The 57,671-nt window shown below is 46.9% G+C and carries 49 protein-coding genes and 2 tRNA genes (1 of these 51 running past the window's edge); 14 read left to right on the top strand and 37 right to left on the bottom strand.

Going from position 1 to position 57,671, the window contains the following annotated elements:
* The 3 genes from uvrA to lepA form a co-directional block, all read right to left on the bottom strand.
* Window positions 1-1,484 carry the 5' portion of an excinuclease ABC subunit UvrA gene (uvrA, locus tag FYJ60_RS07960; protein ID WP_154458148.1) on the bottom strand. The gene continues 1,363 nt to the left of window position 1, outside the view, so the window shows 1,484 of its 2,847 coding nt (coding positions 1-1,484); it begins with the start codon at window positions 1,482-1,484; its stop codon lies beyond the left edge, outside the window.
* A gap of 61 nt (window positions 1,485-1,545) precedes the next feature.
* Window positions 1,546-2,805: a radical SAM family heme chaperone HemW gene (gene hemW / locus FYJ60_RS07955; RefSeq protein ID WP_154458147.1), complete on the bottom strand. Its 1,260-nt coding sequence runs from the start codon at window positions 2,803-2,805 to the stop codon at window positions 1,546-1,548.
* A gap of 32 nt (window positions 2,806-2,837) precedes the next feature.
* Window positions 2,838-4,652, bottom strand: a complete 1,815-nt coding sequence (lepA, locus tag FYJ60_RS07950; protein ID WP_330579148.1) for a translation elongation factor 4 — start codon at window positions 4,650-4,652, stop codon at window positions 2,838-2,840.
* A gap of 278 nt (window positions 4,653-4,930) precedes the next feature.
* On the opposite strand from lepA, the gene rbr reads away from it, so the two are divergent.
* The 3 genes from rbr (at window position 4,931) to FYJ60_RS07935 (ending at window position 5,828) form a co-directional block, all read left to right on the top strand.
* On the top strand, window positions 4,931-5,470 hold the full coding sequence (gene rbr / locus FYJ60_RS07945; RefSeq protein ID WP_154458146.1) for a rubrerythrin: 540 nt from the start codon (window positions 4,931-4,933) through the stop codon (window positions 5,468-5,470).
* 209 nt (window positions 5,471-5,679) lie between these two features.
* Window positions 5,680-5,750 (top strand) — tRNA-Gly (locus FYJ60_RS07940).
* 6 nt (window positions 5,751-5,756) lie between these two features.
* Window positions 5,757-5,828: transfer RNA gene (locus FYJ60_RS07935), tRNA-Gly, on the top strand.
* Between the two features lie 168 nt (window positions 5,829-5,996).
* Here FYJ60_RS07935 and FYJ60_RS07930 read toward each other — a convergent pair.
* Window positions 5,997-6,389, bottom strand: a complete 393-nt coding sequence (locus FYJ60_RS07930; protein WP_154458145.1) for a hypothetical protein — start codon at window positions 6,387-6,389, stop codon at window positions 5,997-5,999.
* A 108-nt stretch (window positions 6,390-6,497) separates the two neighbouring features.
* A complete protein-coding gene (locus FYJ60_RS07925) occupies window positions 6,498-8,129 on the bottom strand; it encodes a nitrite/sulfite reductase (protein WP_205839031.1) in 1,632 nt (543 codons plus the stop codon).
* Window positions 8,130-8,575: 446 nt separating this feature from the next.
* On the opposite strand from FYJ60_RS07925, the gene FYJ60_RS07920 reads away from it, so the two are divergent.
* The 3 genes from FYJ60_RS07920 to FYJ60_RS07910 are packed head-to-tail and all read left to right on the top strand — an operon-like array spanning window position 8,576 to window position 10,390.
* Complete coding sequence (locus FYJ60_RS07920) at window positions 8,576-8,926, top strand: GntR family transcriptional regulator (RefSeq protein ID WP_154458143.1); 351 nt, start codon at window positions 8,576-8,578, stop codon at window positions 8,924-8,926.
* Window positions 8,927-8,928: 2 nt separating this feature from the next.
* The gene (locus FYJ60_RS07915) at window positions 8,929-9,615 is read left to right on the top strand and encodes an ABC transporter ATP-binding protein (protein WP_154458142.1); all 687 of its coding nucleotides are present in this window, start codon (window positions 8,929-8,931) and stop codon (window positions 9,613-9,615) included.
* Between the two features lie 10 nt (window positions 9,616-9,625).
* A complete protein-coding gene (locus tag FYJ60_RS07910; RefSeq protein WP_154458141.1) occupies window positions 9,626-10,390 on the top strand; it encodes a hypothetical protein in 765 nt (254 codons plus the stop codon).
* A 71-nt stretch (window positions 10,391-10,461) separates the two neighbouring features.
* On the opposite strand, the gene FYJ60_RS07905 is transcribed toward FYJ60_RS07910, so the two are convergent.
* Entirely contained in the window at window positions 10,462-11,946 is a 1,485-nt protein-coding gene (locus tag FYJ60_RS07905; protein ID WP_154458140.1) for a UxaA family hydrolase, read from the bottom strand.
* A 48-nt stretch (window positions 11,947-11,994) separates the two neighbouring features.
* Window positions 11,995-12,762 (bottom strand): IclR family transcriptional regulator, encoded by a 768-nt coding sequence (locus FYJ60_RS07900; RefSeq protein WP_154458139.1) that lies wholly within the window; start codon window positions 12,760-12,762, stop codon window positions 11,995-11,997.
* 342 nt (window positions 12,763-13,104) lie between these two features.
* Here FYJ60_RS07900 and FYJ60_RS07895 point away from each other — a divergent pair, with 342 nt between their 5' ends.
* The 3 genes from FYJ60_RS07895 (at window position 13,105) to FYJ60_RS07885 (ending at window position 16,543) form a co-directional block, all read left to right on the top strand.
* Window positions 13,105-13,743, top strand: a complete 639-nt coding sequence (locus tag FYJ60_RS07895) for a bifunctional 4-hydroxy-2-oxoglutarate aldolase/2-dehydro-3-deoxy-phosphogluconate aldolase (RefSeq protein ID WP_154458138.1) — start codon at window positions 13,105-13,107, stop codon at window positions 13,741-13,743.
* A 77-nt stretch (window positions 13,744-13,820) separates the two neighbouring features.
* The gene (locus tag FYJ60_RS07890; RefSeq protein WP_154458137.1) at window positions 13,821-14,918 is read left to right on the top strand and encodes a sugar kinase; all 1,098 of its coding nucleotides are present in this window, start codon (window positions 13,821-13,823) and stop codon (window positions 14,916-14,918) included.
* 134 nt (window positions 14,919-15,052) lie between these two features.
* The gene (locus FYJ60_RS07885; protein WP_154458136.1) at window positions 15,053-16,543 is read left to right on the top strand and encodes a tagaturonate reductase; all 1,491 of its coding nucleotides are present in this window, start codon (window positions 15,053-15,055) and stop codon (window positions 16,541-16,543) included.
* A 174-nt stretch (window positions 16,544-16,717) separates the two neighbouring features.
* On the opposite strand, the gene FYJ60_RS07880 is transcribed toward FYJ60_RS07885, so the two are convergent.
* Complete coding sequence (locus tag FYJ60_RS07880; protein WP_154458135.1) at window positions 16,718-17,575, bottom strand: ketose-bisphosphate aldolase; 858 nt, start codon at window positions 17,573-17,575, stop codon at window positions 16,718-16,720.
* 83 nt (window positions 17,576-17,658) lie between these two features.
* Complete coding sequence (locus FYJ60_RS07875) at window positions 17,659-19,176, bottom strand: CoA-acylating methylmalonate-semialdehyde dehydrogenase (RefSeq protein ID WP_154458134.1); 1,518 nt, start codon at window positions 19,174-19,176, stop codon at window positions 17,659-17,661.
* A 260-nt stretch (window positions 19,177-19,436) separates the two neighbouring features.
* On the opposite strand from FYJ60_RS07875, the gene FYJ60_RS07870 reads away from it, so the two are divergent.
* The 3 genes from FYJ60_RS07870 to FYJ60_RS07860 are packed head-to-tail and all read left to right on the top strand — an operon-like array spanning window position 19,437 to window position 22,158.
* Window positions 19,437-20,222 (top strand): DeoR/GlpR family DNA-binding transcription regulator, encoded by a 786-nt coding sequence (locus FYJ60_RS07870; RefSeq protein ID WP_154458133.1) that lies wholly within the window; start codon window positions 19,437-19,439, stop codon window positions 20,220-20,222.
* Window positions 20,223-20,282: 60 nt separating this feature from the next.
* Window positions 20,283-21,338: a 5-dehydro-2-deoxygluconokinase gene (gene iolC / locus FYJ60_RS07865; RefSeq protein ID WP_154458132.1), complete on the top strand. Its 1,056-nt coding sequence runs from the start codon at window positions 20,283-20,285 to the stop codon at window positions 21,336-21,338.
* Window positions 21,328-22,158: a sugar phosphate isomerase/epimerase family protein gene (locus tag FYJ60_RS07860; protein ID WP_154458131.1), complete on the top strand. Its 831-nt coding sequence runs from the start codon at window positions 21,328-21,330 to the stop codon at window positions 22,156-22,158. The genes iolC and FYJ60_RS07860 overlap by 11 nt, the downstream gene beginning before the upstream one ends.
* 87 nt (window positions 22,159-22,245) lie before the next feature.
* Here FYJ60_RS07860 and FYJ60_RS07855 read toward each other — a convergent pair whose 3' ends face one another.
* The 9 genes from FYJ60_RS07855 to iolN (FYJ60_RS07815) form a co-directional block, all read right to left on the bottom strand.
* The gene (locus FYJ60_RS07855; protein ID WP_205839030.1) at window positions 22,246-23,070 is read right to left on the bottom strand and encodes a sugar phosphate isomerase/epimerase family protein; all 825 of its coding nucleotides are present in this window, start codon (window positions 23,068-23,070) and stop codon (window positions 22,246-22,248) included.
* 198 nt (window positions 23,071-23,268) lie between these two features.
* Window positions 23,269-24,402: a 3-dehydro-scyllo-inosose hydrolase gene (iolN, locus tag FYJ60_RS07850; protein WP_154458129.1), complete on the bottom strand. Its 1,134-nt coding sequence runs from the start codon at window positions 24,400-24,402 to the stop codon at window positions 23,269-23,271.
* Between the two features lie 48 nt (window positions 24,403-24,450).
* A complete protein-coding gene (locus tag FYJ60_RS07845) occupies window positions 24,451-25,599 on the bottom strand; it encodes a sugar ABC transporter substrate-binding protein (protein WP_154458128.1) in 1,149 nt (382 codons plus the stop codon).
* Window positions 25,600-25,632: 33 nt separating this feature from the next.
* The gene (locus tag FYJ60_RS07840) at window positions 25,633-26,616 is read right to left on the bottom strand and encodes an ABC transporter permease (protein WP_154458127.1); all 984 of its coding nucleotides are present in this window, start codon (window positions 26,614-26,616) and stop codon (window positions 25,633-25,635) included.
* The gene (locus tag FYJ60_RS07835; protein ID WP_154458126.1) at window positions 26,606-27,580 is read right to left on the bottom strand and encodes an ABC transporter permease; all 975 of its coding nucleotides are present in this window, start codon (window positions 27,578-27,580) and stop codon (window positions 26,606-26,608) included. Before FYJ60_RS07835 ends, FYJ60_RS07840 begins: the two co-directional genes overlap by 11 nt.
* Complete coding sequence (locus tag FYJ60_RS07830; RefSeq protein WP_235903365.1) at window positions 27,577-29,091, bottom strand: sugar ABC transporter ATP-binding protein; 1,515 nt, start codon at window positions 29,089-29,091, stop codon at window positions 27,577-27,579. The genes FYJ60_RS07835 and FYJ60_RS07830 overlap by 4 nt, the downstream gene beginning before the upstream one ends.
* A 48-nt stretch (window positions 29,092-29,139) precedes the next feature.
* On the bottom strand, window positions 29,140-30,207 hold the full coding sequence (locus FYJ60_RS07825) for a zinc-dependent alcohol dehydrogenase (protein ID WP_154458125.1): 1,068 nt from the start codon (window positions 30,205-30,207) through the stop codon (window positions 29,140-29,142).
* 30 nt (window positions 30,208-30,237) lie between these two features.
* Window positions 30,238-31,266 (bottom strand): zinc-dependent alcohol dehydrogenase, encoded by a 1,029-nt coding sequence (locus FYJ60_RS07820; RefSeq protein ID WP_154458124.1) that lies wholly within the window; start codon window positions 31,264-31,266, stop codon window positions 30,238-30,240.
* A gap of 141 nt (window positions 31,267-31,407) precedes the next feature.
* Window positions 31,408-32,373 carry a 3-dehydro-scyllo-inosose hydrolase gene (gene iolN / locus FYJ60_RS07815; RefSeq protein ID WP_154458123.1) on the bottom strand — a complete coding sequence of 322 codons (966 nt, stop codon included), beginning with the start codon at window positions 32,371-32,373 and terminating at the stop codon, window positions 31,408-31,410.
* 595 nt (window positions 32,374-32,968) lie between these two features.
* Here iolN (FYJ60_RS07815) and FYJ60_RS07810 point away from each other — a divergent pair.
* Entirely contained in the window at window positions 32,969-33,856 is an 888-nt protein-coding gene (locus FYJ60_RS07810) for an AraC family transcriptional regulator (RefSeq protein ID WP_154458122.1), read from the top strand.
* A 101-nt stretch (window positions 33,857-33,957) separates the two neighbouring features.
* On the opposite strand, the gene FYJ60_RS07805 is transcribed toward FYJ60_RS07810, so the two are convergent.
* The 7 genes from FYJ60_RS07805 to FYJ60_RS07775 all read right to left on the bottom strand — a co-directional run bounded on the left by FYJ60_RS07805 (window position 33,958) and on the right by FYJ60_RS07775 (window position 42,043).
* A complete protein-coding gene (locus tag FYJ60_RS07805; protein WP_154458121.1) occupies window positions 33,958-34,386 on the bottom strand; it encodes a PPC domain-containing DNA-binding protein in 429 nt (142 codons plus the stop codon).
* 237 nt (window positions 34,387-34,623) lie between these two features.
* Window positions 34,624-35,058 carry an RrF2 family transcriptional regulator gene (locus FYJ60_RS07800; protein WP_154458120.1) on the bottom strand — a complete coding sequence of 145 codons (435 nt, stop codon included), beginning with the start codon at window positions 35,056-35,058 and terminating at the stop codon, window positions 34,624-34,626.
* A 124-nt stretch (window positions 35,059-35,182) separates the two neighbouring features.
* The gene (locus FYJ60_RS07795; RefSeq protein ID WP_154458119.1) at window positions 35,183-36,481 is read right to left on the bottom strand and encodes an O-acetylhomoserine aminocarboxypropyltransferase/cysteine synthase family protein; all 1,299 of its coding nucleotides are present in this window, start codon (window positions 36,479-36,481) and stop codon (window positions 35,183-35,185) included.
* A gap of 192 nt (window positions 36,482-36,673) precedes the next feature.
* Window positions 36,674-37,606 carry a cysteine synthase A gene (gene cysK, locus FYJ60_RS07790; protein WP_154458118.1) on the bottom strand — a complete coding sequence of 311 codons (933 nt, stop codon included), beginning with the start codon at window positions 37,604-37,606 and terminating at the stop codon, window positions 36,674-36,676.
* Between the two features lie 329 nt (window positions 37,607-37,935).
* The gene (locus FYJ60_RS07785) at window positions 37,936-38,757 is read right to left on the bottom strand and encodes an RNA polymerase sigma factor RpoD (protein WP_154458117.1); all 822 of its coding nucleotides are present in this window, start codon (window positions 38,755-38,757) and stop codon (window positions 37,936-37,938) included.
* The gene (tig, locus tag FYJ60_RS07780; protein ID WP_154458116.1) at window positions 38,754-39,944 is read right to left on the bottom strand and encodes a trigger factor; all 1,191 of its coding nucleotides are present in this window, start codon (window positions 39,942-39,944) and stop codon (window positions 38,754-38,756) included. Before tig ends, FYJ60_RS07785 begins: the two co-directional genes overlap by 4 nt.
* Window positions 39,944-42,043 carry a hypothetical protein gene (locus tag FYJ60_RS07775; RefSeq protein ID WP_154458115.1) on the bottom strand — a complete coding sequence of 700 codons (2,100 nt, stop codon included), beginning with the start codon at window positions 42,041-42,043 and terminating at the stop codon, window positions 39,944-39,946. The genes tig and FYJ60_RS07775 overlap by 1 nt, the downstream gene beginning before the upstream one ends.
* A 114-nt stretch (window positions 42,044-42,157) precedes the next feature.
* Between FYJ60_RS07775 and FYJ60_RS07770 the strand changes: the two genes are divergently transcribed.
* Complete coding sequence (locus FYJ60_RS07770) at window positions 42,158-42,610, top strand: hypothetical protein (protein ID WP_154458114.1); 453 nt, start codon at window positions 42,158-42,160, stop codon at window positions 42,608-42,610.
* A gap of 250 nt (window positions 42,611-42,860) precedes the next feature.
* Here the strand turns inward: FYJ60_RS07770 and FYJ60_RS07765 are convergent, their stop codons facing one another.
* From FYJ60_RS07765 to FYJ60_RS07710, 12 genes are all read right to left on the bottom strand, one after another.
* Window positions 42,861-43,310: a DUF1934 domain-containing protein gene (locus FYJ60_RS07765; RefSeq protein ID WP_154458113.1), complete on the bottom strand. Its 450-nt coding sequence runs from the start codon at window positions 43,308-43,310 to the stop codon at window positions 42,861-42,863.
* A 72-nt stretch (window positions 43,311-43,382) separates the two neighbouring features.
* A complete protein-coding gene (sufU, locus tag FYJ60_RS07760) occupies window positions 43,383-43,832 on the bottom strand; it encodes a Fe-S cluster assembly sulfur transfer protein SufU (RefSeq protein ID WP_154458112.1) in 450 nt (149 codons plus the stop codon).
* 63 nt (window positions 43,833-43,895) lie between these two features.
* Window positions 43,896-45,125 carry an aminotransferase class V-fold PLP-dependent enzyme gene (locus FYJ60_RS07755; RefSeq protein ID WP_154458111.1) on the bottom strand — a complete coding sequence of 410 codons (1,230 nt, stop codon included), beginning with the start codon at window positions 45,123-45,125 and terminating at the stop codon, window positions 43,896-43,898.
* A complete protein-coding gene (locus FYJ60_RS07750) occupies window positions 45,112-46,227 on the bottom strand; it encodes a SufB/SufD family protein (protein WP_154458110.1) in 1,116 nt (371 codons plus the stop codon). Before FYJ60_RS07750 ends, FYJ60_RS07755 begins: the two co-directional genes overlap by 14 nt.
* Before the next feature lie 13 nt (window positions 46,228-46,240).
* A complete protein-coding gene (gene sufB, locus FYJ60_RS07745; RefSeq protein WP_154458109.1) occupies window positions 46,241-47,650 on the bottom strand; it encodes a Fe-S cluster assembly protein SufB in 1,410 nt (469 codons plus the stop codon).
* A 15-nt stretch (window positions 47,651-47,665) separates the two neighbouring features.
* Window positions 47,666-48,412 carry a Fe-S cluster assembly ATPase SufC gene (gene sufC / locus FYJ60_RS07740; protein WP_154458108.1) on the bottom strand — a complete coding sequence of 249 codons (747 nt, stop codon included), beginning with the start codon at window positions 48,410-48,412 and terminating at the stop codon, window positions 47,666-47,668.
* 89 nt (window positions 48,413-48,501) lie between these two features.
* A complete protein-coding gene (locus tag FYJ60_RS07735; RefSeq protein ID WP_154458107.1) occupies window positions 48,502-49,461 on the bottom strand; it encodes an FKBP-type peptidyl-prolyl cis-trans isomerase in 960 nt (319 codons plus the stop codon).
* A 349-nt stretch (window positions 49,462-49,810) separates the two neighbouring features.
* Entirely contained in the window at window positions 49,811-53,179 is a 3,369-nt protein-coding gene (locus tag FYJ60_RS07730) for a glycosyl hydrolase family 2 protein (protein ID WP_154458106.1), read from the bottom strand.
* Window positions 53,180-53,626: 447 nt separating this feature from the next.
* On the bottom strand, window positions 53,627-54,250 hold the full coding sequence (locus FYJ60_RS07725) for a Crp/Fnr family transcriptional regulator (RefSeq protein WP_205839029.1): 624 nt from the start codon (window positions 54,248-54,250) through the stop codon (window positions 53,627-53,629).
* Between the two features lie 118 nt (window positions 54,251-54,368).
* Complete coding sequence (locus FYJ60_RS07720) at window positions 54,369-55,655, bottom strand: C40 family peptidase (protein ID WP_154458104.1); 1,287 nt, start codon at window positions 55,653-55,655, stop codon at window positions 54,369-54,371.
* A 142-nt stretch (window positions 55,656-55,797) separates the two neighbouring features.
* Window positions 55,798-56,352 (bottom strand): ANTAR domain-containing response regulator, encoded by a 555-nt coding sequence (locus tag FYJ60_RS07715; RefSeq protein WP_154458103.1) that lies wholly within the window; start codon window positions 56,350-56,352, stop codon window positions 55,798-55,800.
* Between the two features lie 21 nt (window positions 56,353-56,373).
* Window positions 56,374-57,671, bottom strand: a 1,298-nt coding sequence (locus FYJ60_RS07710; RefSeq protein WP_154458102.1) for a glutamine synthetase family protein, incomplete at its 5' end; no start/stop codon positions are given.

Raw genomic sequence — 57,671 nt, 5'->3', positions numbered from 1 at the left:
AGCGACCCGGTAGAACGCGCAAGCGTCAGATAATCCAGCCCGACATCATTCAGAAAGCTGACGCGGGAACGGATTTCCTTCAGGATCTGCTTTCCGATCATCATCTGATAGTCCGAGAGCCTGATGCTGTCCAGAAATTCCAGCAGTTTTTCCACAGAAAGGTTTGTCACCTCATAAATATTTTTATCCGCAACCGTTACCGCCAGGGAAGAGGCCTTCAGTCTCTGACCGTGGCAGACAGGACAAGGTGTGATCCGCATAAAATTTTCATACTCCTGCCTCGTGCTTTCCGAGCCCGTCTCCCGATAGCGGCGTTCCACGTTTTTGATCAGGCCTTCAAAGACCACATCGTAAACGCCCTCTCCTCTCTGTCCCTTGTAATGCACCTGTACCGAATGTCCTCCGGTGCCGTAGATCAGAATATCATGAATTTTTTTCGGATAGGACTGAAACGGAACATCCAGGCGGAACTTATATTCCTCTGCCAGCGCCTCCAGCATACAGCGGGTAAAGCTGCCCTTCTGTGTACTGGACTGCCAGCCCAGGACCGCAATTGCGCCGTCATCAATAGAGCGGGACGGATCCGGAATCATCAGTTCCTCCGCAAATTCCATCCGGTAGCCCAGGCCGGTACACTCCGGGCAGGCGCCGAAGGGATTATTAAAAGAGAAGCTTCTGGGTTCGATCTCATCAATGCTGATCCCGCAGTCCGGACAGGAAAAGCTCTGGCTGAAGGTATGAACGGACTGATCCTTCATATCCTCCACCTCCAGCAGCCCTCCGGAAAGCTGCAGGACATTTTCAATGGAATCTGTCAGTCTCTTCTCAAATCCCGGCTTGACAATCAGCCGGTCCACAATAATGGCAATATTATGCTTCAGGTTCTTATCCAGCCGGATTTCCTCCGAGAGCTCATACTGGCTCCCGTCAATCAGGACACGGACGTAGCCGGAGCGCTTTGCCTGCTCCAGAACCTTTTCATGTCTCCCCTTCCTGCCCCGGACCACAGGTGCGAGAAGCTGGATCCGGCTTCTCTCCGGCATGGCCATAATCAGATCTACCATCTGATCCACCGTCTGCCTGCTGATCACTCTTCCGCACTTCGGGCAGTGCGGGATACCTACCCGCGCATACAGAAGGCGGAAATAATCATAGATTTCCGTCACTGTACCGACCGTAGAGCGGGGATTCCTGTTCGTGGACTTCTGGTCAATGGAAATAGCCGGCGGAAGTCCTTCGATACTCTCCACATTCGGCTTTTCCATCTGCCCCAGAAACTGTCTGGCGTAGGAGGAAAGGCTCTCCATATATCTGCGCTGTCCTTCTGCGTAGATCGTATCAAAGGCCAGTGAGCTTTTTCCGGACCCGGAAAGGCCGGTAAGCACAACCAGTTCATCTCTGGGAATATCCAGATCAATATTTTTCAGATTATTTTCAGCCGCGCCGCGGATACGGATAAACCGGCGCGCGTTTTTTTCAGTCATCAAAACTCTTCTTTCTTCTGTGCCGCCGCACAGACAATAATACCCGGGAGCAGCCTGCTTCTTAAAGATACTCCTCCATGACAAGATTGGCGAGATCCAGCCCGCGCGCTGTCAGACGCAGGTTTCCGCCGCGCCGTTCCACCAGGCCGTCCTTCTGCTGCTTTTGCAGCACAGAACCATACACGTCTTCCAGATCCCTGTCAAACCTTTCCCTGAATTCCAATAGCGATATCCCCCGGATCATCCGGAAACCGAGAATCATAAATTCCGCCATCTGATCCTTCTTTGTCAGACGCTCCTCCACCCGGCCGCAGGAGGAAGGGCTGTCCAGATAACGGTCCAGATCCTCTGTATTTCGGACACGCAGACGGATTTCACCCGTTCCTTCTGTCCTCCCTCCAAAAGAGAGCCCGCTTCCGGGAAGAAGGGAAGCGGCTCCCAGTCCGAAGCCTTTATAAAGGGTTCCGTTCCAGTAGCCGATATTATGTAAAGACTCATATCCCGGTTTTGCGTAATTGGAAATTTCATAGCGGCAGAGGCCGTACTCCCGCAGAATTTCTTCTGTGCGCTGGTACATCTCCCTCTCCACCTCTTCGTCCGGCAGCGGGGGAACGGCATCTTTTGCGTCTTTCCCCGCATACCTGCGGAACAGCGGCGTTCCCTCTTCCAGAATCAGGCTGTAGGCGGAGATATGCTCCGGCCCGTACTCCGCCACTGTCCGGAGCGTCTTTTCCCAGCCCTGCAGTGTCTGTCCGGGAAGGCCTGACATCAGGTCTACATTTATGTTTTCAAACCCTGCCTCTCTGGCAAGGCTGAAGCTTTCCCGGAAATCCGCAAAGCTGTGGATTCTCCCCAGTACTTCCAGTTCCCCGTCATCCGCCGACTGACAGCCGATGGAAATCCGGTTGATTCCGGAATCCCGGTACAGCGTAAGTTTCTGCAGATTCAGCGTTCCCGGGTTTGCCTCTATGGTAATCTCGCACGAGCCTTCCACAGAAACAGTACCCGGCAGCACCCTCCGGATTTCAGCCAGGATTCCGGCAATCTGATCCGCGGGAAGCAGAGACGGCGTACCCCCTCCGATAAAAACACTGCGCAGGCGGTATTCTGTTCTGTCTTTTTCTTCCATCTCCGCGAAATAATCCCGGATCTCTCCCTTCAGGGCCTCTACATATGCGTCCTGCGCCTCTGCCCCGGAAGGGAAACTCAGAAAATCGCAGTAAGCACACTTTTTTACACAGAACGGGAGATGAAGATACAGCTCTATCTCCTGTTTTTTCTTCCCGCGCGGGTTTCCGCTGACACCAAACTGCTCCGGCAAAACAATTTCCTTTCTCTTACTGCCCTTGTTTTTTACTGGTCATCCAGCTTGAGGACATTCAGAAATGCCTTTTGCGGAATCTCTACACTTCCGATCTGACGCATCTTCTTCTTTCCTTCCTTCTGTTTTTCCAGAAGTTTCTTCTTCCGGGAAATATCCCCGCCGTAGCACTTCGCCAGGACATCTTTGCGCAGGGCTTTCACGGTCTCTCTGGCAATAATCCTGGAATTGACCGCCGCCTGGATTGGTATATCAAAAAGCTGGCGGGGAATCTCTTCCTTCAGCTTTTCACACATTTTACGGCCTCTTTCATAGGCAGAATCCGCGAACACGATGAAAGAAAGGGCATCTACAGTTTCTTTATTCACAAGAATGTCAAGCTTTACAAGGTCACTTCGCTGGTAGCCGTCCAGCTCGTAATCCAGCGAGGCGTATCCCCTGGAACGTGACTTCAGCGCGTCAAAGAAATCATAGATAATCTCGTTCAGAGGCAGCCGGTAGTGAAGCACTGCCCGTGTCTGTTCCATATAATCCATGCCGATATAGACCCCGCGCCGCTCCTCGCACAGCTGCATGATTGAACCGACAAATTCCGTCGTGACCATAATCTCCGCCCTGACCACAGGTTCTTCCATATAATCAATCTCGGAAGGATCCGGAAGATTAGACGGATTTGTCAGCTCCATCATGCTTCCATCTGTTTTATGCACCCGGTAGACAACACCCGGAGCCGTAGTAACCAGATCCAGATCGTATTCACGCTCCAGCCTTTCCTGAACGACCTCCAGATGAAGCAGTCCCAGGAAACCGCACCGGAATCCAAATCCAAGCGCCGCAGAGGTCTCCGGCTCATAAGACAAAGATGCATCGTTCAACTGAAGCTTTTCCAGCGCATCCCGAAGATCCTGGTATTTCGCGGAATCCGCCGGATAAATCCCACAGTAAACCATTGGCTGAACCTTTTTATAACCGGGAAGCGCCTTTTCACAGGGTCGGTCCGCTTCTGTCACCGTATCTCCGACCCGCGTGCTGGACACATTTTTAATGCTTGCCGTAATATAGCCGACCATTCCGGCATCCAGCTCGTCACAGGGAATAAACTGGCCGGGGCCAAAGTATCCGACCTCTACCACTTCCTCCACCGCCCCGGTAGCCATCATTTTAATCCTGCTTCCCCGGCGGACTTTTCCGTCCATAATCCGCACGGAGATAATAACTCCCTTATAGGAATCATAGACAGAATCAAAAATCAACGCTTTCAGCGGTGCGTTCCTGTCCCCTTTTGGCGCGGGAATTTTGCGGACAATGGCCTCCAGAACCTGATCCACATGCTCCCCGGTCTTTGCGGAAATCTGTGGGGCGTCCTGCGCCTCAATCCCGATGATGTCCTCGATCTCCTCAATCACTCTCTGCGGATCCGCACTGGGCAGATCGATTTTATTGATAACCGGGACAATTTCCAGATCATCGTCCAGCGCCAGATAGACATTGCCCAGTGTCTGCGCCTCCACTCCTTGCGTGGCGTCTACCACAAGAACTGCCCCGTCGCAGGCCGCCAGGCTGCGGGAAACTTCATAATTAAAATCAACATGTCCGGGAGTATCTATCATATTCAGAATATACTCCTGTCCGTCCTGCGCATTATAGATAATCCGGCATGCCTGCGCCTTGATGGTAATGCCGCGCTCCCGTTCCAGTTCCATATTATCCAGAACCTGGCTCTGCATTTCCCTGCTGGTCAACAGACCCGTCATCTCTATAATCCTGTCCGCCAGCGTGGATTTTCCGTGATCAATATGGGCCACAATACTGAAATTTCTGATTTTGCTCTGATCTATCTCTGACACTGAATTACCTCTTTACCCTTAAAATGTCCTGAAACCCGACAACCGATAAAAGCGATACCATCATACCGAATCTTTCCGGAATCTGCAAGGAACATACCGTCTTTCCGCCGGAGCAGGAATCCTCGGGGTGCAGTCAGCAGAATTTCCTGAAAGATACCGCTGAAATTTCTCAAAAAATAACGCTGAAATTATTCAAAAAGTATTTGACAACGAAAAAAGAGAATGCTATGATTCATATATCAGTAATGATTACTATTATTATTTTTTAGGAGGATTTTATGGCTAACAAGTATGCAGGAACAAAAACAGAAAAAAATTTACTGGAGGCTTTTTCCGGAGAATCTCAGGCTAGGAACAAATACACCTTTTTTGCCTCCGCGGCCAGAAAAGCGGGCTATGAGCAGATCGCTGCCCTTTTTGAAAAAACCGCAGATAATGAAAAAGAGCATGCCAAGCTTTGGTTCAAGGAACTCGGCCTGCTTGGCAATACGGCAGAAAATCTGGAAGCAGGTGCAGCCGGGGAAAACTATGAGTGGACAGATATGTATGACCGCATGGCAAAGGAGGCTGACGAAGAAGGCTTCCATGAACTTGCCGAGCGTTTCCGCGGCGTAGCGGCAATCGAGAAAACACACGAAGAGCGCTATCGCAAACTTCTTAAAAATGTCGAGGATCTGGAGGTATTTAAGAAGGCCGGTGTTACTATCTGGGAATGCAGAAACTGCGGGCATATTGTCATTGGAACAGAAGCTCCGAAGCTCTGTCCCGTATGCAAACATCCCCAGGCATTCTTTGAGGTACGTGCTGAGAATTACTAATTGCCTCAGGGCAGCATTTTGTACTAATGTTTCTATTTGACGCAGGGCAGGCCGAGGGTTCGGCCTGCCCCTGTTCTTGCAATCCGGACAGGAAATTTTTGCAAATTTTAGAAATTTTCCCGAATAAAAAAAACGCTTGACACAGTTCCCCCGCCTATAGTATAATTCGCTTTGCGTTCGGAAAACGGACTGCTGTTAAATGAATATCTGCAGGTGTAGTTCAATGGTAGAACACCAGCCTTCCAAGCTGGATACGTGGGTTCGATTCCCATCACCTGCTCTTTATGCGCGAGTGGCTCAGGGGTGGAGTACAACCTTGCCAAGGTTGGGGTCGCGGGTTCGAATCCCGTCTCGCGCTCTTTTCATACAGAAAAGGGGCTGCTCTTTGAGCAGCCCTTTTTCTGTATAAACCGAGTCCGGCCGGTTATTCGAAGGTTCGAAGTCTCGTCGTGCCTTCGGCCGACTCGGTCCGCGCTGCTGCTTCGCAGCGTGTGTCACCGGCACACCGCGCCGTCCTATTTCCTGTTTACCCTGTCATGCTGCGCAGATACTCCAGCTCGTGATCACAGTACAGCATCAGTCCCTGCCTTGGAAACAGCTTTTCCGGAATCTCCGCCGCCTGCATGGATGTTGCTGCATATGTCCCATCTGTTTTTTCCCTTACCAGGCATGCAGCACCGGCTCTTCGCATAACGGTCCGGATATCGGCCAGACGGAGCACCATGTCCCAGACCGAATCCCGCTCGTATGGTATCACCAGCCAGATGCGCTCCGGCTTCCGATATTCCAGGAAACAAAGATATTCCGGTACCCCGCCGGGTTCCTCAGATGCAGTAAATATAAACGGCGTCTCCCCACTGCTTAAAAGCACATGACAAATGGACAGTCCGCTGTCCTTTTTTACTATGAATTTCTCCATCTTTTCCTATTTCTTGCTATTAATACTTTTCATGTTACTGGCGTTAAAAGTACCTTTTGCCACCTGCCTGCAGGCATGCGTGGCATCGGCCTTATCATCTTCCAGTAATTACTGAAAGCGTTCTGCGCCCACCCGTTTTGTGAAATCATGGAAGGATTCTCCGCTTCTTCGTTCGGAAAGATAGATACGAATAATTCCCGCAATCCGATCCACCAGCTGGTCATCCGGCACTTTTCCGGGAAGCTGCACGGAAAGAGAGGCTTTTTCTCCCAGCGTTCCTCCTACGTACAGAATATAAGCGGGAGACACCTTTCCTTCTGAGATTATATGGACACCCTTTAGTCCGATATCAGCCGTCTGCGGAGCCGCGCACCCTGCGCCGCATCCCGTAAGAGCGATGCGGATCGGGCAGTCCAGATCCGGGAACATACGATCCAGCTCACCGGTCACGGCAATAAGCCTCTGCCTTGTCTCCACCGCTGCAAAGCGGCAGAATTCACTGCCTACGCATGCGTTGGCATAGCCGGAAAACATGCCGGGACGCAGCGGGAATTTTTCAAAAAACTTTTCCTGTTCCAGATACTTTCCGTCCTCTGCATCTTCGTTCTGCCCGGACTTCCCGCTAAATTCTGCGGTTCTTTCCTTCGGAATATTCAAGATCAGGATGCACTGTCCCTGGCACACGCGGAGAGAACCGTCCCCGTACTCCAGAGACAGATCCGCCAGATTCTTCAGTTCGTCCCCAGTCAGAATATCTCCGGGAATATGAAATCCCGCAAAGCACAGCCCCTCCTGCTTCTGGCTGTGAATTCCGTAGCACACCTCCCCCTTCCACGGGGCGCGCACTTCTTTTCCTCCGCGCGGTAGATCTTTTTCAATAGAATCAATCATGCTGCAGAATTTCGCTTCTCCCCAGTCTTCCAGAAGGAATTTAAGTCTGCAGTGAGACCTTTTTACCCGGTATCCATAATCACGGTAAATCGTAACAACCGCACGGGCCAGTCTGATCGCATCCTCGGTATTCAGAAAATAGGGCAGGCGGCAGGCGAACCTGGGCGCGGAGGCAAGACCTCCGCCCACATAGGCGGCATAACCGTATATGTTTTCTCCGTTTCTCTCTGCTCTGGCGGGGACAAACGAAAGGTCATTCACCTCCGCAGAAGCCGCATCCCCCGGTTCCGATGTCACTGACACCTTGAATTTTCTGGGAAGATTGGAAAACTCCGGATTTCCCACAAGCAGTCTCTGCAGCCCTTCCACCAGGGGCATGGCATCCATGCACTCCTCCGGGTCTGCACCCATAAGAGGATTGCCGATGATATTTCTGGTACAGTCCCCTTCTGCCTCTGTAGTCGTCAGTCCTGCCGCATGAAGCCGACGAAGTACCTCCTGCAGATCTCTGCGCTTAATATTCTGAATCTGGACAGACTGACGAACGGTAAAACGAAGCGTATTTTCCCCAAAATCCCTGGCCAGACCGGCTATTTCTTCTGCCTGTGCGGCACTCAGCATCCCGCAGGGAAGCTTCACATGTGCCTGCCATAAGCCTTCCTCATCTTTATCCGCGCTTTTCTGTTCCATAAGGCCGGCCCACTTCATCCACTCATGCTCTTCCTTTGTAAGCGCTTCCTCTCTGGACGTAAGAGCTTCCAGCTGAGAAAAGATTTCCAGACCGTCCTTCTGCAGCTTGACTCTTTCATTCCAGTTCAAATCTTCGTTATTCTCCCACTCCCGTTTCATAAGCTCTTCCTTCCAATTTTTCTGCACACACATCTGATTTCAGAAAACTTATCCATGCATGGACTGTATCTCTTGACATCATTCTGTCTTTGTCATTCCGGTTTCAACAAATCCAAAGATCATCCGTTTTTTTCCCGGACATGGTTTTCCTCCTCTGAATCGTTACGCCAACAGAATAATCTCACCTTTCTCCGGATTTTGCAACGAGCTTCCATGATTTTATCTGATTCTCCGGATGTTTTCAGGGATTTACCATTCTTTCCTCATAAAATAAACCGAAGGATGCCTGAATCCAGCGATGATAAACCGATCCCATCCGCATGCAGATAATAAAAGGTACTTTTGACACCTTTAGCACAAGAGCGAATAAAATAAAAAAGGTATTGACGCTATGGCATTAGTGTACTATAGTACTAGTGTACTAGAAATCAAGGAAGGAGGAGCCGATGAAATTTGACACATCTCTGCCGATCTATCGCCAGGTAGTAACAGCAATTAAAAAAGACATTGTGAGCGGGAAAATCCATCCGGGCGACAAGCTGCCGTCCGGAAGGGATCTGGCTGTTCAATACACAATCAACCCCAACACCTCTGCGAAAGTCTATCAGGAACTGGAACAGGAAGGCATCTGTTATACCAAAAGAGGGCTGGGCACTTTTGTAAAGGAGGATCCGGAAATGGTAACACAGATCAAAAGCGAAATGGCGGAAGAACTGGTCGCCTATTTTCTGAAAAACATGGAAGAACTGGGCTACACCAGAGAAGAAATCTGCAGCCTGATACGGAAGGAGAATTAATTATGCTGGAAAGCATCCATCTGACAAAAAACTATCTGAACAAAAAGGCTCTGGACGACGTTTCCTTGAAACTGGAGGAAGGGCAGATCTATGCGCTTCTGGGACCTAACGGAAGCGGAAAAACCACCTGGATGAAAACTGCGGCCGGTCTAACCAAGCCCACCTCCGGGGAGATGCTTTACAACGGCAGCCCTGTAGGGATTGAAAGCCGCAGGGAAATTGCCTATATGTCCACCGAACCTTATTTTTTCCGCTGGATGACAGTCGAAGATGTCGGAGAATATTTTCAGGATTTCTTTGATGATTTTTCCTCTGACAGATACCGGGAACTGTTGGCGGAAATGGCGCTGACAGAAGATATGAAAATCCGGCAGCTTTCATCCGGAATGGCCGCAAAACTGAAGATTGCCGCCACCATGGCAAGAAAAGCATCCGTTTTTCTTCTGGACGAACCGCTGAACGGGATCGACCTGATCGCGAGAGACCGCATCATGGAGGCTGTGATCTCTTCTGTGGAGCCGAATGTCACACTGGTTATTTCCAGCCATCTGGTCGAGGAAATTGAGTCCTTTGCCAGTAAGGCTGTTTTCCTCCGGAACGGACATGCCGTTGAAGTCTGCGACGTAGAAGATCTCCGTGTCCGGGAAGGAAAATCTCTTGCGTACAAATACCGTGAAATCATGGAATAAGGAGAATAAAATGAAACATCTGTTAAAATATGAATTTCGCAAGACAAGAACTGTAAAAACCGCGGTTCTGATCAGTACCTGCATTTTTGAGATTCTTTTTCTTCTGGGTCTGCTGTCAAATGCGGCCGTACTTCTTGGAACAGGAATCACAGGGCTGTCCTTCTGCGCCACTCTTGGCATGCTGATTCTCGGTCTGGTCAGCATTTCCGTACTGTACCGGGAACTGAATTCTTGCCAGAGCTACATGCTGTTCCTGACACCGAACAGCAGCTATAAAATAATCGGCGCGAAAATTCTGGAAAACGGAATTACACTGGCTGTCGGCGGCATCTGCTTTGTGGCACTGGCAGGAATCGACCTGTTCCTCTGGGGCGTACAGGCATCGGACTTTCCCACCGTTATTCAGCTTCTCTCTGATATGATGGGAAACATTCATCTGAATCCGGCCGACATCGCAAGAGTGCTGCTGGTCCTTTTCAGCGGCTGGCTGAGTATCATTACCATTGCCTTTTTTGCGGTAGCCATTCAGGCTGCGCTTCTGAACGGAAGACGTTTCGGAGGTCTGTTCAGCTTTCTGATCTTTCTGGCCGTTGTTATCGGAGTGGGGATTGTCATGGCAAACCTTCCTCTGGGGCAGGGATTTCTCGGAAGTGTTCTGCTTTCTATGACTTTCCCCGTCTCCACCGGCGTTCTCTATTCCCTGCTGTATCTTGGTATTACCGCCCTGTTCTATGCCCTGACAGGATGGATCATGGACAAAAAGCTGAGTGTTTAATTACCCCGCTAAGAAACACAATGCCCGGACTTTCTCTATCGTCCGGGCATATCTTTTTATCCTTGTAAAATTTATAGCACAACTCCGTCCTTGAATATGGATATATCACGAAATCCTTTTTGCTCCGTGCAAGTCTGTTCTCCACTTGCAATACACAAAACAAACCGATATAAATCATCAGCCGCTGAATCCAGCAACCGCCCTTCCGCGATAACCCCTGCATTAAAATCTATCCATTTTTTCTTTTTTTCATAAAGTCTGGTATTGGTCGAAATCTTTAGGGTGGGAACCGGAGCTCCGAAAGGTGTTCCTCGCCCGGTAGTAAAGAGTATCATATGGCAACCTGCCGCTGTCAAGGCAGTGGCAGATACGAGGTCATTGCCCGGACCATAAAGCATATTAAGCCCTTTTTCCCGAACCTGATCCCCATAGTCCAAGACATCTGATATAGCCGAGTTTCCGCCTTTTTGGACGCAGCCACAACTTTTATCCTCCAAGGTTGTAATGCCTCCCTCTTTGTTTCCCGGGCTTGGATTGTCGTACACAGTCTCCCCATGACGGATGAAATATTCCTTGAATCCATTGATCATCTGGACAGCCTTGTCAAACACATCCTTATTCCTGCATCTATTCAGCAGACCCTCCTCTGCACCGAACATTTCCGGTACTTCTGTCAGAATTGTTGTTCCTCCTTCGGCCACCAGACGGTCGCTGAGCCTTCCCACCAGCGGATTCGCCGTGATTCCCGAAAGCCCATCGGATCCACCACACTTCATCCCAACAATCAGCTCGGTTGTTAAAACCAACTGACGATTAAACTTCAAAGCGTACGTCGCACATTCCTGAAGGAGAGTTCGTCCCACCTCAAATTCGTCTTCGACCTTCTGGCAAATCAAAAATTTAACTCGATTCTTATCATAATTCCCAAGTTCTTGGAGGAACTGCTCGTGTGTCAGATTTTCACATCCAAGACCCACCACGAGTACTGCCGCCGCATTCGGATGATTTACCAATGCGGCTAAAAGCTTTCTGGTCTGCGCATGATCCGCGCCAGTCTGGGAGCATCCAAAAGGATGCGTAAAAGCATATATTCCCCCTATGGATCCGGTCACCAAATCCTGATTATCTGCAGCCAATTTCCGGGCAATGCTATTGACACATCCTACAGTTGGTATAATCCAGATTTCATTGCGAATCGCCACCCTTCCGTCAGGTCTTATGTACCCTTGAAAAGTACCAGGCTCCTTTTTCTGAACACTCGGGTGTATAGGATGATAGCAATATTTGCCTTCTCCCTTCAGGTTTGTTCTTACATTATGCGTATGCAGCCAGCTACCGCCCTGGACATCCTGTGTAGTATGGCCGATGGGAAATCCATACTTGATCACATTCTCGCCAGCCTTCATATCACATATTGCTATTTTGTGCCCCTGCGGTATATCCTCCCTGACAGTAACAGACAAGCCTTCAGACGTCGAAACAGTCTCTCCCCGCATCACGGGACGAAGCGCAACCACGACATTATCCTTTTCATTAATCTGTATAATCCGCTTCATTTTTCCTCCCTGCCCCGCAAGCAGCTCCCCACTTTCTGTTTTCACAACTCAGCGGTCAAAATCCTCCTGGATGTTTTTCTTTGTCTCCAGAATAAGAGCAGACAGCACCCTTATCCTATCATTATCCATACGTTGAATTGGAGCCGAAATACTGAAAGCATATTCCGCCTCCTGCTTCATAAATTCCAGGGATGCTGCCACACAGCGAACACCGGGTTCGTTTTCCTCATTATCCAATGCATACCCCCTTCGTCTCACGTCAGCCAACGCTTCCAAAAACTCTTCATAGTCTGTAATAGTATAAGGCGTAATTCTTTCGATTGTGCTTTGTCTCCATATCTTTTCAACCATATCTTCGCTCAGAGTAGCCAGCATCGCCTTACCAACGGCTGACCGGTACAAGGGGATACGACTTCCTATTCTGGATACCATCTGTACCTGATTCTGATCAGATTCCGCTTTATCAATATAAACCGCATCCTTCCCGTCCCGCTTTACAAAGTGTACGGTTTCTCCCGAGGCCTTCACGAGTTGCTTCAAATGAGGATGTATCCGCTGCAACAGGTCAAAATGCTGGCGATGCCTGAATGACAATTCGGTCAGTTTCATCGTCAAATCATATTTACCGGTTATGGGATCCTGAGTCACATAATTCATAAATTCCAAGGAAGCCAAGACCCTGTGCATCGTGCTTTTATTCAGTCCCAGCGCTTCGCTTACTTCCGTAAGTGTACTGGCGCCATGGGCAGACAGATACTCTACTGCACCAAACAATCTATCGGCCACCTGTATTGGATTTTTCTTTTTATCCACCATTATCAACTCCTAAAACCATTCTGTCATGCAGGGTATATCCTGCAGCAGCCCTCATATACGCTAAATGACCCTTTGCACAATGTTTGCTACTAATTTCTATCTGCAAGCACAGCTCCATTATAAGTATAAATTCACTACATTATGCTTTTATTTCATATTGTGAAATACATTTTATACTCTTCTATGCTTCATTGCAAGTGGAAAATATTAGAAATTAGCACAATGCTTTTTATTTTTAATGCTTATTGACATTCAGGCCATAATATTTATAATAAAGTTTGAAGTTCATATTATGGTATATAGTTTCATATAATGAAACCATCGCATGTTAAGGGGGTACGTATGAATCAGGTATTGGTAAAATTGAGAAAGATCGGTATCATTCCCGTCGTTGTTCTTGATAATGCAAAAGATGCAGAAGCGCTCGGTAAAGAGCTCATGAAAGGAGGGCTTCCCGCTGCAGAGGTTACCTTCCGAACAGATGCCGCAGAAGAATCAATCCGCATCATGGAAGATAAATTTCCGGATATGCTGGTAGGTGCAGGCACAGTTCTCAGCGTTGAGCAGGTAAAACGCGCCACAGATGCCGGTGCAAAATTCATAGTCAGCCCCGGATTCAACCCCGACGTGGTTCGTTACTGCGTCTCTCATGATATTCCTATTACACCGGGTATTCAGACACCTACGGAAATAGAGATGGCTCTCGATTACGGTCTTACAGTCGTTAAATTCTTTCCAGCAGAACCCGCCGGTGGTTTGAAGATGATAAAGGCACTCGCATCTCCCTATCCCAACACTTACTTCATGCCAACCGGTGGCATCAGCGCCACGAACGTCCGTGAATATCTGGCCTGCAACCGCATCTGGGCTTGCGGCGGCAGCTGGATGGTAAAAAAAGACATGATCAACAGCGGGAACTTTGACAAGATTTATTCTCTTGTCACGGAAGCCTCCGGTATCGTGAAGGAAATTCGCAAATAAAGCCGACTGCAAAATGCAGTATTTTGTATGACACATGAAATGTAAACTTCTAAACAATACTGATGAAGGGGAAGAACATGGATTTAAATGTAAAACCATCAATGGAATGCACATTTGACGCGGTTTCACTGGGCGAGGTAATGCTTCGGCTGGATCCGGGCGAGGGGCGTATACGCACGGCAAGAAACTTTCAGGTATGGGAAGGCGGTGGCGAATACAACGTTATCCGTGGCCTGCACAAATGCTTCGGACTGAACACCGCAGTTATCACCTCTTTTGCGGATAATGAAATCGGACGCCTCATGAAAGATCTGATTGAACAGGGCGGCATAAACACCTCCCTTATTCACTGGAAGAAAACTGACGGTATCGGCCGCAGCTGCCGTAATGGAATCAATTTCACCGAGCGAGGATTCGGCATCCGCGGTGCCTTAGGTTGTTCTGACCGTGCGAATACAGCGATCTCACAAGCTACCCCAGGTGATTTCAACTTTGATTATATTTTTGGAGAGCTTGGTGTCCGCTGGCTCCACACCGGCGGCATCTATGCCGCCCTCTCTGCTCAGTCTTGTGAAACCGTCATAGCTGCATGTAAGTCAGCAAAAAAATACGGGACGCTGGTATCATATGACCTCAACTACCGTCCTTCCATGTGGAGTGCAATCGGAGGAATTAAGAAAGCACAGGAAGTGAATAAAGAAATCGCAAAATATGTAGACGTTATGATCGGAAATGAAGAAGATTTCACTGCATGTCTAGGATTCGGCATAGAAGGAAATGATTCCAGACTGAAAGAGCTCAATATAGACGGCTATAAAAAGATGATTGAAAAGGCAGCTAAAACATATCCGAATTTTAAGGCAGTCGCTACCACTCTCCGCACAGTCCGTACGGCCACTGTCAATGATTGGAAGGCGCTCTGCTGGGCAGAAGGGTCTATCCACATGTCCCGTGAATATAACAACCTAGAAATCATGGATCGTGTAGGAGGCGGTGATTCCTTTGCCTCCGGCCTGATCTATGGTCTAATGACAACAGGTGACCCTGCGAAAGCCGTTAATTACGGTGCGGCGCATGGTGCTCTTGCAATGACTACACCCGGCGATACATCCATGGCAAGCATCAATGAAGTAGAGGCCATCATGGGCGGTGGCGGTGCCCGCGTGAAACGTTAAATTCTCTGTTAAATAATAAAGATATAACAATGAATACAAGCTTAATACAGCAAAAAACCTTTTACGCGTTTGGTATAATAAACGCTGACCAGATCTTAAATTGCTGATTAATTTCTAGCGAAAGGGATGCTGATATGGAAAAATTAAGTTACAAGACTTTGCGCATGTTGGGATATAAAGGGTATCTTCTTGAAAAAGCGCCAGAGAAAATCCTGCAATTTGGAGAGGGAAACTTTCTTCGGGCATTTGTTGATTACTGGTTCGATATGGCAAATGAAAAGGCCGGATTCAATGGAAAGGCTGTTCTCATACAGCCTATTCGAACCGGACTCACGGAGCAGATCAACACACAGCAGGGTCTTTATACACTCTATCTGCGTGGATCAGAGAAAGGCCGGAGGATTGATGACAAACGAGTGATTTCTTCCGTCAGCCGGTGCCTGAATCCTTATGATACAGAAGACTTTGACAAAATGATGGAAGTAGCTGCCTCTGATGATCTGCAATATATTGTCTCAAACACAACAGAAGCAGGAATCGTATACGACCCTTCTTGCAGAAGGGAAGATCGCCCGGCATCTTCATTTCCGGGAAAAGTGACACAAATTTTGCTTCATAGGTTTGAGGCTGGAAAAGAGCCTCTTATTATCCTTTCTTGCGAACTGATTGATAACAACGGGAAGGAATTAAAAAAGTGTGTCGAGCAATACATTGACCATTGGAAACTTTCTGACGCGTTCCATAACTGGTGTGAAAAATGTACCTTTTGTTCCACGCTTGTGGATCGCATCGTCCCAGGACGCGTACACGATCCAAAAACAAAATCGGAAATGGATAGGGCAAACGGCTATGAAGACGACTTGATTGATGTAGGCGAGTGCTTTGGCGTTTGGATCATCGAAGGCTCTTCTGGATTGGAGAATGTTCTTCCTTTCAAAAAGGCTGGCCTTAATGTACAGGTCGTATCGGATGTTACGCCTTATAAGCAAAGAAAAGTCCGCATCCTTAACGGCGCACATACAGGCTTTGCCCTGGGCGCATATCTTGCGGGATTCAACATTGTGAGGGACTGTATGCACGATGAAACGATAAAGGGTTTCATGAATAAAATGCTTTTTGATGAGGTCATTCCCACACTACCGTTGGAACAACAGGATCTGGAAGCTTTTGCTGCGGCTGTTGAGGATCGTTTTAATAATCCGTTTATAAACCATGAACTGTTGAGCATAAGCTTAAATTCCACGTCCAAGTGGAGAGCTAGAAATATGCCCTCGTTTTTGGAATATACAGAAAAGAAAAATAAGCTTCCTACTTGTCTGACGATGTCTCTGGCAGCATATATTGCCTTTTATTCAAATGATATTCAGGAACGCTCAGAGAAGGGTCTTTCCTGCAGAAGAGACGATGGGATAATATATATTGTTTCTGATGATGCATGGATTCTCGATTTCTACAATGAACACAAAAACAGCACGGAAGAAGAATTGGTTCATGCTGTTTTGTGCAATGTAAAAATGTGGGGGCGGAACCTGACCGACGTTCCGGATTTAGAGCAAACTGTCACTATGTATTTGAAGAAGATTCATGAGGATGGTGCCAAAGAAGCTTTTGCTTTCTGCCTTTAAGAGTGAGTCCTTTACATAACGCATCAGACAGACACCAAACTTGCACCGGTTAGCAATACCTCCAGAAGTGCCTAATAATAATGCCCGGACTTTCTATCGTCTGGGCATATCTTCTCTTCTGTAGATCATGTTTATCTTCGCACCAGTAAATAAAAAAACTCAAGGGATATTTTCCTAATCTTCTGCATGTAATGGCACCATATTAAACACCTCAATATGATGCTTTACCGTCTGGCAGGCTGATGCCACAAGAACTCTGTTCAGTCCATAAAAATCAATCTTATTCTTTTCATCATCAGAGAGATACTCTTCCGCTGCTTTAAGCATATTATTCAAGATAGCTGTGTTGATATTAATTTTCGTAACGCCATTTCTAATGCATTTCTGAAAATCTGCATCTGAAATACCACTTCCACCATGAAGAACAAGATGTTGATCTGGAATCACATTGTGAATTTTCTGTAAAATATCCAACCGAAGATGAGGTGTTCCTCCTGGATAATTCCCGTGAAGATTGCCAATTCCAACCGCCAATGCATCTACATGTGTTGCATCAATAAATGCTTTTGCATCTTCGGGTCTGGTATATGTTACGGTATATTCGTCCTCCGATCTTCCAACCACACCGAGTTCCGCCTCTACATCAGCATGATATTCCCGGGCAAGTTCAATGGTCTCATTTGTAAGTTTGACATTTTCATCAAAAGGCTCAGCTGAGCCGTCAATCATTACAGATGTAAACCCCATTTTCAGGGACTTTTCAACTGAATCTAGTGTTTTCCCATGATCCAGATGTACTGCAATGGGCACCTCGGCATCTTTTGCCGCAGCAAGCATCATTGCTCCCATATACTCCAGGGGTGCAGTTACAAAACGCGCCTCGGCCAATTGTAAAATGACAGGCGTTTTTGTTTCTTCTGCGGCCAGTATAGCCCCCATCACTTCTTCCATGCTGTATGTACTAAAGGATCCGCATCCTTTTCCCTGCTTGCGACATTGATCCATGATGCTTATCATATTCGTCAGTGACATATTTATTCTCCTCTGAAAAGCTACGACGCCCGGATACTGCTTTCTATAAGAATATCCGGGCATGGCACTTTTATGAACCAATGTTACTGCTCGGTACTACCCTCCCAGGTTCCTACATCTCTTTTCCCTGCTTTTTCATCAAACCAATGTGTTGTGACCGTCTCTGCCCGAGTAAAGAAATGCACACCATCTTTACCAAGAACATGAAGATCTCCAAAAAAGCTATCTTTATTTCCTGAGAATGGGAAATACGCTGTCGGAACCGGAATGCCAACATTCACACCAACCATTCCGCCATCTGTATCCATAACAAATTTTCTACTATAATATCCACTGCTGGTAAAAATACAAGATCCATTTGCAAACGGATTAGCATTCATAACCTTAATGCCTTCTTCATAATCCTTCACCCGCTTTATGCATGTTACAGGACCGAAAATCTCACAATCACCGACAGTCATTCCGGGTTCCACATGATCCAAAATTGTCGGTCCTACAAAGTACCCTCCTTCAAACCCAGGAACTTTAATATCACGTCCATCCAAAATCAGTTCAGCGCCTTCATCAATGCCCGTCTGAATCCACTTGCATATTTTTTCCTTATGTTTCTGAGAAACCACCGGTCCGAGTTTTGTGTCCTCGTGGTAAGCACACCCAATCTTCATCGCTAAAGCCTTTTCTTTCAGAAGAGCAACGAATTCATCAGCGATGCTTTCTTCTACGCAGACAACCGGCAATGCCATACAGCGCATTCCTGCACACCCATATGTAGAATTAATAATAGCATTAACTGTAGCTTCTAGATTGCAATCCTTAAGGACGAGGGCATGATTTTTTGCTTCGCATTGTGCCTGCACTCTTTTGCCGTGTGCAGCAGCCACTGAATAGATATGTTTACCAACACCTGTTGTCCCAACAAACGTAACCGCCTTAATGCGCGGATCAGTCAGAAAAATTTCCGCCTCCGTACGGCTTGTAGTTACCAGATTTACAACGCCTTCCGGAAAGCCTCCTTCTGAGTAAAACAACTCAAGCATTCTCATAGATGTCAATGGGGTTTGGGAATTTGCCTTCAAAACCACTGTATCTCCACATGCAATTGCAAGCGGAACCATCCAACCCCAGGGAATCATTGCAGGAAAATTCATCGGCACAATTCCGGCCACAACGCCAAGAGGTTTACGCCAGGTCATCGTATCATAATTTGTGGTGACCTGCATAGCACAGTCACCCTCAATCAGCGTAGGAATATTGCAAGCTTCCTCCGTTGGTTCAATTGCCTTTTGAACATCTCCTCTTGCCTCACTTAAACTTTTCCCCAATTCCTTTGCGCAAAGAACAGAAAGTTCTTCCTTATGTGCATACAGAACATCTCTCCATTTATATAAATATTGAACTCTTTTGGAGATAGAAAGCCTTGACCAAGCCGGAAAAGCCTCCTGTGCTGAAGCAATTGCAGATTCACATTCTTCTGGTGTACACTGAGGAACCTGGGCAATTACCTCTCCTGTGCTGGAATCCGTAACATCCATGTATTTGTCAGTTTTAGATTGGATCCATTTCCCCCCAACACAATAACCCATTCTTTTAATTTCTGTCATGTTCTCATCCTTTCCTGAATTCTCTTTGATCGAATCCACAACTTTTTATTTCGGTCAGATATTAACATATTTTGCATCATAGCGCAATAGTGAAATGAATGTTTTTTGAATCTATTTTGATTTCTTTTTGTGTTTTATGGACATATCTCTGCAAGCTTTTTTACTACTCCGCCATATTGCTAGGATAACTCTTGACAAGATTTTATGCTTGTTTTATATTCATAAATATAAACAATAAATTGAAGGCGGTATCAACAGAAATGAAGGAAAGTAGAATCAATCAAATAGAAGATTTGGTTCGCAAGAACAAATCCGTCTCTATCGACGATATCTGCAACTGGTTTAATATATCAACAAGCACTGCTCGAAGAGATTTTGACATTCTGGAAAAACGGGGGATTGTGGAAAAGGTATACGGTGGCCTTCGGCTCAAAAGTCCGGAAAAAAATAATCTTTCTGCTCCTTTCCATACGCAAATTCTTTTATCCCCTTATCAGGAACGAAGTAGCAAAAACATTGAGGAGAAGGAAAAAATCGGCAAGCTGGCATCAGGACTTGTCAATGAAAATGATGTCATTTTTATCGACAGCGGTTCAACATGTTATCAGCTTGCAAGCAATCTGGCAGATACGCCATGTACCGTCATAACAAACAGCTATCTGGTCTTAGAAGCGCTGATGCCTTACGCGAATATTCAGTTAATCACACTTCCAGGTACGCTTAATCGAAAAACGCTGTCATTTACCGGAAGCGAAGTTATCCAGGGCATTTCTTCCATGAATATTACTAAGGCTTTCATGGCTTCCACTGGAATTTCCGTTGACGGAGGTGTGACAAATGCCGAAAGTAGTGAATACCATATCAAAAGGCGCGTATGTGAAAAGAGCCGTGAAATATATCTGCTGGCAGATCACACTAAATTTAACCGATCTTCATTATATACATATTGCAGTCTGAACCAGATATATTGTCTGGTAACAGATTCAAAGCCAGACGAAAAAACAGAGGCGTTTCTAAGCAGTCATGGTATCCGCGTACTATATTAATTCTTAAGTTTTATTTTTATTATCTGTCTTTCCGTAAAGTCAAACCAAAAAGGAGGAAAAATGAAGTATTTGGATGTAGATGAAACAAGACCCCTTGATATTATCCTTCTGGGGCGTGCGACAATTGATTTAAACCCGGCATATTCAGAAAACGTCAAAGAAGAGTTTAAACCCTTAGATAAGGTACATTACTTTGAAATGTTTTTAGGAGGCTCTCCTGCCAATGTTGCCGTTGGTGTTACAAAGCATGGATTAAAGGCCGGATTCATCGGATGCGTAAGTAATGATCAGTTTGGCGACTTTATTGAGAACTATTTTAATTCGGTCGGTGTAGACACCTCTCATATCACGCGCTGTACACATGGCGAAAACTTAGGCCTCACATTTACGGAAATGCTTTCTTCTAAAAAAAGCAGTATCCTCATGTATAGAAATCAGGCTGCCGACCTGCAGCTTTCCGTTGATAACATTGATGAAGATTATATAAAAACGGCAAAAGTTCTCCTGATTTCCGGCACAGCGCTTTCTCAGAGTCCATCTCGTGAGGCAGCGTTAAAGGCTGCTCTTCTGGCAAAAAAGAATGGCACAAAACTAATTTTCGATATTGATTATAGAGAATATACATGGAAGAGCCATGATGAAATTTCCATTTACTATTCAGCCATTGCAAAAGAAGCTGACATTATTATGGGTTCAAGAGAAGAATTTGATCTCACAGAATCCCTCATTAAACCAGGCATGGGTGATCAAGAAAGCGCTTCGTATTGGTTCGCACAAAATGCAAAAATTGTTGTCATCAAACACGGAATGCAGGGTTCCACTGCTTATGTAAAAAACGGTGATTGCTTCAGCGTAAGGCCATTCCCAGTAGATGCCCGAAAAGGATTTGGCGGGGGAGACGGTTATGGCGCAGGATTTATTTATGGTCTCTTCAGTGGCTGGGATGTCAGCAAATGTCTGGAATTCGGCTCAGCCGAAGCATCTATGATGGTTCGTAGTAACAATTGTTCTGATGACCTTCCAAAAACGGATGACGTTTTTTCGTTTATAAAGGATGAAAAGGCAAAATACGGGGAAATGGTAGACGCTGTTAAAAGAGGTGGCAATGATGAATGAATGGAAAATCGGTATCTCTTCTGTACAGTACGCAAACAATTCTTCCCCGTTACTTCTGCATGGCACAATTGAAGAGAATCTACAGAAGGCTGCAGCTCTTGGTTATGATGCCATTGAGATACACATGCGCGAAAATGAAATTCTTAATTATGACCATATCCGTCAGGCCATGAGGGAAACGGGAGTTTCTATATCCATGATTGTTACTGGAAAACTTGCAACTGAGGGGTTCTGCACATTAACCGATGACCGTCCCTATGTGGAGAAGGCGGCGCTTAAAGGTGTTATGGATTATATAGATATTGCTTCAAAGCTGGGAGCTGGCATCGTCCTCGGATGGGTCAGAGGAACTATCCCTGCAAATCAGAACTTCACACCTTACATGAGGCGTCTTGGAAAAAATTTACAAGAGATCAACAACTATTCCAAAGTCCATCATGTTCCAGTTGTTATTGAGGTTATTAATCACTACGAGATGAACATTTTCACAAAAGCAGAACAACTCCTGTCTTTTATCAGCGAATGGGAACTGGATAATTGTTTTGTTCATCTTGATACCTATCACATGAACCTGGAGGAAGATAATCTTTCAGAAACAATTCTTCAAGTAGGAGACAAACTCGGTTACCTTCACTTAGCAGACAACCAGAGATGGTATCCCGGGAGCGGAAATATTGATTTCATCTCGGTTTTCCATGCTCTTAGAGCGATTCATTACACCGGATATGTAACCGTAGAGTGTTTTCCCAGAGATGACAGAGATGACACCGCAAAAAAGGCTATTGAATCCATAAGGGATCTTATAAAACAATCTTCTTAAATTGAAAAATGCACGTTTCCTTCCGGGTATTGTTATAAAATACCCGGAAGTTTTCTTCGGAACATTATATATTTTTTCTGCTTATCTTCAGCAAAAATTCATCGCAGTACATCTTAAAAATGCGGCAGAATTTCGTATTTCTTCGTCAAAATCATTTTGGATTCTCCCTTCTATCGTTACCGTTCCTTGATAATCTGCCGCTTTTAATGCTGAATAAACCTCTCCGAACCGCAACATTCCATAGCCTGGAAAGCATCTATTATTATCAGACATATGAATATTCGTAAAATAGTTTCTGTTTTTTAAAACAGGAATAAAAAAGTTTGTTTCTTCCATATTCATATGATACGTATCCGGAAGGACAAAATAACGTCCCTCTCCATGTAATTTTTTGATCACCTCTACAGTATCTGAAACCGTATTTGCTGCACAAGATTCATAGTGGTTGGTTGCTTCCAGATAAACAGGAACTTTCATTTTTTTATTAACAGCGTCAATTTCACACAGACTGCGAAAAAAACTTTGCAGTTGTTTCTGCTTATCTATCTGCACTGCGCCTTTCAATGTTCCGACAATTACTTTTGTCTTCGCAAATGCTGCCGCAGCCAGTACCTGTTCGATAAACGCCTTTACCGATGCCTTTCGTGCATTTTCATCTTCACTGGAGAATGAATAGTCATTCTTCTTAGCCCATGCCCCTGTCGCAATTCCGGTAAGCCTCAGATTATAAGAACGAAGCAATTCCAACAACACTTCAATTTCAGATATATCAAACGATGTAAGGTTGAGTTCGACTCCAAAAAAATGTTCTTGGCACAGAATCTGAAGCATTTTAGTAAAATTACTCGATTTGAAATCTGTATCCCATATTTGTAAGCAGAGTGGAAAAGTAACATTATCCCTGATCTTCAATTTCAACCTCCTGTTTTTCTCTATCCTGTCCCAGACATCTATATAAAAATAACAGCTATTATTCTTAACCATGATGAAAACTCGTTAGATTTTTTAACCAGTTTTCCGATATATTAACCACTCCAACCTTATCGTTTTCCATAGTAAATGTCCGGAATTGAGTAAAATCCCGGACATTTTTTAATGCATTAATTCAAATTACAAACTCTCCGCAGGTCCGATTTTCGGAAGCTGCCAAATGGACTTCCAACCCTCACTAAGCGGCTCCTTCAAGAACGGAGCAATCTCTTCCGACGTTCTCATAGTCATTGTTTCCGCTTTAGGAACTTCTCCCGCCGGATATTTTGTGCTAATCTCATCATAAAGGAGTTCCAACATCCTGCAAATAGCCAGGATCGGTCTTTTTGCTTTATCCGCTGTAGCAATCGTAGGTGTCCCAACGCATCCTTCCGGAGTTGCATATCGCTCAATTGCTGCATGCCCTTCTCCCTCATCCCACCTATGTGGGCGATGATAGTTATCTGTCGAATTGTCAAACCATCCTGTATCAAGAAACGGCTCTGGTTTTGTATCGACCGCCCTGCTCATATCAATCATATCCGGGAATCCCAGGAGGCCAAGTGACGTCTCACTCTCACAAGCATGATTGAAAGGTGTTTCCATGCTGTTTTCCTGACCATTATTCGGCTGAAAGAACTCCCGAACCGAACGGTGCCAGTCAAAGACCTCAAAAATGCCTGGTACCTGATATCTCTTTGTAAACTGCTGAAGGCCTGTCACAAGATTCCACAACTGACCATGGTTATTTACCAGAATTATTTTTCTGTATCCATCATCCCACAAACCAGCCATTACATGTACAACAGTCTCGACCACAACCTCTTGCGGCATAATCACCGTTCCCGGCATGCCAATATGATGATACGGATGTCCTCCATAAAGAAGACAAGGCCATGCAATATTTAAAACTTTTCCCTGTTTCGCCAGATGTCTCTTCATTCCTTCCAGAAACATCGTTACCTGAAACAAATCCTGACCTGTCGGTAGATGCATGCCATGATTCTCAGTACACGCCACCGGAACAAAAACTATATCACTTTTCCTCCTATTCTCAATTTGTTCTCCGCGCGGAGTTGTCTGGATATAGCTTCCGGCTTTATCAAGTTCCGGAGGAGCTGGAATTCCATAATCTTCCCTTAAGACTCTATCCACTTCTTCCTCACTCATGTCCCAGACTTCCTTTTTACAACGTCCTACAGGAGTATTTTCAAAAAAGATAGTGGGGTTTTCAGTGAAAATCCATTTATCCAGATTCATTTTTGCTTTATCCATTTACAGGTCTCCTCTTTACTTGATCTTTCTATTACAGTTCGTGTATTATCAATCTTTGAACGTATCTGCATTGTCTATTGTAACAACTTTTGTCTGCACCTGATAGAAATCACTCTTCGCGCCACCATTAAGCGTATCAACTGCTGCAACCACTCCCATATATCCCTGCATATAAGGATTGCCATACGATGTCGCATAAATCTTACCTTCTTTAAGTGCAGAAACTGCATCGTCATTCGCGTCCTGGCCTGTAATAAGGATATCACCGGTTTTTCCTGCTGAATCTACAGCTTCAACAGCACCAAGAGCCATTTCATCATTGCAGCAAAAGATTCCATCAACATCCGGATTTGACTGAAGCAGATTTTGCACAACATTCAGCGCCTCGGCTCGATTATAATTTGCAGATTGCTGTGCAACCACCTCAATATTTGGTCCATCTTCTTCCAGTGCCTTCTTCGCACCAGTAATTCTGTCTGCTGATGTCTGTGCACCTGTCGTCCCTTCAATCAGAAAGATCTTTCCCTCTCCGTTCAGTCCCTTAATCAGCTGCTCCATCGTATCATAACCCTGCTGCACATTCTCAAGTCCAACAAACGTTGATGAAAAACTCTCATCAGACAACCGAGAATTAACTTCGACAATTGGGATTCCTGCATCATTCACCTTCTTCATTGCAGGCATAATAGCTTCATTATCCACCGGCGCAATGCAAAGGCAATCCGTCTTACTTGCAATTGCCTGTTCAGCAAGCTGTGTTTGCTGTGTATTACCAGCCCCTTCATCTGTATCAGTAGGTGCCTGAACGGATACTGTTACTCCATAATCTTTTCCTGCCTGTTCTGCGCCCTCCTTCATACTGATAAAAAATGGTGCTGTTGTGTTTTTGATAATAAAAGTAATGTTTTTACCCGCAGCTTCTCCTGCATCCTGTGTTGTGCCCGGTGTATAATTATCTGATGTAATTGCTCCAGCAGTTGCTGTCGCAGTATCATTACCACTTGTCGAAGAAACGGAGCTCGAACCAACGGATTCTCCGGAAACTGAAGATGCAGACGCTGCTGCAGATGAAGCCTCCTCTGCTGATGAACTTTCCGCCTTGGAATCAGCGGAAGAAGCAGTAGAAGAACTACCACATCCAGCTATTGCAGCAGCCATTACCAATGATAATAAAATTGATAAGTTTCTTTTTTTCATAAATCTTTCCTCCTTAGAAATACAACGTTTATCTTAAGCAGCCTGCTCCTTTGTCTTGTTTTTTGCTGCCAAACGCACAAACATTTTATCCATAAAAGCCTCATAGAACAGAGAGAATACAATGACGACACCTACAACAACCTGATTCCAAGTCGTTGGAACATTTAAAATATTCATCCCATTTCTAATAACTACAATAATAAAAGCACCCGCAATTGTATTAGCCAATGTTCCGGTTCCTCCCGAGAAAGGAATACCTCCGATCAACGAAGCCGCAAGGGAATCCATTGTCAGTGTTCCACGAATACTAGGATCAGCAGAATTCAATCTTGCCAGATAGAGAACCCCTGTCAATGCCGCAAGCAAACCTCCTATAATATAAACGGAGCATACAATTCCATCTGCTTTTATACCTGATAGCTTTGTTGCCGTTGCATTATGCCCAATGGAATAAAATCCTCTGCCATAGTTTGTAAACCTGGTTAAAACATAAAGAATAACAAAAACAACAATTGTTACCAGCGCAATATTAGGTAACCCCGGAATAAGTTCTCCTGTCACAAGTGCTCTGAAAGAATCCGGAAAACCATAGATATACTTTCCATCGCAGATAACATATGCCAATCCCAGAGCGATAAAATCGACACTATAAGTTGCGATAAATGCCGGTACCTTTATTTTGCTAATTAATATTCCATTAAGAGCCCCAAATCCGCCGCCAACAGCTATCGCAATTAAAGCTCCTAGAAAATACTTTCCATTCAGAAATGCATTCGCACTAAGATAAGCTGATAAAACCATCGTTGAGGACAGTGAAATATCAATTCCATGTGAAATAATACAAAGACTCATTCCGAAGCTGATCAGAATCGTAAAAGGCGCCTGTTCCAGCAAAACCTGTCTCAGATTATTTGCCGTAAGAAATGCATCTGGACGAAGAAATGACATAACGACGCACAAAATCAGGAGAATCAGAAATCTGGAAGCCAGATTGATAATCTGTTTTTTATTCTGCATCTGTATAGATCCTCCTTAATCCATTTTTCACAACCCGGTTTTCATTGACAACATCTACTACAATCAGCGACACAATGATGACCCCAGTAATTGCTTTTTGCCACGTAGGCGCAATCCCCATCATGCTCAATCCACTTGTCAGAATACGCAGCAATAATGTCCCAAAAATTGTTCCTACTATACCGCCCTTTCCACCTATAAACGGTGTGCCACCGATGACCACAGCAGCCATAGCTGTAAATGTGTAATCTACTCCGACTGTCGGAGCTCCTGCGTTTGACATTCCTGCTACAAGGATACCCGAAATTGATGAAAGAATCCCACTGAACAGATAAACCAAAAACTGATTTTTTGCCACGTTAATACCGCTATCTATTGCTGCTGATTCGCATCCTCCTACAGAAAACATATTAAATCCAAACTCTGTATTCCGTTCAACATAGATGCAAATTCCGCTAATCAAAGCAGTAATAATAATTAGCCAGTAAATCCCTCCCGGAAGCGTCGCATTTCCGATAAAATCATAGAATTTGTTTTCGAAACCAACAGTTGCGCCATTTGCAATAACCAATGCTAACCCAGCAAATATACTCATCGTTGAAAAGGTAGTGACCCAAAAATCAAATTTAAATTTTGAAATCAGAATACCATTTAAAGAACCAACTCCAACGCCCATTGCCAAAACGCAAATAACGATAACAACTGTAGGAATCCCCGCATTGGACATGACTGCAGACATAACAGCGCCCATAGACATAACAGAACCAACCGAAAGATCTGTTTGGGCTATAAGAATAGACCATGTCATACCTAGAGATACAATCAACAATGTGCAGCTATTTCTAAGTATAAGAACGAAATTATACCAGGAAAAAAAGCTCTGTGCGATAAAACAGAATAATATATACAGAACTATCACAAAAAGTGCTATGCCCGGAATTTTTATTTTACCCTTTTTAATCATTCCGTTGCTCCTTTCCCACCAAATGCAAATTGCATGATGCGCTCCTGTGTGAGTTCCTGATGTTCCAACTCGCCGGTAATGAGCCCATCCTTCATTACATAGCACCTGTCGCTGACTCCAATAACTTCCTGCAAGTCGGAGGAGATCATAAGAATTCCATATCCTTGACCGACCAGGGTATCCATCAACTTGTAAATTTCACTTTTTGCTCCAACATCAATTCCTCGTGTCGGCTCATCAAATATCAAGAATTTGCATCCTGTCGCCAGCCATTTTGCAATTACTACTTTCTGCTGATTTCCTCCGGAGAGTTCTCCGACAAGTTTTTCCGCACCTGGTGTAGCTATCTTAAGATCATTGATATATTTTTCTGCTATCTCATTCTCTCTTTTACTATTTAAAAACCCTCTTTTAAATATTTTTCCAAGGCTGGCTTCAACAACATTATCCGCAATCGGCATTGCCAGATGAAGCCCCTGTGTTTTTCTATCTTCTGGAAGGAATCCCATTCCAGCCTTCACACAATTATATGGCGTTGGATGTTTAATTTCTTTTCCAAACAACAGGACTGTTCCTTCATCTATAGGATCATATCCGAAAGCCGCCATTGCAATCTCTGATCTGCCGGCTCCAACAAGCCCATAGAGTGAAACAATTTCTCCCGAACGAACCGAAATATTGACGTTCTTAAAACGTAATCCCGCTAAATTCCTGGTTTCAAAAATAATGTCCTCGGGTTTTTGGAAGTTTCTTTCATACATTTTCCCGAGTTTTCTACCTACCATCATGGCAATCAAATCGTCCATGGTGGCTGTTTTTGCGTCAACGGTATCAATATACTGGCCATCCCTCATTACAGTCACGCAATCACCTATTTCCTGAATCTCCTCCATGCGATGAGATATATAGATAATTGCAACTCCCTCGGCGGTAAGACGGCGAACAATTCCAAAAAGAGTTCTTATCTCTTTACTGGTAAGCGATGATGTTGGCTCATCCATAATCAACAGTTTCACATCATGTGAAAGTGCTTTTGCCACCTCCACCATCTGCTGTTGTGCTATACTCAGTTTCTTAACAAGCGCATTTGGATCATAGTCCAATCCCAGTCTGTCCAGAATAGCCTGACTGTCAGAAATCATCTTCTTGATATCTATGATCCCTTTCCGCTTCATTGGCTCATGACCTGCAAAAATATTCTGCGCAACTGTTCTTTCCGGAAGGAGACTGAGTTCCTGATGAATCATCCCAATCCCTGCCGCCATCGATTCCTTTACATTAGAAAAATTCACTTCTTTTCCGTCATACCATTCAGTTCCTTCATCAAGGCTGTAAAGTCCGCAAACAACCTTAACCAGAGTGGATTTTCCCGCGCCATTCTCTCCCAGTAAAACATGCACTTTCCCCTTCTCACATGTCAGTCGAACATGATCCAATGCTAAAGTTCCTGGGAAACGCTTTGTGATATCTGTCATGCGTAATATCACATTTTCTTCATTAAACCTATACAAAAGAAGCCCTCCTATACATTACCCATCAAAATAGCCTTCTTTCTTATATTAGTCATTCGGATGAACAACTACTTTAACAGCTCCGTCCTTTCTGTATATGAACGTTTCAAACGCTTCATGAATCTGATCGATAGAAAACGTATGTGTAATAAGTGCCTTAGCGTTAATTCTCTTTTGTGCCATGAGGTTAATTACTGTAGAAGAACAATTTGGATTTGCCCGCACACCATGTAAAGTGATCTGGTTCATAACAAGTGATTTTCCTGCAACCATCTGGCCATCTTCTCCCGGGATAGTAATAAATGCTACCTGCCCGTTTTTTCTGGCCATCTGTACCGCTTCCATAAATGCAGAAGTATTTCCGGCACATTCAATAACCTGATGCGCCCCATAGCCACCCGTAATTTTCCTAACTTCTTCCACTACATCCTTCGTCTCTTCAAAATTAACGGTATAAGTAGCCCCCAACTTCTTTGCTACTTCCAGGCGATGTCCCCTTCCAATAACAATAGTCTGTGAACCCATGGCATTTGCAATCTCCATAGCCAGAAGTCCCATTGGACCCGGTCCGATAATTGCTGTATAACCGCCAGGCTCAATCCCCGTCAAGCGAATCGCATTGTATGCAGTCCCAGCTGTATCCACAAGAGTTCCTTCATCATAGCTCAAAGAATCAGGAAGTGCTGTCAGTGCCTTTACATTATATTTTTCATATTGTGCGTAACACCCCATGGTGTTGTGTCCATAATGATGATGCCCTGATCCTTCTTTTCCGTAATTCAGGCAAAGGTTGTAAAAGCCTTTCATACACATCTCGCAGTGACCGCAACCGCAATGAGCTTCACCTGCTACCCGGTCGCCTATCCTAAATTTCGTAACATTCTCTCCAAGTTCTACTACCTGCCCTGCAAATTCATGACCGAGTACAAAAGGATACTTCGGCGGCCATCCATTATTTCTTTTTGCCCCGGAAAACAGCCCCGGATCCGACCCGCAAATAGCGACTCCCATTATCTTAACAAGAACTTCGTCTCTTCCCGGTTTTGGAATATCAATTAGATCCACCGTGTAATCATCCGGACCATGAAGCACGACCGCCTTCATTTTTCCATCCATTTTCTGCGCACTTCCTTCCGTTAAATAAAACTAAAAAACTATGCTTACCTTCATTGCATCCTGTGGATTTGAAGCATGCTCAAATGCCTCCGGAATATTATCACAAGAAACCTCATGGCTGACCATATTTTTTACAAGCTCTTCGTTACTGTGAATAAAACGGATTACATCATCGAATTCTTCCGTTCCTCCAATGCTTCCTATGATTGTCATTGCTTTTGTTACAATCAGCTTTTGTGGAATTTCCACACTGCTAATCATGCCGACGCAGCCAAGTATGCCGCCAGGACGAACCAGATTCAGGGCATTTGCAAAAACTCCTGCAACCCCTGTTGTCTCAATCACAACGTCAAATGGGGTCTTGTTGTACATGTTGAAATAGCTATTCTCATACGTCCATTTCAATTCTTCTGGTTCCGGTTTTTTACCGCCAAATTTTTCCGAGAGTTCCATTCGATAAGGAATCAAGTCCGAAAGATAAACATCATCGCATCCGAACTCATGTTTAAGAATCAGAAGCGCCGCCTGTCCAATTGCCCCTCCGCCATAAATCAGGATCTTCTTTTCTCGCAAAGTACCCGTCTGACGAATCATTTTTACAATTAAGTGTCTTGCCACGGAGATAGGTTCTGTCAAAGCAAGCAGCTTCATATTAATGTCTGAAGGAGCCTTATAGATATACTTTTCGTCACGGACAATATACTCGGAAGACGCTCCGTCAATTGTTATTCCAAACTTTTCTATTTCTTTGCAAAGATTTTTATCTCTTTTGCAGTTAACGCAATGCCCGCAGTATCTAGAACAATCTCCTGTTACTTTGTCACCAACTTCAACTTTCGTGACCTTGCAGCCTTTTTTTACAACTGTGCCGGACCACTCATGGCCAAAAAGAATCGGGTAGCTGTTAGGCCCACTGTATGTGCCGTTATATAAATGAATATCTGAACCACATATTCCCACATTACTGATTTTTATTAACACCTCTCCCTCGCCAGGCTCCGGAATCGGCATTTCCCTGACATCAATTTTATAAGGTTCTGTCAAAATATATTCTTTCATTTTTGTTTCCCAACAATGTATTTTCCGCCATCAACAGTATCCGTACCTCCTGATATCCTAAGCCTTATGGCCGAAAGTCCGCAGAAAGGTTTCCGGCCATAAAGCTCAACCAGGAAAGTCCCTATAAAAACCGGCTCTGTATCAATAAGCCAGAGTATATATATGTCTCCCCCCTGGTGCGTTTGGTCCTTTGATTACAGCTTCAATATCTTCCTTCTTTCTCTGCGTCATCATTTCAATTGGGGGAAGGGTCCCTGCCGGATATTTTTCAAGAATATCATTTACCAGCTTAACCAGATAATCCAATGTTTTTTCAACGCCTTTCTCCGCTTTATGCCAGTCAGCCTTCGTAGCATCTCCAATAACTCCTTCAGGCTGGCAGATACATTCCATCCCACAGGAACCTAACGCGTTATACCATTTAATCACTCCGCCATTCAGCTCTGCGGAATCGCAGATATGGCCGGGTGGAAGCAGCGGAGCTGCCTCAGTTTTAATCGCTTTATCCTGATGAATAAGTTCCGGGAAAAGTGCCTGGCACCAGGACTGTTCCACCTCATCTGCATGAACGAAAAATTTCTCATACGGTCCGCCAACTTCTTTTGTCCCCATCTGTTCTTTTGCAGCGTTCCAGAAATGGCAGTAAAGAATAATTGCCGGAACCTGCCATTTCTTTCCAAATTTATGAATTGCAAGGGGAATAACATAATCCTGTCCATGTCCATTAATAATTATTATTTTACGAAAGCCCGTATTCCAGAAGCCCGCCAGCATATACATAATGTAGTCTGCCAGAACCTCTTCCGGGATCATAATGGTGCCTTTCTGCCCAAGATGATGATATGGATGAGAGCCATACCATGTCGGCATTGCAACTGTACATCCGGTCTTTTCAGCCACAAGTTCACAGAGTCTTGTGTCAAGGTAGGTGTCCTCACCATAAGGTGCGCTAGGGCCATGGTTCTCCGTCGAACCAATCGGCATTAAAAGAACATCATTCTTTTTCAGTCTCTCGCTCACCTCTAGATTTGTCATATTCTGATAATAAATACCGTCATCCTGTTCCATATGATGGCGCCCCCGATAGGGAAGATTCCATTCTGACATAATGCTCCTCCTTATTGCATAATTATTTCAGCATTTTAACCAATTATTTTTTGTTTCATCAATTTCTAATTAGCATGTTATCACCAACTCCTTCCCGTTTCTTTTCACTTTTTGTTGTTTTTAGCTGAAATATTTCAGCATTTTATGCTTACACAGTATATATTTATCATTTCTTGTTATCTTGTTATTTAATTAACATTTTGTCCAATGCGCATCTCTTCAATATATTGGCATATCATTGTCTTAATTCTTCATGAAATAATCATTATATCGCCATATTCTTGCACGAATTAGCACTTTTTCCTCATTAGCTAGTCTTGTGCCCATGAGCCGTTTTTGTCTTATTATGCGCAGGTATCCCTGTGTACCTGATATGATATAAAGGCATTTCATTTCTTCTATAAAGCCATTGGATCAATGGCAAATCCTATCCATAAAAAACATGTGGTTTTTCAATGAATCTTAAGCCTTGATACCTTGACATAATTCTTAGCTCGATGTTAATTTGAGAAAGTCAAAGAATATCAATATGTTTGATCAGCGACACAGCGATTGGCATAAATTTAATTTCAGTTGTAAAGACCGGTAAAAAGATATGAAAAAAAGCAAAACAGAAAATTCAGATCATTATTATTTCTCTAACATAGGCACTCCTGCGCTCCTTAGCATTTCGCACAGATCTATAGAAGCGCATCTGACCAATCCGAGAACAGCACACAGCCATCCGGATCAACTGGAAATATACTATGTGACAGTAGGAAACGGAGAAATACTTTTGGACGGAAGAGTTTTTTCTGTACGAAGAGGAGACCTGATCGGCATAAACAGCAATGTTGTACATGATGAAAATCCTGAACGCAACGCCTTCAGCACATATGTATTTAGCATTACAGGAGTTTCTCTTCCGTTCATGCAACCTAATCATATTGTGCCTTCTGGTCATTCGCCGCAGATAAAAAGTTCCGGGGAAACAGAGTTTATACACAAATTAATGAAACTGATTGAATATGATGCGGATCTTAGGAGCAGACATCAAAATAGCATTACCATTTCCTTACTTCAGATTCTTATTTATAAACTTATGTTAATGTTTCAAAAGAATTTAAGCGAATACTTCGCTGTTGACAATCATTCTGAATATTCTTACAATCTGGTGATGAATACAAAAGAATATGTAGATCATCACTATATGGAAGATCTCACATTAGATGACCTTGCCAGGCATGCTACGTTAAGTTCTTCATATATTTCCCGAATGTTCAAGCATTATTTTGGTTTCTCACCAATGCAATACCTTGCACGGAGACGCATCGGAGAGGCGGAAAGTCTTTTGATTCTGACAGATGAGCCAATTACGGTTATTGCGCTAAAATGTGGATATAGTTCCCCAAGCAATTTTAACCGGGTTTTTCAGAAATATTTGGGAATTTCCCCAAAAGAGTATCGTAAGAATCACAGAATTATCCAGATAATGATTCAATAGTTATAACAGCAAATACAGGCTGATATATAAGCACAAAGGATACTATAAAAGGCTGCAAAGAAGCATGAAAATAGCTCTTTTGCAGCCTGTCTATTTGGTGTTTAACTAAACGAAAAAATGTTCAGTCCTGTGTTTCCAATCCTGTCCTGCATTCTTCCAACGGTTCCATCCAGTACAGTAAGAAAAATTTCTCCTGTACCGCCGATTCGTGCTTCTTTAAGGTGTCCTCCCCATGCCCGCTGCTGTTCGTCTGATACCGCAATATGAATGTGAAAATAAGGCTTTCCATCCATGACTGTAACATTCCCGATAAGAGAAAGTATTTCCAGCGGTTCATGAAACTCCTTACACTTAAATTCCCTAGTTTCAACATCATAAAGACCCGCTTTAAGAAAATCTGCTGCTCCCAGTCCTTCAATTTTTGCCAGGGAAATATGTTCTTTTTGAACAAGTTCCTGCAATTTATCCACAACTAGTTCTCCACGGTCAAGCCTTACCACATAAACATTTTGATATTGCCGATACTCCATACTATACCTCCTGTTAACCTTGTTGAAATATCTGGTTTGCGTGAATCATTTATTTGCTGATGCAATAAATTCACAAAACTCTATCCAGAATTTCTGGATTTGCATTTACTGCAATATTATACCACCCATTTATGCACACGAATAACGGATAACTATTTTGGGCAGATAACAAACCAAAAGACTGCAACTGCTAAACCATGCAGCTCCAGCCTTTTCTCCAATTCTTTATTCTTTGTCTCAGATTACATAATTATTAACCATCTCTGACGACCAGCTGACCAGATCCTCCAGCGTATATTTGTCCACAACAGAGGAAATGGCCTCATCCAGTTCCTTCCAGATCCGCAGGGTGGCACACATGGGTGCGCGGTAGCAGGTGTTTTCCTCCGTACTCAGGCACTCCACAGGCGCAAGATTCCCCTCTGTAATACGCAGAATCGATCCTACTGTGTAGGTATCGGGCTTTCTTGAGAGCCGGTATCCGCCCTGTGGTCCCCGGATGCTGATCAGAAAATTCGCCTTCACCAGTGCGGAGACAATCTGCTCCAGATATTTCATGGAGATGTCCTGTCGTTCCGCAATATCCTTCAGACGCACCGGCTCTCCGGTATCATGCTGTGCAATATCCAGCATCAGCCGCAGCGCGTATCTGCCCTTTGTCGATATTTTCATGTCAACCTCCTGTACCAAAATGATCCAGAACTGCATGCAGCCCTGGATAAACACTGAACAACCTCTGCGAAAGCTGCCTCTGTAAAGAAACAGCCCCGCACCTGCCGCTGTCTCCTGTTTTTCCTTACTTCACAGCCTGGAATGCCTCTTCCAGGTCGGCGATGATATCGTCAATGTGCTCGGTTCCGATGGAAAGCCGGATGGTATTTTTCTTGATTCCCTGATCCGCCAGCTCCTCATCATTATCCTCGGAATGCGTGGTGGAGGCCGGATGAATAACCAGAGATTTTACATCCGCGACATTGGCCAGCAGACTGAACAGCTTCAGATGGTCAATGAAGTCCTTGGCATGTCTTTCGTCGCCCTTCAGATCGAAGGTGAAAATTGAGCCGCCCCCGTTCGGAAGATACTTTTTGTAAAGTGCCTGCTGCGCCGGATCCTCGGAAGCCGCCGGATGGCTGATATACTCCACTTCCGGTTTCGTCTTCAGGTACTCTACAACCTTCTTGGTGTTTTCTGTCTGACGCTCTACGCGGAGGCTGAGGGTTTCCAGTCCCTGAAGGAAAATCCAAGCATGGAACGGGGAAAGGGTCGCTCCTTCGTCACGAAGAATGATCGCGCGGATATAGGTTGCGATAACCGCGGGCGCTGTGTCCTTCGCGAAGGTAAGACCGTGATAGGAGGCATTCGGTGTAGAAAGCCACGGCCACTTCGGGGAATTATAATCAAACTTGCCGGCGTCAACAATGACACCTCCGATAGTCGTTCCATGTCCGCCGATAAACTTTGTTGCGGAATGAACCACAATATCAGCGCCGTACTCAATCGGGCGGATCAGATACGGAGTCGCAAAGGTATTATCAATAATCAGCGGCAGGCCGTGCTTATGCGCCAGATCTGCCCATGCCTGAATATCTACCACCTCACCGTTGGGGTTGCCCAGCGTCTCAATATACAGGGCTTTTGTATTCTCCTTGATCGCATTTTCTGCTTCCTTCAGGTCAAAGGGATCCACGAATGTTGTGGTGACGCCGTAATCGACAAATGTGTGTGCCAGGAAGTTATAGGTTCCGCCGTAGATATTCTTGGCAGATACAATATGGTCTCCTGCTTTTGCCACCGCCTGGAACGCGTAGGTAACTGCCGCTGCGCCGGAGGAAACTGCCAATGCCGCAACGCCGCCTTCCAGCGCTGCGATTCTCTTCTCAAAGATATCCTCGGTGGGGTTGGTAAGCCGTCCGTAAATATTTCCCGCGTCCTTCAGCGCGAATCTTGCTTCCGCGTGATCACTGTTGCGGAACACAAAGGAAGATGTCTGATAGATGGGAACGGCGCGGGAATCCGTGACTGGATCCGCCTGTTCCTGGCCAACATGAAGGGCAAGTGTCTCAAAGTGTAATTTTCTTTCTTTTAATTCGCTCATCGTTTTTCTCCTGCTCTGTTTTTCATTATTCTTCTTTGCGTACGGCAATTCCAGCCCCCGCGCAGATCTGTTTTCAGTTCTGAAATCCTGCGGCACGTCCCGTTTCCAGTCCGGCCGCCCGGTTCCTGCTGCTTATTTCCAAACACAGCCCGCGGATTTCTCCGTATCCTGTTCCTCCGAAACGATATTTTTTCAGTTCTCGAAGAGGGCTGTAGAATAGTAGCGGTCTCCGCTGTCCGGAAGCAGCGCTACAATGGTCTTTCCTTTATTCTCCGGACGCTGTGCCACCTGAATAGCGGCGTACAGCGCGGCTCCGGAGGAAATGCCGACCAGAATGCCCTCCAGATGCGCCAGTTCTTTTGCCGTCTGGAACGGATGCTCGTTGTCTACGGTAATTACCTCGTTATAAAGCTTCGTGTCCAGAACGGACGGTACAAAACCGGCTCCGATTCCCTGAATCTTATGCGGGCCTCCATGTCCTTCTGTAAGAACAGGAGAGGTTGTCGGCTCGATGGCGATAATCTGAATGTCCGGATTCTTCTCTTTCAGATATTTTCCGGTTCCGGTAAGGGTTCCGCCGGTACCGACACCGGCAAGGAACGCGTCTACCTTTCCGTCTGTATCCTCCCAGATCTCCGGGCCGGTAGTCTCATAATGTGCCTTGGGATTTGCCGGGTTGTCAAACTGTCCGGGAAGAAAAGCGCCGGGTGTATTTGCCACAATTTCCTTTGCCTTGGCAATGGCTCCTGTCATTCCCTTGCTTCCGTCGGTAAGCACCAGCTCCGCGCCGTAAGCCTTCAGGATGTTTCTGCGCTCCACACTCATGGTCTCCGGCATGGTAAGAATCAGCTTATACCCCTTTGCCGCCGCAACAGAAGCAAGTCCGATTCCCGTATTTCCGGAGGTGGGTTCTACAATGGTTGATCCCGGTTTCAGCTTTCCGGACTCCTCCGCATCCTCGATCATTGCCTTGGCAATTCTGTCCTTTACACTGCCCGCCGGATTAAAATACTCAAGCTTTACAAGGACTCTCGCCTGAAGATTATACTTCTTCTCGATGTTTGTGACCTCTACCAGAGGTGTCTTTCCGATCAGTTCGATTGCTCCCTTATATACCTTTCCCATGATTCATTCCTTTCTCCGGATATCCGGAAATCTCTTTCTAAATCTCTATTCTAAATTTTCTTCGTCACATTCGTATCTGCCGGGATGCGGAGCAACATCGCATGACTCCTCCCGCACTCCTGCGGTCATTTTTTCTGTTTACAGCTGTCAAGTGATGTCCTCCTCTCTCTTTTTATTCTTATATTTCCTAGTTGATATATAGGATTATATACCTATTTCTCTGTATGTCAATAGGTTTTTTGGGGAAAATAAAAAAAAGAAGCTGCTGCCCGTTTTGTCAGACAGCCGCTCCTCTGTATTCTTTCTGTTCTTCAGGAGACCAAAAGCTCTTACTTCTCTCCGTCCGTGCCTTCGTCCTTGACCTCTTCCCCGGCCAGGCGGAGAATATCCGCCGCCTCCTCTTCGGTAATCTCAAGATAATCCGCAACCTCATCCAGATAAACCTTCCGTCCGAGTTTTTTCTTCAGGACGTTGATGGCGTCCTTCATTTCTTCCACCTTTTCTACCATCCGGCGGTCACGGGTATGGACATCCCTCTGTTCTTCGATCATCGTCTCCATGGCCTGCCGCGCATCTTCCAGCAGGCGATCATGTACTTCTTTCAGGGATCCGGTCATCCGGTAATCCAGCATATCCACCGCCAGAACCAGCTGGAGGTTTGCTTCCTGAATCAGATCCTGCACGGAAACCTCCGGGATTCTCATCTGCTCTGCCAGCTTCACAATATCCGAAAGCATCAGTTCCGTCAGACGGCGTCTTGCCGCCGGGTCTTTGCTCCGGAGCTTCTCCAGAAGCGTCTGCTTCTCTTCCTCATCCAGAGGGCGCACGGCCGCGATCTCATCCAGATACATCTCCAGATAATGCTGTTCCTGCTCCGTCCCGAACTTCTCCGGAATGGCTTCCCCGGTGCTTCCCTCGGAATTGTCCCCGGCAGTCTCCGGTACGCCGGTATTTTTTTTCGGCGCCTTATGGAATCCCCGCACGATAATATGCCTGGACTGAAGAAACTCGAAAACCAGATCCAGCTGTTCCTGGTTCAGATGATCCTTCTCAAAAAACGTCCTGACGTCCTCCTGCGAGATGATCTGATTCTGCTTTTCCGTAAGCGCCACAATCTCCTGCAGCTTTTTCTGAAATTCTTCGGGAGTCATTCTGTGGTTCCTCCTGCGTTCGTTACCGTGATACTGTCTGCCCCATCGGTCTGTGTTTCCGTAACATCCGCATAACCGATCACTTTATCCAGGACCATCTGGGTCTCGACATACTGCTTCAGCGTATCCTCCCCGTATTGTTCTTTTAACGCATCCGCTGTCATGCCCCAGGCCTTTTCTGTCTCTGCCAGCGCATCCTGGTATTCCTGGCTGTCATCGGTAAGCTGCTCCGCCTGCATCAAGGCATCCAGAAGCAGACGGCTCTCTGCCGTGTATCGGCCGTACTGTTCTTTTCTTACCTTATATTCCTCCGCGGTAAGACCGTTCTGTTCAATAAAATCATCCAGGGACAGGTTATACTGCTCCGCCTGGCTGGTTACATTTTTCTCGAACTCCTCTGAGCCTTCCTCCACATAGGATTTCGGCAGCTTAAGGAACGTACATGCGCTCTCTACCTGCTCCCATGCATCGGAATTCAGCTGCTGGTCCGCGGCCTCCTCATTTCCCTTCTGGAGAGACTCTTTCATATAGGCGCGATAGTCGTCCATGGTCGTGTACTCCCCGTCCGTATAGGAACTCACCCAGGCGTCATCCTGCTCCGGGGCGCGGGAGATAGAATTCAGTGTTACGGTAAAAACCACGTCCTTCCCCGCGACATCCGTATTGCCGTAATCATCGGGAAACTTCAGGTTCAGATCCTTTGTCTCCCCCTTTTTCATTCCGATCAGCCCGTCCTCAAACCCGTCAATAAACGTATCCGAGCCGATGACCAGGACGCTGCCCTGTGCGCTGCCTCCGTCAAATTCCTGACCGTCAATTTTTCCGACATAATCAATGTTAACCGTATCTCCATCCTGAACAGCGGCGTTCTCGTCTGTCACTTCTTCCGCCGTGGCCTGGGACTGAATATAAGAATCTACCTCTTCATCCGTCACCTGTCCGACGGTTTTGGTAAGCTTAAGTCCCTTGTAATTGCCGAGGACGATGCAGTCCTCCAGTTTCCAGTCGTCGCCCTCCGCCAGCGGGATGCTCATGACCGCGTCCTCCTGGGAGGAAGAGGAGACTGCCGAAGTCTCGATACTCTCTCCGGTTACAGAAGACAAGTTTTCCCCGCCTTTGCCGCCGCACGCCGCAAGGCCTGCCGCCATAAGCGCGCAGAGAATCAGTACCGCTGTTTTTTTCTTCACTATTTCAAAACCTCCAGATAATCTGCGTAAGAATCAATTTCGTGAATGCCCTGGCGGACATATTCCGGCTGCACCTGCGCCCAGGTCAGCTCCCCGCTGTTTTCAATAAAGTAATAATGGAATCCCAGGCTGCTGAGATAGCTGTACTTCTGGTTATCCGCGGTATAGACTCCCCAGTCCCCGATATCTGTCTTTTTCGGAAACAGCATGATGTCTGTCGTGCCCAGTATGGAAGAGAACACATCCTCCCACTGATCCACATCGTTCTTCATAATATCGTACTGGCTTCCGTAGCTGGTCAGGTCATAGCTGTTGCAGGCAAAATGCCAGCCCGACGAGCGGAGCGCGCTGATAATGGCCTGGCAGGTCTGAAGATTCCGGCTGACCTGTTCGTTATTTGTCAGATTCCCGGAAGAAGAGCTGCTGGATGAGCTGACGGAGCTGCTCTCCGAGCTGCTGTCCGTACTCTCTGCCGTACCGGAAGTACCGCCGCCTGTTCCGGAAGTATCTGTATTTTCAGCCGTGGTGTTCTCTTCTGACACAGTGCCTTCCTGCCTGGCCGCCAGCACAGATGCCAATCCTCTGTCTGTCCGGGCATTCTTCAGGATTCCGGTGATAATCGGATTGTCCGGATAAGCAAAAGCAAACATTCCATCTGCCGTATCGTCCGTGGTCGCGGACGCGTAGGTATTGTCTGCAGTCCCGTAAGCATCCGTACCGGTTCCGTCGGTATACGCCGTTCCGGTCTGCCCGCTTTCATCTGTTCCCGTGCCGGCAGTACCGCTTCCGTCTGTTCTCGTGTCTGTACCCGTGGTACCGCTTCCGTCTCCGCTGTTCTGTGTTTCATCGTCTTCCGAATAGGTGATGTTCTGCGTAGACGGGGAAATTGTCACCGTCGGTGCGGCAATCACATTTTCATCTTTCTCCACCGTATAGCCAAACAGCCCCCGGTAGCCGGTAATGCCGATAATGCCGCGCGCCCCGTTATAAGAAAAATCCGGATGCTGGGAAATAAAATTCTCCAGGCACGGAATCACATCCACAGCGCCGGTCAGGGAATCTGTACTCCCATCGTTCTCATTTGTCTCCGTGTACTGACATAAAATCTTCCCGCTTTTGGAATCCAGGACAAGGCTGTCCGCCTTCCCGTCATTCTCTGCCGTATAGCTGCAGTCCATCTGAGAAATGATCAGCGGTTTCTTTCCCTTCGGAACCTGGACGGAACCATCTGTAAAACCGCTGTCCCCGCTTGCGGCAAGACTGTACACATCGACCAGCACATAGTTCTGGTCATACAGATCAGAAAGGATCTGGTTAAAATCACTCACACTGAGAGCCTGTTTCTCAGAAGAATCCGCAGAGCTGTCGGAAGAAGTTCCCGCCGCAGCGTCCGCCGTTTCCGTTGTATCGGTTCCCGATGTCTCGTCCGGAATTCCGTCTCCGTCTGCATCGACAGACGCTGTATCGGTCCCGTCCGACGAACTGTCTTCCGCAGAAGAAGAATCCTTAATCGTCAGGGTCGGAAAAGAGAGATGCAGAACCTCTGACGCCCGGAAGGTATCCAGAGTACGCGCTGCTTCCTCTGCGGCTGCGGCGGCGGCCTCTGCCTCCGCTTTTTTCACCCGGTATCGGTGTATGGCCGCTCCCCCGGTAATCAGGATGGCCGCAAGGGCGGAGACAGCGACAACCGCCAGTGCCATACGGATGATCTTCTTTCTCTTCCGCCGTTTTTTCCGAAGCGCCTGCCTCTCCCTGTTCCGGCGCAGTCTTTCCCTGCGCTGGGCTTCCGTCTCGGTACCCGATGCCGAAGTCTTCCTGGAAGAAGAAGCGGCGGTTCCTGTCCGCCTGACGGCATTGCCGGATCTCTGTGCGGAAGCAGAGTTTCCCCCGGAGGCTGCGCTGCTTCTTCCCGAGGTACTTCTTCGTCCGGCCGCGCTGCCGGAGTTTTTTCCCGCGGTCCTGCCTGCGTTCTGTTTCTGCGCAGAGGAGGCACCGGACCGTTTTGTGCCGGAATTCCCGTTTGTTTTCCGGACCGGATAATCCAGCAGGCTGTCTATCTGCATTTTTCTGTTTTGGTTTTTCTTATTATTCTCAGCCATAGTGTAATAATCATACCGCAAATCAACATATTCAGCAACCGAATCTTGCCTTTTCAGCACGCAGATGCTATCATAAAACAGTATGTCAACGACAGAAAAAAGGAGGAAAACACGATGCCCTGGTGGGGAGTTTTACTGATTGTCATAGGAATTCTCGTAGGTATTATTATTGTGCTCTATTTCCTCGGAAAAAGAGCACAGAAGAAACAGGATGAGCAGCAGGCGCAGATTGACGCGGCCAAGCAGACTGTGAGCATGCTGGTCATTGACAAGAAGAAAATGAGAATCCGGGACGCAGGTTTTCCGCCTATTGTCCTGGAGCAGACGCCGAAAATGATGCGCCGCACCAAATTCCCGATTGTAAAGGCAAAGGTCGGTCCGAAGATTATGACTTTCATCGCAGATAAAAAGGTGTATGAAATCATTCCTGTCAAGAAGGAAGTGAAGGCAACTGTCAGCGGGCTCTATATTACGGATGTCCGCGGCATCCGCGGACCGCTGGAGGCTCCGAAGAAAAAAGAAAGCCGGATGGACAAGCTGTTAAAGAAAGGCCGCGGCGAAGCATAAGCAATATAAAAAGGACTGTCGCTTTACTGAAGAAAATGAATATTCTTCCAGAAACCGCTTGCGCTCTGTCCTCGCGCAGCGGTACTAATCTCCCTGCGGCGCTTACGCTTGCAGGGAGAAAGGACCAGCGCTGCGGATGTTTCTTCCAGAATATTCATTTTCTATCCTTGTGAGGCGACAGTATTTTTTTGTCTGTTTTTCACAATACTTTTTCTTATATTTTAGATGTTTCATCCGAATGATTGGAAAGTCACAGTTCCTTCATATACCACCAGTCTCGTGATTTTACGTTAAAATTCACCTGGCAGTCCGCTGCAAAGCCTTCGCCCATGTTCAGCGCGTAATCCACGCGGTAATCGAGCTGGTTTTCCGAGACTTTCAGACAGAAATCCGTCGCCGCGATATTCATATCCATGCGCCCGAAGGGTGTATGGTATGCGGAGATAGTTTTCTTTCCCTTCTCAAATATCATCTCTGTGTCGATCAGCCCTTTTTTATGGACCATCAGGCGATCTTCGGTGAATTTATAGAGATTATGGGTGACCTCCCGGAATCCCTCTGTGCTCTCCTCGAAAATCAGATAATGCTGACCGTTTTTATAATAATATTCTCCGGGTGTGACAATCTCCACGGGCTGCGCGGAATCCTCCGCGCTGCCGAACTGAATTCCCCGGAGCGTGATAATCACTTCTTTTGTCATTTCCGCTGTTCCCTCTTTTCGGTGATTTCCGAAGGTGCCGTTCCGACATCAGCTCTCATCCGTTTCAGAGTTCTATGCGTCAGCCTTTTTTCTTGCTTTATCCGGATCCTCGAAAATTTCATCCATGGTATGCCATCCCAGGACCGCGCATTTTACCCTGGCAGGCATATGGGAAATATCCTCCAGCGCTCCGGCTTCCTCCAGCTCTTCCTTTTCCTCTTCGGTGATTTTTCCTTTGATCATTCTCAGAAAGATTTCTGACAGTCTTTTGGCCTCTTCAACCGGCCTTCCGATCACCAGATCCAGCATCATGTCGGCGGATGCCTGGGAAATCGCGCAGCCGTCTCCCACAAATGCCCCGTCCTTTACCACTCCGTCTTCTACCTTCAGCTTCAGGATAATATCATCGCCGCAGCTGGGATTTACTCCCTCCAGCTCATAATTTGCATCCGGAAGCTCATGCTTGTGCGTGGGATGCAGATTATGCTCTGTTAATATCTCACTGTAAAATGTGTTGTGCATAGCTAATCCCTTCTTCCGTGACAGTCCGCCGCACAGAAGCGAAATGCCGGACCTGATTCTTCTTTAATAACCCATACGTTTCCGCAGCGTCTTCATGCTGTCAACCAGGCGGTCCGCCTCTTCCTCCGTGTTATAGAAAGAAAAGCTCGCCCTGGCCGTGGACATTGTGCCGAGGAATTTCAGAAGAGGCTGCGCACAGTGATGTCCTGCGCGCACATCCACATGATCCTCGTCCATCATAGCCGCGATATCGTGCGGATGAACTCCATCCACCGTAAAAGTAAGAATACCGTGATGCTCCTTCGGATCATCGGATCCAAGAATGTGCACCTCCGGGATTTCCTTTATCTTTTCCATCGCGTAAGCGGTCAGATGATCCTCCCGCTCCTGGATTTTATCAAATCCGATGGAATTGATGTACTGGATTGCCGCATGAAGGCCTACCGCCCCGCCCGCGTTTACCGTACCGGCTTCAAATTTATGAGGAAGCTCCGCGTAGGTGGCGCCCTCCCTCGTCACATATTCAATCATTTCCCCGCCGTAGAGAAAGGGCTGCATGGCATCCAGAATTTCTTTTTTCCCGTAAAGGACGCCGATTCCCATGGGCGAGAGCATTTTGTGTCCGGAAAATGCCAGAAAATCCACATCCAGATCCTGTACATCCACCGGCATGTGGGGAACGCTCTGCGCGCCGTCCGCCACAAAAACCGCCCCGTACTCATGCGCAATCCGGGCAAATGTTTTCAGGTCATTTGTCCTCCCGATGACATTTGAGACATGTGTCATGCAGACCAGCTTTGTCTTCGGGGTTATCGCCCTGCGAAAATCTTCTTCGGTTATGTTTCCGGTTTTGTCGCACTCCAGATATTTCAGCGTTGCGCCGGTTCGTTTCGCGGCCTGCTGCCAGGGCAGCATATTGCTGTGGTGTTCCAGAATGGTGATTAAAATCTCATCATCCGGCTTCAGGTTGTCTGCCGTCCAGCTGTATCCCACCAGGTTCAGGCTCTCGGTCGCGTTCCTGGTAAAAATGATTTCCTCCGTGCTTTTCGCGTGGATAAAAGCACGGACCGCCTCTCTTGCCTGCTCATAGGAGTCTGTGGCCCTAAGGCTCAGCTGATAAAGCCCCCGGAGCGGGTTGGCGTTTTCACTCTCATAATAATGAGAGACGGCCTCCAGAACCTGCCTGGGTTTCTGCGTTGTTGCCGAATTGTCCAGATATGCTGTCTCCGGATTAAGAAGCGGAAAATCCTTCCGGATTTCCGCATCCTCCCGTTTTCTTTCACTCGTTGTCATCCTCTGTGCCTCCCAGCCAGGTATTGATGTCTTCTCTCCATCTCTCATCCGGAATCAGGCGGATCACCGAGTCCAGACGGGCCTTGGCCATCATCTCATAGATCTGATCCCTGTCCATTCCGCGGGATTCCAGATAAAACATAAGGGAATCATCCAGTCTTCCGATGGTGGCTCCGTGGTTGCCCACGACGTCCTCTTCTGCACAGAGGATCAGCGGAATAGTCTGATTCTGCACCTCATCGTCCATCATCAGAACATCTTCCATTTCGTTCCCGACAGAACCCGCAGCTCCTCTTTTGAAATCAATGGTGCCCCGGAAGGTCTTTTTCGCACGGTCACGCAGGACGCCGCTGGCATTGATAGCGCATTCTGTCTTTTTCCCCGTGTGATTGGCAAAGTAATTCATATCCAGATGCCCGTCGCCAAGCACCTGATAAGCAATGTCCGTTTTCAGGGAGCTTTTGCTGCCTGCCAGATCAATACGGCAGCCCTGATAGATATCCCCACCCCCGAGAAACAGATGGATAATTTCTATTCTTCCGCCGTCCTCGCAGGTTCCGCCCACATCGTTGATAAAGGTAAAACCGCTGCCCAGACGCACGGTCTGCACCAGGCGCAGAACAGAATTCTTCTTTACGCGTACCTTTGTCTGGACCGCTCCAAAACCGGCTGCCGTATCGGTGTATTCCGCTCCCCCGGCCCTGCCGGCCGCCTCCGCCGGAACCGATGCATAGTCCATCAGTACCGTCATGCTGCTGTTTTCTTCTGTCACAAGCCCGATAGAAAATGCCTTCTGGTCCCCGTCCGCAAACGGAAAGCGCAGACGCACCGGGTTTTCGGCTTTTCTGCCGGCCCTGGCGGTAAATGTCCTGGTCTTGATTTCCTTCAGCAAAGTGCCGACCTGTTCTCCGCATCCCGAAGGCTGCTGCTCCAGCGCCGGATCCTTCGTGCTGCTCTCCGCCACAGCATCAGATGGAAATGCGGTTTCCACACCGCCCTCTGCCAGCTGTGCGGGCACCTGCACCCGTGATTCGTTCATTTTCAGCCAGTACCAGGTGATGGCAGGAAGCCGGTTCAGTGTTATATCCTTCTTTTCATTCATTTCCGATTCCTCCTCAGCCTACTGTGCCCTTCATTTCCAGGCGGATCAGGTTATTCATCTCTACCGCATATTCCAGAGGCAGCTCCTTGGAAACGTTGTCCGCAAATCCGCTGACAATAAGCGCCCGGGCCTCTTCCTCGGAAATTCCGCGGCTCATAAGGTAGAAGACTGCCTGGTCGCTGATTCGTCCGATTTTCGCCTCGTGTCCGATATCGGCCTGGGAGGTCCGGATGTCCATGGCCGGAATGGTGTCCGAACGGGACTCCGAATCCAGCATCAGGGACTGGCAGGACACCGAGGACTTGCTGTTCTTTGCCTGATGATTCACGACAACAGAGCTGCGGAAGGTGCTGATACCCCCACTCTTGGAGATGGATCTGGTATTCACATACGAAGAAGTGTCCGGCGCACTGTGGACAATCTTGCAGCCAGTGTCCAGATTCTGTCCTTTTCCAGCAAAGGTCACACCGGTAAACTCTGCTCTGGCACCCCGTCCTGCCAGAATGCTCATGGGATACAGGTAGGAGACATGGGAACCGAAGGATCCGGAAACCCATTCTACTTTTCCGCCCTCCTCCACCTTTGCCCGCTTAGTATTTAGGTTATACATGTTCTTGGACCAGTTTTCTATGGTAGAATACCGCAGCGTCGCGTTCTTCCCTACATAGAGCTCTACGCAGCCGGCATGCAGATTCGCCACATTATATTTCGGAGCGGAACATCCCTCAATAAAATGAAGATAGGCGCCCTCCTCCACGATAATCAGCGTATGCTCAAACTGTCCTGCCCCGGCAGCATTCAGACGGAAGTAAGACTGAAGGGGAATCTCCACCTTTACTCCCTTCGGCACATACACGAAAGAGCCGCCTGACCAGACCGCGCCGTGAAGGGCGGCAAACTTGTGATCGGTCGGGGGAACCAGCTTCATAAAATGAGACCGGATCAGATCCGCGTATTCACCGCGGAGCGCACTCTCCAGATCCGAGTACACCACGCCCTGCGCAGCCACCTCTGCCTTTACGTTGTGATAAACCAACTCCGAGTCGTACTGGGCTCCCACTCCCGCAAGAGATTTTCTCTCCGCCTGCGGAATTCCCAGCCTCTCAAAGGTATCCTTGATTTCTTCCGGAACCTCGTCCCAGCTTCCCTGCATTTTTGTGTTTGGGCGGACATAGGTAACAATCTGATCCATGTTCAGCCCCTCGATGGAAGGACCCCAGTCCGGAACTTTCTTCTTATTATAAATTTCGAGAGAATGCAGCCGGAAATCGCGCATCCATTCCGGATCATTTTTTTCCTCTGACAGTTCCAGCACGATTTTCGGTGTAAGGCCTTCCTCGATCCGGTAGGTATCAGCACCTTCCTCGTTTCGGAAATCGTACATGCTCCTGTCTATATCTTCTACATAAGTTTTTTCCTTCATGGCAATTCCCTTCCCTCAGGCATTCTCAAACCGCTCGAAGCCGTGCTCATTGATTTCATCTACCAGGGAACCGTCGCCGTCTTCCACGATTGTTCCGTTTACCAGAACATGCGTGGCGTCTACATGCAGAGACTCCAGAATCCGGGTGCTGTGCGTGATAATAAGCAGAGCACCGTCCTTATCTTTCTGATACTCCTCCACGCCCTTGGATACGGTGCGGACGGCATCTACATCCAGGCCGGAGTCCGTCTCATCCAGAATGGCCAGAGAAGGTTTCAGCATAAGCAGCTGCAGAATTTCCGCTTTCTTTTTTTCGCCGCCGGAGAACCCGACATTCAGGTCACGCTCCGCATAGGAATGATCCATCTGCAGAACATCCATGGCCTTAAAAATTTCCTTGCGGAACGGAAACAGCCGGATTTTTTCTCCCGTCTTCTGTTCCACCGCACTGCGGATAAAATTCATCAGGGAAATTCCCGGAACCTCCAGAGGATTCTGGAAGGACATGAAAATACCGTCTTTTGCTCTCTCGTTCACGGGTTTGGAAAGAAGTTCCTCTCCCTTGAACACGATACTTCCTCCGGTAACCTCGTAAGCCGGGTTTCCCATAATCGCATTTCCCAGCGTAGACTTCCCCGCGCCGTTCGGCCCCATAAGGACATGAGTCTCTCCCTTATTTATTGTAAGATTCAGGCCGTGCAGGATTTCTTTCTCCTCCACACGGACTGTCAGATCCTTTACCTTTAACAGCTGCTCTGCCATACCTATCCTCCATCTGGTTTTAATCCCTAGTATTTTAGTACACTTTTTCGCGCTAATTATATACCAGAGTTTTTTTAATTGCAAGGGTTTTACTCTGCCGAAATAAGCTCAATATGAAAATTCAGTTCTTTTCCCGCCATCTCATGGTTGGCATCCAGCGTAATGTTTTTTTCATCCTTAGCTGTAACAACAACAGGGAAGGGTCTTCCGTTTCCGGACGTCAGATAGACCTTCTGCCCGATCTGCAGCTGATCCGATCCCTCCAGATCCGCAATCGGGAAGGTAAAAACGTTTTTCGGATCCGGCATACCGTAAGCTTCCTCCGGGCTCAGGTGGATGTCCACTTCCTCACCGATTTCCATATTCACAACGGCTTTGTCAAACCCCGGAATCATCATCCCTGCACCGCAGATAAACTCCAGCGGCTCACCACGGTCATAGGAGGAATCGAACTGTGTCCCGTCGTTAAAGGTACCGCGGTAGTGTGTTTTTACCTTTTTTCCCGCGTTTTTCCCTTCCAGGATGACCTTTAACTCCTGTCCTCCGCAGCCCCCGCAGCCTCCGCCGCAGCCGGATTCACAATCTCCGCCGCCACAGCCGGAGCCGCAGTCTCCGCCGCAGCACCCGGCGTCCTCGCTGCTCTCCTCCGCAGAATCTGTTCCGTCCGCAGTCTCCCGGCCGGAAACAGCTTCGTCCTCTGTGCCATGGCAGCTGTGATGTTCGCAGTTTACTCCCTGAGATTCCATCGTGCCTCCCAGAAACGCCTCCACGGCCCGGTCCGCATCCCCTGCTGCCCCGGAGACCACGCGGATTCCTGCGTCCGCCAGTGCTGCCTGCATCCCTGCTCCCAGGCCGCCGCAGATGACAACATCGACCCCGCCCCTGGCAAGTACCCCTGCCAGCGCCTCATGTCCGACGCCGCCGGCACTCAGTACTTCTGCCGACAATACCTTGTCATTCTCTGTCTCATAAATCTTAAAAAACTCTGTTTTTCCGAAATGCTGAAAGACCTCACCATTCGTATTGTCATATGTCACTGCAATTCTCATCGTTTTTCTCCTTTCCATCCTTGCTTCGTGCGAACCTAAAAAAAGCCCGATACCCTTGATTGCGCTATTCATCTTCTTGCAGATGTCGCCTGGAATGCATAATCCTGATGGTAACATATCCGGCCGCAATACACCAGTGCCAGATTCTGCTTCCAGCCACTGTCCAGACCTGCAAACCGATGAAAAGTTACGGCGATTCTAATAAAAAAAGAACTGTCTCAACGCCTCCTTTTCATTGAGATCAGTTCTTCTTTTCAAAAACCCATCATTTATTCATTAACGCTTTTCGATTTTCATCCTCACATCTGTTATATTCCGACTTCCATCGTCTTTGTTTCAGCGAGTATTATTAAGTCAGACTTGTCAGGGTGTATGGATGCAGAACTGCCTGTACCGGTCCATAAGCCTCCACAGAAGTATCATATCCCCACCAGTCGGCCTCTTTTGCCTGTGCTCCGCCATTTGCGATTTCAACGTTTCCAAGCGTAGAACTATATTTAACCTCAATCGTATTCTCGCCGTCCTTCAGATATTCCGAAACGTCAGCCTTTGGATCTTTGAAGCTGATGCCTCCGGTGTACTGTTCCCTTCCGGTACTGCCGTCCGCAATGACCGTCTTGCTCTTGGAAGGATTGGTGCTGACGTCTCCTCCCACCTTCTTGCCATTGATCCAGACCTCCATTGTGCTGACCAGAGAATCACCAAAATCAAGTACCGCTCCATCTGCTTTGGATGCATCCCAATTGAATGTTGCCTTGTAGCTCGCTGTACCGGATACCTTGTCTCCGACTTCAGGAATGTTATTCCATGTTTTCAGTTTGTCCAGCTTGACATTGATTGCCGTCTTCTTTGTCTCATACTGACTGTTAACGGTCTTGAGCCCGTCGATGGTCTCCTCATCTATGATAAGATTATCTCCCTTAGACCAGGACTCGACGTTGACATCCCAGTTCGTGATATCATAGCTGTCCGGAACCTCTGCCTTTGTCTCAACGGTACTTCCATCAGAGAGTTCTGTGCTGTAATCACCGCTGGAAAATGCCTTTGCATACAGCTTTCCATTTTTCTGTACCACACTGTCTGCTGTCGTTGCCGTTGCATGCAGAGTCTCTTCCTTCATCGGGCGGAAAGCATAGAGCGCTATATCATCATATTTGATGTCGATCGGGACATAGGTTTGTCCATCACGAATTTCATAGTTTGCAACCAGCTGTGTCTCTCCCGTCCATGCATTGATCACATATGGCTCATACTCGCCATCTAAAACAAGATTCGTCTTACACTCGGTTCCATGACTTTCATTCTTCACAGAATCAATATAACTGTTCTGATGATAGTCATCTGAGCAGTAGTTATACGCATACAGATACCGGACGCCATTGCTTCCCTCTCTGCTCTGGGTCAGGATCTGATGGTTTGCTCCATCATATCCACAATAAGGCTGTACGCCAAGCTCCTGCATGCACTCGTAAACATCATCATCGTATCCCTGCGTATCATGGCTGAAGTAATCAAAACCTTCATCCGCATCATTGATTGCCGCTACCTTTACATTGTCCAGTTTTTCCAGCTCTGCCATGGTCTCTGCCAGCTCATCATCTCTGCCGTCGTTAAACGGCGTTTCCCTGGCTGCACCCTCCATCACTACAACAGGAAGTCCTTTTTTCGCCCAGTCGAGAATCTTCTTTGCGCCGTCCGGATCCAGCCATTTCTGGTAAATCACAAGAGCTTTATATCCGGCTGGTTCAATTGTCTTTGTCTCTTCGTCAAAGAACACCGTGTCCATATCCAGCAGGTCCGGACTGAGATAATCATAGGTATATCCGTTATCCTGCAATTCTGTGGAGCGGTAATAAACACCCATGTGTGCCAGCATATTATTCATATGCTCTACCGTATTGTCACGGCCGCCATAAGAATTCAGACCCTGGTTCCAGTTATTATGGATAAAACCAATATCCGTGCGGGAATTTCCCTCCTTCATTAAATGCTGAATTCTGCCGATATGTGCATTTAACTCATCATATTCCTCATAAGCAGGTTCCCGGTTATCCCAGCGGTCAAACGCCATCGGCGTCATCGGCATATCCCCAGGCCAATTTGTCTTATCTGTCCCGTAGGAATCAGTTGCACTCCAGATATGCCATACAACTTTCTGGAATCCCGCTGCATATTCTCCGTATACCGACTTTAAACGCATCTGCATTGTCGTGGTATAGGGATCCAGGGTTCCTCCAGTTTCCATGGACAAAGTCTTATTCTGGAGCTTTGCACCCGCCGTATGAAGTCGGAGAATATCAATCTGGTTGTACTCCTGCAGATTTTCTGCCTCCGGATAATCTACGTATGCAGAGGGCTCTGTAATCTCAAACGAACGCCCATAGGAAATCTGCGCTCTTGTTTTGATTCCGTAACTGTTAAACCACTCTTTCAGAGGCTTCAGCATATTCTCCTCATAGAGTTGTGTGAGTACATCCAGATAGTCGTTTACAATCTTTTCACTCTTTGCGGTATCTGTTGTTGAATTGTACCCGCTCGCAGGTGCTGTATATACGTCAAAGACAGCATATACCTCCGGAAGTCCTTCCAGAAGAAACATGTAAGGAAGGATGTCATACCCCTTTCTCTTTTTGAATTCATCCCGGATAAAATCTGTGTACCAGATGATACCTCCGGTCGGATTCAGCTCAATCGAATCCATAAACAGCATGACATCACCCTGCCTGATCTTTTCATTCAATTCTTGATCATTCAGATAATGCTCTTCCCAGAACTTCTTCAGTGCTTCCACTCCACGTTTATCAAAATAATTCGTGGCATACGCTGTCTCCGTGGACGGCTCGGACGTGTGATAATTTCCCTGCTGCCAGTAAGCTACCACATAATATTTGCCCGCATCGTTCTCTCCGACCTCTCCGTCCGGGGCGGTCCAGTTTACCTTCTGATCCCAGACAGTATCACCCTGCTGGATACCGGTGATCTCCTGCATAGTACTTTCATCGACGATATGTTTTTCGTAATCAACCGGCTGTACCCAGGGTTTGGAAGGAACAGACTTGTATTCTCCCTTCCCTGTTTCTTCGATCTTGTATGCATATGCTCCGATGAATGTTGCTTTATCATGCATAGTCTCCGGCTTTGGCAATTCCGTGATGCTCTGCCCGGGTTCTACGATCTCTGCTCCCATTGCCACCACCTGACTGGCCTCCTGGCTGTCTGGATCCAGGCCTGGTACATTTGCTGTTGCCCAGTTTGTTCCGGCAGTCAGACTGACCGACATATTGTGATCCAAAAATTCTTCAATCAGCAATTTCCATTTATGTGACCACATATCCGAGCCATAGGCATACTGATCCGTAGGTGCATCGCTTGTCTGCATGCAGAGCTCCGCGCCATCAAATCCGGCATCATAAATCTCCTGTACCTCCTCTTTCAGCTGCTTATCAGTCAGTGATGCCTGCGGAAGCCACCATCGCACATAGGACTGATCCTCTCTATCCGGATCTTTATACTCATTCGTCAGTTCCTCCGCATATTCCTCGGATATCTGTTTTGCCGCGGCAGTCTCTGTTATTGTCGAAGCAGACTTCATAGCACTCCCAGCGCTTACCGACGCGGATGCACTGCTGACATCCTGAACTCCGGAAGTTCCGCATCCGGAAATCATTGCCACACACAGCGCTGTGCACAAAAATGCAGAAGCTTTTTTCTTTCGCATAAACAATTCCCCCTTTTACCGTCTATGATTCGTATTGTGAGTCATAAAAAATACCATTTCAACGCTTATTGTAAAGGATAGCATTGTTAAAAACCACGACACATGTCCGGGTTTTTGACGTAATCACTTGTTACATTTGCTGTATTTCTTATGGCTCTGGGGAATAACCCACTCCTATGCACGTGATTCCTATATCCTTTTTCCTCCAACGCACCTTTTGTGGCAGACACCTTTGTCGGTTGAAAAGTCACTGCCTGCATTGCTGCTTTTCCTGTTCAGGAAAGGTAACATTTCCGTAGTTGCCATCTTTCTGCTCGCTCAGGCCTTTGGATATGACGGCATTCTGACTGTATAGTGAGTATCCGATGTTGTTCCCGCAATCCTGACCGGAATCCTGTTCTATCACCAATTCTACCCTCATATCTGAAAAAGCAGGCATAAAAAGCATTACTTTAGCAAAATATATTTGCCCTTCCCGCATTTTTTCACAATACCTTGCTGCTCCAGATTAGTCATGACCCGCTGCAGCTGGCGGCTGCTGCAACGGAGCTGAAAGGCATTTTTCTCCAGCCCGTATAGAAGTCCATTTTCACAATGATATTTCATGTGATTCAACACGCGATCTGTCAGCGAGGTATTCATCGCAATGGAGCTGGTAATTGCAAACATCTTTTGAGATAGCACACCCACCAGGAAATTAAGAAAACGAACATCATTTTTTAATATCTCCCGGTATTGCGTCAGAGGAATAGCAATGCTCACCGTTTCGGTTAAAGCCTCTGCAAAAAACAGAACTGGTGACGACTGATAAAATTCCATATCTCCCAATAGAAAAACAGCTCCTCCCTGAGTCAGAGAATATTTCGTACCATCATCCCGAATATGATAAATACTGACTTGTCCATCTACTATAATTTGTAAATATTTCTCTTCTTCGCAGGGCTGACAAAGATATTCTCCTTTTTGATATACATAGCCAGAGAAACCAATCTTGTTGAGATCAATTATCGTGTCAAGATGTGCTTTTTGACAAAGCTGCAGTAGAACCGTTTGATCATATATCCTTTTCACAGGCAGAATCCTCGTTTTCTTCGCTATTGGTGTTAAAGAGCCTTATTTGCAAAAGACGGCCCGGCAGGTTTTCTGCCGGGCCGCTTTTAGAGCTTGTTTGTCTATCTGTTTTCCCTTATCAGGAATATCTCCGGATTGTGCGGATCTCCGAATAATTCGCATCTGAATAACCGATTCCATGCGCGTCATCAATGGCATTGATGATTTTTCCGTCGCCGGCATAAATCCCGACATGTCCGTCGTAACAGAGAACATCTCCGACCTGGACATCCGAGTAGGACACCGCCTGCCCGTCATTTTCAATATCATAGGATGTCCGGGATGTATTGATGCCGAAATTCTTGTACACCTGCTGGACAAATCCGGAGCAGTCCACACCTGTATTCAGGTCGTTTCCTCCCCAGACATATTTGCCGCCCACATACTGGCTGGCATAATTCAGAATCTGCTGCCCCAGAGAAGAGGACACGCTTCCGCTTACCGTTCCGGTACTTCCGAATGAGGTACCGGAGCTGGCTGTTCCGCCTGTTGCCGCGGAGTTATCTGTATAAGTCCCGGTATAGGTATAAGAATTGTCCGTGCCCGTATTATCTGTGCTGTAAGTCGTGTCCGCGGCATTCCCAATGGCCACCATATAGGCAGAGGAAGTATCCGTCGAAGCCGCTGCCGCCTGCTGTGCGGCGGCATCTGCTTCCGCCTTCTGGGAAATAGCCTTATTCTGTTCTACAATCAGCTGCTGATACTGGTCCGCCAGCTGATAGGCTTCCGCCAGCTCCGCGTCAAAATCATCATACTGGTTCTGCGCCTCGGAGATCAGTCCTTCCAGCGTCTGCTGTCCCTCTGTCAGAGAGTTTTTGGAAGACTCCAGCTGTGCTTTCTGATCCTGCTGCTGCTGCTGGAGAGATGTGACCTGATTAACGGTATTGACATAGTCTTCCAGCTGCTGCCGGTCATAATCATACATCTGCTGCGTGTATTCCGCTTTATTCAGAATATCCGAAATATTTCCGCCGCTCAGAAAAACAGCTGCCCAGCCGCCTACCTCTCCGCCGGTTTCATACAGATACTGGATTCTTTTCTTCATGGCATTGTATTCGGTCGTCTGTTCCGCCTGCGCCTGTTCCAGATCTGACTGTGTCTGCTCCATCTTCCCCTGCAGTTCCGTAATGTCATTATTCACGGAATCCAGCTGGGAAATGGTAGTAACCAGCTTCTGTTTCAGATCGTCAATGCTGCCCAGAAGATCCTCCTTCTGCTGCTCCAGGCTGTCAATGCTGTCATTGATCGCGGCAAGATTTGCATCCGCAGATTCATCCGCATAAACAGCTGTGGAAAAAGCAGGTAACGCGGGGACAGCCGCAAGCAGGGCCGCCAGACTGAATGCAACCAGTTTCTTAAAATTCATGGACCAGATTTCCTCCCCAGGATATTTGCTAAAGATTTGACTTAACAAATACGAAATATTTTTTTAATCTTTTCTAATACTAGCATAATCATTAGGGAGATACAAGCAAAAAACAGGCAATAAAAAGTAAAGATTTTAGGCTTCAACCCGGACTGGCCAGCAGAAGAATCATCTCCGCGGTCTCCGATACTTTTGTTCCGGAATCCATGGCGCATTTCTGCAGATACCGGTGTGCCTCCGGCTCCGTCATGTGGTTTCTTTCCATAAGAATGGCCTTCGCCTGTTCGATCAGCTGCTTTTCTTTTTCATTTCTCTGCGCAGGCTTTCCGTTTTTCTTTTTTCTGCGTACACGCAGATCTCCCATCATCAGCTGAAGAGACTGCAGCATCTCGCTGACTTTCAGAGGAGTGGAAAGAAAAACTACATTGTCCGGCATGGTTTCTCCCGAAATTCTGCTGGAAGAGGTAATCAGAAGCATCTGAAACCCAGGGGGAAGATTATCTGCCAGATCCCGGTAGATCATATCCCTCAGGTGATAGCCGCAGACGATAATTCCCTCTTCCAGTGAGCCTGTCCGGGAGAGCACCTGCGCCCCGGACAGACAGGCGGAAAGGACCGGCATTCCGTTACGCACCAGTATCGACCGTATTTTTTTTGCATCCTCCGGATTCGAATACGCGACAATGATACTTTGCAATCTTTTTCCGAATCCTTTCTGTCAATATTTCTGAAGATAATTTTCGATTTCCCAGTTTGTCACAACCGCCCGGAACTCTCCCCATTCCTTCTGCTTGGCCTGCAGGTACTCCTCGTAGATCAGATCCCCCATTATGTTCCTGACCAGAGAATCCTTCTGATAACATTCCAGAGCCTCTCCCAGTGTCTCCGGAAGGACATCAATATTCATGGCGCTGATCTCCCTGTCGGACTTTCCGGAGAGATTTTCATGAATCAGCTTCGGAGGCTCCAGGCTATTCTTTACGCCGTCCAGTCCGGACGCCAGACAGAGCGCAAAAGCAAGATAATCGTTGCAGGCGCCGTCCGGGCTGCGGAACTCAATACAGGTCTGATCGCCTCTGCGCTGCGGAACATTGACGACAGCGGAACGGTTGGCCAGAATATCCGTCCAGTAGATCTTTGTAGGCGCATCAAAGCCGGAAATCAGCCTTTTATAAGAATTTACCAGCGGGTTCGTCACCAGCGTGATACCCGGCGCGTGAGCCAGCAGACCGGCCGCAAAATGACGGGCGGTGTCTGACAGCTGGTTCCTGTCGCTGTCCAGACAGAACAGATTTTTCCCAAAGCGGTCCCTGCAGGAGATATTCAGGTGCAGGCCGGATCCGTTCACCTCCGCCTTGGGTTTTGGCATAAAGGACGCATGCAGCCCGTGCTTTTTGGCTATTGTTTTTACAGCCATCTTAAACGTCTGCATCTGATCTGCGATCTTAGCCGCGTTTCCGGGGGCAAAATCAATCTCATGCTGGGCAGGAGAAAGCTCATGGTGAGACCCGTAAATATCGAACCCCATCTCCTCCAGCGTCAGGATGATGTCACGCCGCACATTTTCCGCCAGATCTGCCGGCGCCACATCAAAAAAGCCCGCGTCCTCATGCGTAATTGTCGTCGGACATCCGTCATCATCCGTGTGGAACAGGAAAAATTCCGGTTCCGGCATAATTTCAAAATAATATCCCATCTTCTCTGCGTCCTGCAGGACACGGTTCAGAACCAGACGGGAATCCCCTTCAAAGGGAGTTCCGTCTCCCTGCGCCAGATTGCAGAACATCCTTGCCACCTTGCCGGTCTGCGGCCTCCAGGGAAACACATCAAAGGTATTCAGATCCGGATACAGATACAGCTCATGAAGAGTATCCCGGAATCCTGAAATTGCAGAGGCGTCAAAAATGCATTCATGATTCAGGGCACGCTCCAGCTGTGCCGCCGTAATCGCCAGATTCTTCGGATGACCGAAAATATCACAGAACTGCAGGCGGATAAAGGCAACATCTTCCTCTT

This window comes from Bilifractor porci, from assembly GCF_009696005.1.
In the GTDB taxonomy this organism is placed as follows: Bacteria; Bacillota; Clostridia; order Lachnospirales; family Lachnospiraceae; genus Bilifractor; species Bilifractor porci.
Note: the sequence above shows the minus strand (reverse complement) of the source record. Positions and strands in the feature narration are given on the sequence as shown.

What these genes read in the sequence shown, in the direction of transcription:
- sufB (WP_154458109.1), bottom strand. Translation starts at nt 47,650, where the DNA reads ATGAAGGAAAAAACTTATGTAGAAGATATAGACAGGAGCATGTACGAT.
- FYJ60_RS07835 (WP_154458126.1), bottom strand. Translation starts at nt 27,580, where the DNA reads ATGATTAAAAAGGGTAAAATAAAAATTCCGGGCATAGCACTTTTTGTG.
- FYJ60_RS07825 (WP_154458125.1), bottom strand. Translation starts at nt 30,207, where the DNA reads ATGGATGGAAAAATGAAGGCGGTCGTGCTTCATGGTCCGGATGATTAC.
- FYJ60_RS07730 (WP_154458106.1), bottom strand. Translation starts at nt 53,179, where the DNA reads ATGCGAAAGAAAAAAGCTTCTGCATTTTTGTGCACAGCGCTGTGTGTG.
- FYJ60_RS07785 (WP_154458117.1), bottom strand. Translation starts at nt 38,757, where the DNA reads ATGACTCCCGAAGAATTTCAGAAAAAGCTGCAGGAGATTGTGGCGCTT.
- FYJ60_RS07775 (WP_154458115.1), bottom strand. Translation starts at nt 42,043, where the DNA reads ATGGCTGAGAATAATAAGAAAAACCAAAACAGAAAAATGCAGATAGAC.
- FYJ60_RS07885 (WP_154458136.1), top strand. Translation starts at nt 15,053, where the DNA reads ATGGAAAAATTAAGTTACAAGACTTTGCGCATGTTGGGATATAAAGGG.
- FYJ60_RS07910 (WP_154458141.1), top strand. Translation starts at nt 9,626, where the DNA reads ATGAAACATCTGTTAAAATATGAATTTCGCAAGACAAGAACTGTAAAA.
- FYJ60_RS07860 (WP_154458131.1), top strand. Translation starts at nt 21,328, where the DNA reads ATGATGAATGAATGGAAAATCGGTATCTCTTCTGTACAGTACGCAAAC.
- FYJ60_RS07890 (WP_154458137.1), top strand. Translation starts at nt 13,821, where the DNA reads ATGGATTTAAATGTAAAACCATCAATGGAATGCACATTTGACGCGGTT.
- FYJ60_RS07810 (WP_154458122.1), top strand. Translation starts at nt 32,969, where the DNA reads ATGAAAAAAAGCAAAACAGAAAATTCAGATCATTATTATTTCTCTAAC.
- FYJ60_RS07880 (WP_154458135.1), bottom strand. Translation starts at nt 17,575, where the DNA reads ATGTCACTGACGAATATGATAAGCATCATGGATCAATGTCGCAAGCAG.
- FYJ60_RS07845 (WP_154458128.1), bottom strand. Translation starts at nt 25,599, where the DNA reads ATGAAAAAAAGAAACTTATCAATTTTATTATCATTGGTAATGGCTGCT.
- FYJ60_RS07840 (WP_154458127.1), bottom strand. Translation starts at nt 26,616, where the DNA reads ATGCAGAATAAAAAACAGATTATCAATCTGGCTTCCAGATTTCTGATT.
- FYJ60_RS07905 (WP_154458140.1), bottom strand. Translation starts at nt 11,946, where the DNA reads ATGAAGCGGATTATACAGATTAATGAAAAGGATAATGTCGTGGTTGCG.
- FYJ60_RS07800 (WP_154458120.1), bottom strand. Translation starts at nt 35,058, where the DNA reads ATGAAAATATCGACAAAGGGCAGATACGCGCTGCGGCTGATGCTGGAT.
- FYJ60_RS07915 (WP_154458142.1), top strand. Translation starts at nt 8,929, where the DNA reads ATGCTGGAAAGCATCCATCTGACAAAAAACTATCTGAACAAAAAGGCT.
- iolN (WP_154458129.1), bottom strand. Translation starts at nt 24,402, where the DNA reads ATGGATAAAGCAAAAATGAATCTGGATAAATGGATTTTCACTGAAAAC.
- FYJ60_RS07925 (WP_205839031.1), bottom strand. Translation starts at nt 8,129, where the DNA reads ATGAAACGGGAGTGGGAGAATAACGAAGATTTGAACTGGAATGAAAGA.
- FYJ60_RS07875 (WP_154458134.1), bottom strand. Translation starts at nt 19,176, where the DNA reads ATGACAGAAATTAAAAGAATGGGTTATTGTGTTGGGGGGAAATGGATC.
- FYJ60_RS07805 (WP_154458121.1), bottom strand. Translation starts at nt 34,386, where the DNA reads ATGGAGTATCGGCAATATCAAAATGTTTATGTGGTAAGGCTTGACCGT.
- FYJ60_RS07895 (WP_154458138.1), top strand. Translation starts at nt 13,105, where the DNA reads ATGAATCAGGTATTGGTAAAATTGAGAAAGATCGGTATCATTCCCGTC.
- sufU (WP_154458112.1), bottom strand. Translation starts at nt 43,832, where the DNA reads ATGCACAACACATTTTACAGTGAGATATTAACAGAGCATAATCTGCAT.
- FYJ60_RS07900 (WP_154458139.1), bottom strand. Translation starts at nt 12,762, where the DNA reads ATGGTGGATAAAAAGAAAAATCCAATACAGGTGGCCGATAGATTGTTT.
- iolC (WP_154458132.1), top strand. Translation starts at nt 20,283, where the DNA reads ATGAAGTATTTGGATGTAGATGAAACAAGACCCCTTGATATTATCCTT.
- FYJ60_RS07720 (WP_154458104.1), bottom strand. Translation starts at nt 55,655, where the DNA reads ATGAATTTTAAGAAACTGGTTGCATTCAGTCTGGCGGCCCTGCTTGCG.
- FYJ60_RS07770 (WP_154458114.1), top strand. Translation starts at nt 42,158, where the DNA reads ATGCCCTGGTGGGGAGTTTTACTGATTGTCATAGGAATTCTCGTAGGT.
- sufC (WP_154458108.1), bottom strand. Translation starts at nt 48,412, where the DNA reads ATGGCAGAGCAGCTGTTAAAGGTAAAGGATCTGACAGTCCGTGTGGAG.
- FYJ60_RS07765 (WP_154458113.1), bottom strand. Translation starts at nt 43,310, where the DNA reads ATGACAAAAGAAGTGATTATCACGCTCCGGGGAATTCAGTTCGGCAGC.
- FYJ60_RS07750 (WP_154458110.1), bottom strand. Translation starts at nt 46,227, where the DNA reads ATGAATGAAAAGAAGGATATAACACTGAACCGGCTTCCTGCCATCACC.
- FYJ60_RS07820 (WP_154458124.1), bottom strand. Translation starts at nt 31,266, where the DNA reads ATGAAAGAATATATTTTGACAGAACCTTATAAAATTGATGTCAGGGAA.
- FYJ60_RS07870 (WP_154458133.1), top strand. Translation starts at nt 19,437, where the DNA reads ATGAAGGAAAGTAGAATCAATCAAATAGAAGATTTGGTTCGCAAGAAC.
- FYJ60_RS07920 (WP_154458143.1), top strand. Translation starts at nt 8,576, where the DNA reads ATGAAATTTGACACATCTCTGCCGATCTATCGCCAGGTAGTAACAGCA.
- FYJ60_RS07755 (WP_154458111.1), bottom strand. Translation starts at nt 45,125, where the DNA reads ATGACAACGAGTGAAAGAAAACGGGAGGATGCGGAAATCCGGAAGGAT.
- cysK (WP_154458118.1), bottom strand. Translation starts at nt 37,606, where the DNA reads ATGGGAAAGGTATATAAGGGAGCAATCGAACTGATCGGAAAGACACCT.
- FYJ60_RS07795 (WP_154458119.1), bottom strand. Translation starts at nt 36,481, where the DNA reads ATGAGCGAATTAAAAGAAAGAAAATTACACTTTGAGACACTTGCCCTT.
- FYJ60_RS07930 (WP_154458145.1), bottom strand. Translation starts at nt 6,389, where the DNA reads ATGGAGAAATTCATAGTAAAAAAGGACAGCGGACTGTCCATTTGTCAT.
- iolN (WP_154458123.1), bottom strand. Translation starts at nt 32,373, where the DNA reads ATGTCAGAATGGAATCTTCCCTATCGGGGGCGCCATCATATGGAACAG.
- rbr (WP_154458146.1), top strand. Translation starts at nt 4,931, where the DNA reads ATGGCTAACAAGTATGCAGGAACAAAAACAGAAAAAAATTTACTGGAG.
- FYJ60_RS07735 (WP_154458107.1), bottom strand. Translation starts at nt 49,461, where the DNA reads ATGAGAATTGCAGTGACATATGACAATACGAATGGTGAGGTCTTTCAG.